The following is a 57173-nucleotide window of genomic DNA, read 5'->3' on the forward strand; positions in this document are numbered from 1 at the left end:
GTGAATCGTGAAGTCCCCGTTGAAGAGCTTCCGCTCGATCCAGTACCGACGGCCCGGCCTCCGTATCTGCCAGGGCAACCAACTCACCCCGAGCGCCGAGAGCGCGATCAAGAGCTGCTGCCGCTTGAGGTGAGGGCCTGCGCTTGCCGTTCTCCAAATCTGAAACATAGCTCTTGCTGCAACTGGCCAGCTGGGCCACGTCACGTACGGACCGGCTCCCCCGCAGGCGCTTCAATGCCTGCCCGAATGACTCGTGCATTGGCCCTCCACTGTCCGCTGTCCGCCGTGTCCGCAGAGGTGCGGACAGTGGCGGACACGTAACCACTGTGCCGGATTTTCCCGACCCGCAAGGCTATTTGGACCGGGATGCGATGGTCCCGGCAACACAGGCGCATCAGAAGACCCCGGCGACCGCGGGCACGGCCCCGGGGCGTGGCCGATCCGAAGCCACTCGTGGAGGAGTAGATCGACATGGACGAAAGTACAGCGTTCGAGGGCGTGGCCGGGGATACTGCCCGTCGTCTGTTACCAGCGGCGTTGCTCAAGGAATCACAGGGCGTGGTCGATGGCGCTTCGCTGTTGGCTGTCGCTGAACAGCTTCGCGCGGCGGCTCGGATGCGGGCAGCGCTGAGTGAGTTGGTCCCCGTCGTGGAGGCAATGGCGCAGCGGTGCCCGGAGGGAAGCGACGTGCGGGCCACCGCTCTGCTCAGCGTGGGTGAGGCCAGGCGCCGGCTGGATGCCGGGCCGCGTCCGCTCGATGCGGTTCGGTACGCCGAGCGGATGGGGCGGTCGGTGATGGCCATGTGCTGCCTGGTCGGCCGGTTGAGTGCTCAAGTGGGGGCTGGTCACGTCCTGGCGTGGCAGCCCCCGCAACGGGGGCGGTTGGAACTGGTGTCGTGCGGTCAGGCGTGGGACGCGGTCAAGGTGCCAGGGCATATCGGTGAGAGCGTGCTCGCTCGTCTCGGTGAAGAGACCGGAGCCGTCATTGAGGACCCGCGCGGACACGTCTGGTACTGGCTGGTGTTGCCCGGTGCTCCGGACAACTGGATCGAGTGCGGCGCCGAGTGCTTGGGCATGGCCGCGTACGTCGTGGTGCCGCCCGCCGACCGCACCGAGGGACTTGGAGTGCGGTGGCGTGTCCCGCTCAGCTCTGAGCACTACCTGACCGAAGCCTCGGCCTTGCGAAAAGCGCTGGCTGCGGAGACGGCGTCGTGATCCGTAAATGGCGGCTGGTCCTGTCGATGGGATGGGTCGGAATTTTGGGGCCGGTCGGTCTGGCGTTGCTGTGCGGGATCGAGATCGGGCTCGCCATCGCGAGTGATCCATCTCGTCTTTAGCCGCCCACTTTGACTCCCCTCGTAGCTCAGTCAGGCAGAGCCCCGGCCGTTCCGCACATCTCCGTTCACAGCGCGGAATCCGGTCGGCGACTCCGGTTCGAGTCCGGACGAGGGGGCTAACGTCTCGGGAACGTGGATCTTCCGCATTGCCGGGGCGCATGGCACCACCACGATTACGAACAGCACGGTACAGCGAGAAGAGGATTCGTATGGGCAGCGACAACGGCGCGGGCGGCGGCGATTGGAGGGAAGGTATTCCTCCGGCATGGTTTTCGGCGCGGGCGATGTACGCGTATCAACTGGGTGTGCTGCGTGCGCAGTCGGGGATGAGCTTGATGGAACTCGGGGCGAAGACGTGCTACGAGCAGTCGTATCTGCACCGGTTGGAGAAAGGGGAGCGGCTGGGGCATGTGCTGGTGGCGCGCACCCTGGATACGGTCTATGAGACCGGGGATCTGCTGGTGCGGCTGTGGTATCTCGCGAAGTACGAGAGCATGGACCGACAACCGTCCGACGGGATCGGGCCGTTCGAGGTGAGGGCGGCCAGCATTCTGGAGTACGCCCCCGGCATTCTCCCGGATCTGCTCCAGACCGGTGCCTACACGCGGGAACTCCTGCACCTGACGCAGCTCGGCGACGAGCAGGTGGACCAGCGCGTCGGTGCCCAGGCCGACCGGCAGGTGCGTCTGGTGGGTGCGCAGGTGCGGTACCGGGCCTTGATCGATGAGGCGGTGTTGCGTCGCAAGGCGCGGGATGCGAAGACGTGGACCGGGCAGGTGGAGCACCTGATCGAGGCGGCGCAGTGGCCGGGTGTGGCGATTCACGTGGTTCCGTTGGATGCCGGTCCGCATCACGTGCGCTGTCCGCTGGAGTTGATCTACCTCCACGACGGGGGCTCTGTGGCGTTCATGCAGGGTGGCTGGCGTGACTACCTGACCTGCGACCCGGAGGACGTGGAGTCGCTGAGGGGCACGTTGGACGCGCTGCGCGATGTGGCGCTGTCTCCGGCGGCGTCGTTGGCGTTCCTGCGTGCGCTGTTGGAGGAGCACACCGGGGACGAGTCGGCGGAGGACGTGAAGTCGTGAGTGCTGACGAAGAAGCCGCTGCCGTCGCGGAGTTACGCACCACCGGCACACCGCGCACGTGGCGCCTTACCACGACCAACGGCGTCGCCGTGTCGGGATACCTGCCGCCGTGGGCGTTCGAGGACCCGAGTGAGTCCGACATCGACCCGGACCGTCTTGCTGTCGCCGCGATCGACGTCGAGTTGTTCCACTACTTCGACGGGGTGCCGGGTTCCCTGACCGGCACGGACCACGGTACGGACATCGACGGCTACATGACGCCTTTCGGCGCGATCACCTGCCGCCCCTGCCCCGACCGTGAGGTGCCCGACCGGCCGGTGCATCCGGTGCTGACGGTCCAGGTCAGCGACACCGAAGAGACGGTCTGCGCCGACCCGGACGAACTGGGCGCCCTCATCACCCGGCTGCGGACCCGCACCGACTACCTCGACCAGCACGTACGGCCCGCGTTCATCGTGGTGTACGAGGACTGGCAGGCCCACCACCGCACGGCGACGGGGCCGGTCCCGTGAGCCGGGGCACGGCAGTCGGTGGGGGCCTGGGCCGGCGGGGTCGGCGACGTCCGAAGGAACTTCACCACGTACCGGTGGCGGTCCGCTGGGCGAGGGAGAAGGCAGGCTTGACCAAGCGGCGGCTGGCAGCCGAGGTGGGGATCTCCGAGCAGCTGATGGGCGAGATCGAATCCGGCTGGCGCAACGCCACTCCGGCCAACCTGGCCAAGATCGCCCGCGCACTGAACTGCCCCGTGGTCGTCTTGGAGCGGCGGCGGTACTGATCGGCCGTCGCCTGATGTGACGGGTCGTCCAGTCCAAAGCCGGATGGGCTGGGCGATCCGGGCGGTGCCTATTTCGGGAACGGTGGTGCTGGCCGTGGTGCTAGCGCTGATGGCGCTCGTGAACGCGGAGTCGGCGTCGGCCGCCGGTTCGGTGATTCTGGGGGATCGGGCGTCGTCGGTCATGACGGTGGCTCGGGCGCCGTCGCTCGCGACTCTCGCGAAGGGGGCGCGGGTGCAGTACTCCTCTCCGAAGGTCGGTGGTCTGCGACTGCGGACGCGCGGTCCCTTCGGCGGGCTGTCAAGGGCCTGTTGTATCGGGGGGACCGGGTGCAGGTGATCGGCTACAACGCCGACTGGATGCAAGTGCAGTTCGTGAAGCGCAGCGCCGGGGGCGCGCGGAAGGGAACCAAGGGGTGGGTCATGGATTCCATGGTCGGCCGTTCCCGTCCCACACAAAAGTGTGTTTAACGGGGCCTCCTCGCGCGCAACCACCCACTGCACCGCACCCGGAGAACGACAGGCACCCCCACGGCGGGGAGCAGGGGGCCGCCGGCCTGCGGCCGGCGGCGAGCGGCTGAGCCCACGGCGGGGAACCGTCAGGAGGAGTCGGCCAGGCGGTCGAGGAGTTCGGTGAGGCGCTTGGTGACCGTGGAACGGTCACCGTCGGTGAGGGCGGAACCCATGCCGACGGCGACCGCACCGGCGGCGACCCAGTCGGGCGCCTCGCTGACGGTGATGCCGCCGATGGGCAGCAGCGCGGCCTGGGGGATGATCGCGCGGACGTCCCCGACCCAGGCGGGGGTGAACGCGGTCGCCGGGTAGAGCGTGAGCGCGTCGGCCCCGAGCTCCATCGCCCGGACCGCCTCGGTGGGCGTGGCGACCCCGGGGAAGACCGGAATCCCGTAGCGGTGCCCGGTGCGCAGCACCGACTCCTCGAGGTTGGGCGACAGCAGGAAGCGGGCGCCCGCGTCGATCGCCATCCGCGCGGAGACCTCGTCGAGCACGGTGCCCGCGCCGATCACCGCGTCGTCGCCGACCTCGCGCACCAGCGTGGTGACGGCTTCCAGCGCGAACGGCGTGGTCAGGGAGATCTCCAACGTCGTCAGGCCGGCCGACAGCAGCGTGTCCGCGGTGGCGGCGGCCTGGTCGTAGCTCTCGCTGCGGATCGTGGCGAATACCCGCTGGGCCAGCGCGGCCCGGGTGATCTCCCAGCGGTACACGGCTGTCGGTCCACCTTCCTGCGCGGATGCCACGCGCGGGTCATGCGGGGCTGCGGGATGCACGTGATCAGACGCTACCTGCCGGGCGGTACCGCCTTGGACCCCGGCGGAGGAGCTGTCACCGCACCGTGACATGAGAGGAGCATGAGACCCGAGGTGCGGGCCGGTCAAGGCGGCCCGCACCGGGGAAGCGGAACCGCTCAGCCGGCGTGCGTGGAGAACAGCCCGCCGGTCGGCCCCTGCTTGTCGCCGCCCTGCGCCTTCTTCAGCGCGTTGGCCAGCCCCTCGATCGTCATGGACTGGAGGATGACCTGCCCGTTGCCCTCCAGCGTGGCCAGCGACAGGCCCTCGCCGCCGAAGACGGCGTTCATGATGCCCTGCCGGTTGAGCCCGCCGATGCGCTGCACGCCGTACTGGATGCCCTCCTCGAAGGCGACGATGCAGCCGGTGTCCACCTCGATCCGGCCGCCGAAGTCGGCCGGGTTGAGGTCGATGAAGTTGCCGGCGCCGGCGATGATCACGGTGCCGGTGCCGGTGAACTTCTCCAGGATGAAGCCCTCGCCGCCGCTCATGCCCTGCCGTCCGCCGGCGAAGGCGATGCCGAAGCGGACGCTCTCCTCGGCCGCGACGAAGGCGTCCTTCTCGGCGAACCAGGCGCGCGAGCCGTTGAGTTCCAGGGCGCGCATCTCGCCGGGCAGCACCCCGGCGAAGCCGACGGTGCCCTCGCCGCCGGCGGCGGTGAAGTACTGGAAGGCCAGCGACTCGCCGGCCAGGGCGCGCTGGCCGACCTGCATCGCGGTGCCCATCGCCTGGCGCAGCAGCCCGCCCATGCCGCCGCCCTGCCCGCCGGGGCCGCCGCCCTGGCGGTTGCCGCCGCCGGGGCCGCCGAGCCGGGTCTCCATGCTGACGTTGGCGGTCTTGAAGAGGAACTTGCCCGCCTCGCAGTACACGGTCTGCCCGGGGTCGAGGCTGCAGACGGCCATCTGCATGGCGTTGCCGACGATCTGCTGTCGAAGGGTCATGGGCGGGCTCCTGGGGGCATGCTCGGCAAAACGTGACAATACGGTGCGAAGGCGGGCGTTCCGCGGTGCCCGCGGTGCGCCCCGCACCGACGTGTCAACGTACCGTCCGGGCGGATCGGTTCCGTACCGGAGCGCCGGGAACGCCACCCGAACGTGACCCGCGGCCCGCCGCCTGGGGCGAGGGGCCGCGGTCCTGCGCGGGCAGCCGCACCGGCCGCTCGCCGCCGGTGTCGAGGAAGCGGGCCAGCGGCAGCGTCGCGGCGCCGACGGTGACGGCGTCCGCGCCGAGCCGGCCGAGTTCGATCGAGGTCTGCGCGCAGGGGTGGCGCAGCGCGTACGCGGCGGCCACCTCGCGTACGGCGGGCAGCAGCCGGGGGCCCAGCAGCAGCCCGGCCCAGCCGCCGATCACGATCCGCTGCGGGTTGAAGAGGTTGATCAGGTCGGCGATGCCCGCGCCGAGGTACTCCGCGGCCTCGGCGAGCACCTCGGCGACCTGCGGGTCGTGGTCGGCGGCGGCCAGCAGCGCGGCGAGCGCGGTCTCCTCGCTGACCCCGCGCGGCGCGTGCGGCCAGCGGCGGAGCAGCGCCTCGGCGCCGACATACGCCTCCAGGCAGCCGCGCGAGCCGCAGCGGCAGGCGCGGCCGCCGACCCGCAGGGTGGTGTGCCCCCACTCCCCCGCGCTGCTGCTGGCGCCGCGGTAGGGGCTGCCGTCGGCGACCACGCAGGCGCCGACGCCGGAGCCGATCAGGGCGATCACCACGTTGCGGAAGCCGCGGCCGCCGCCGAACCACATCTCGGCCTGGCCGAGGGTCTTGGCGCCGTTGTCGATGAACAGCGGCAGGTCGGTGCCGGCCCGCAGCAGGCGGCCGAGCGGCACCGCGTCCCAGCCGATGGTCTGACCGTGCACCACGATGCCGTCGCCGATCCCGGCGGCGGCGTCCGGCGGCTCGCCCTGCGCCACGATGCCGGGCACGCCGATGCCGACGCCCAGCACCTCCCGCTCGTCGACGCCGGCCTCGCCGACCACGGCGGCGATGCCCTCCAGGGCGAGCCGGACCACCAGGTCCACGTCGTGCCCGCTGTCGGACAACGGCAGGTCCGCCGACGCCCGTTCGGTCAGGGCGAGGTCGAACAGCTCGACCCGCACCCGGGTCTCGCCGACGTCCACGCCGATCACGTGACCGTAGCCGGGGGCGACCTGGAGCAGGGTGCGCGGGCGCCCGCCGTCGGAGTCGACGGCGCCCGCCTCCTCGACCATGCCGTCCGCGATCAACTCTCCAACGACGTTGCTGATCGAGCCGGCGCTCAGGCCGGTGTCCCGGCCCAGCTCCTGCCGGCTGAGGGGGCCTTCGAAATACAAATGACGCAGAAGCGAGGCACGGTTGCCGCGCCGCAGGTCACGCACCGTGCGCTTGGCCCGCTCAGCCATCTGGGCTCCCCTCTGCTCCGCCCCGCTGGAACCTATCGCTGCACGGGGTCTTGACGCCACCTTTTCTCACAAGTTAAATCACGGCCTGAATTAAGTCACAGGCGCTGTTCACTTCCTGAAGCGACCCCACCCCTGAGAGGGAACCGTTATGCGCACCAACAGAGTCTTCGCGGCCACCGCCCTCGTGGCCGCGCTGGGCCTCACCGCAGCCGCGTGCGGCGGTGGTTCGAGCGACAGCAGCAGCGGCAAGAACGGCAGCGACAAGGGCGTCACCCTGACGTACTGGGCGAGCAACCAGGGCACCAGCCTCGGCAACGACAAGCAGGTGCTCACCCCGGAACTCAAGAAGTTCGAGCAGCAGACCGGCATCAAGGTCAAGCTGGAGGTGATCGGCTGGGCCGACCTGCTCAACCGCATCCTCGCGGCGGCCACCTCGGGCCAGGGCCCGGACGTGCTGAACATCGGCAACACCTGGTCGGCCTCCCTCCAGGCCACCGGCGCCCTGCTGCCGTTCGACAGCGCCAACTTCACCGCCATCGGCGGCAAGGACCGCTTCGCCGCCTCGGCCATCGCCGCCTCCGGCGCGGCCGGCCAGGACCCGGCCGCGGTGCCGCTGTACTCCGAGTCGTACGGCCTGTACTACAACAAGAAGATGTTCGCCGACGCCGGCCTCCAGCCGCCGACGACCTGGGCCGAACTGGACGCCGACGCGAAGAAGCTGACCAAGGGCGGCGTGCACGGCATAGCCGTCGAGGGCAGCAACGGCGCCGAGAACATCCACCACGCGTTCGTGCTCGCCAAGCAGCGCGGCGCCGACTGGTTCGACTCCTCCGGCAAGCCCACCTTCACCGGCGACGCCAACGTGGCCGCGGTCAAGCAGTACGTCGACTTCATCGCCAGCGGCGAGGCCGCCAAGGGCGACGCGGAGTACGACCAGAACCAGACCATCACCGACTTCGCCACCGGCAAGGCGGCGATGATGATGTGGCAGTCCGCCGCCGCCACGATCAAGGCGCACGGCATGTCGCAGGACCAGTACGGCGTGGTGCCGGTGCCGACCCAGACCGCCGGGGCGACCGGTGACGCCGGGATCACCTCCATGGTGGCGGGCATCAACATCGCGGTGTTCAAGAGCACCAAGCACCAGTCCGCGGCGCTGAAGTTCGTGAACTTCATGACCAGCCCGGCCGAGCAGAAGATCCTCAACTCCACCTACGGCACGCTGCCGCCGGTCACCGCGGCGCAGAGCGACCCGGCGTTCCAGACGCCCGACCTGAAGACGCTGGCGAGCGTGCTGTCCAAGTCGGCCGCGCCGCTGCCGCAGGTGCCCAACGAGAGCCAGTTCGAGACCACCGTCGGCACCGCCATCAAGGACCTGTTCGCCGACGCCGCCGGCGGCAAGTCGGTCACCACCGCCGACGTCAAGGCCGCACTGGTCAAGGCGCAGTCGCAGATGCCCGCGTCCTGAGGATCGGCTCTCCCCCATGACTGCCACCACACCCCTGGAAAGCGCCCCCGAGGCCGGTCCCGACAGCGGCAAGCCCGCTCGCCGGGGCCGGCTCCGGCGGCGCGTCACGGCACGGCTGCGCCAAGGCGGCCTGCCCTACCTGCTGTTGCTGCCCGCGATCCTGCTGGAACTGCTGATCCACATCGTGCCGATGCTCTTCGGCATCCTGATCAGCTTCAAGGGCCTGACGCTCTTCTACATCCGCAACTGGAGCACCGCCCCCTGGACGGGCTTCGACAACTACAAGATCTCGGTCAAGTTCCACCAGCCGATCGGCGAGGCGCTGCTGCACTCGTTCCGGGTGACGCTGGAGTTCACGGTGCTGTCGGTCGGCCTGTCCTGGCTGATCGGCACCGCGGCGGCGATCCTGATGCAGGAGACCTTCCGCGGCCGGGCGGTGATGCGCGCGATCTTCCTGGTGCCGTACGCCCTGCCGGTGTACGCGACGGTGATCACCTGGACCTTCATGTTCCAGCAGAACACCGGCCTGGTGAACCACGTGCTCCACGACCAGCTGCACCTGACGTCGGACAAGTCGTTCTGGCTGATCGGCGGCAACAGCTTCTGGGCGCTGCTGATCGTCTCGGTCTGGAAGTCCTGGCCGTTCGCGTTCCTGGCGCTGATGGCCGGCCTGCAGAACATCCCGCGCGAACTGTACGAGGCCGCCGCCATGGACGGCGCCGGGGTGTGGCAGCAGATCCGGAAGATCACGCTGCCCTCGCTGCGCCCGGTCAACCAGGTGATGGTGCTGGTGCTGTTCCTGTGGACCTTCAACGACTTCAACACGCCGTACGTGCTGTTCGGTTCGGCGCCGCCGCACCAGGCGGACCTGATCTCCCTGCACATCTACCAGTCGTCGTTCATCACCTGGAACTTCGGCGAGGGCTCGGCGATGTCGGTGCTCCTGCTGCTGTTCCTGCTGCTGGTCACGGCGGTCTACCTGCTGCTCACGTCCCGGAAGCGAGGCGACGCCGATGCCTAGGACCCCGGTACCGCGGTCCCCGATGGCGCAGCCCAGGTCGTTCGTCTGGACCCGGCGCGTCGTGCTGACCCTGCTGCTGCTGTTCGTGCTCGTGCCGGTCTACGTGATGCTCAGCTCCTCGCTGAAGAGCCTGTCGGACGTGCAGGGTTCGTTCCAGTGGATTCCCCGGCACGTCACGGTCAAGCCGTACGTCGACATCTGGCACACCATCCCGCTGGCGCACTACTTCGCGAACTCGCTGATCGTGTCGGTGAGCGCGACGGTGCTGTCGGTCGCGGTGGCGATCTTCGCGTCCTACGGTGTCAGCCGGTACCGCTTCGTGGGCCGCCGCCTGTTCACCGTCACGGTGCTGTCCACCCAGATGTTCCCCGGCATCCTCTTCCTGCTGCCGCTGTACCTGATCTTCGTCAACATCGGGAACGACACCGGCATCACGCTCAACGGCAGCCGGCTCGGGCTGGTCATCACCTACCTCACCTTCTCCCTGCCGTTCTCCATCTGGATGCTCGTCGGGTACTTCGACTCGATCCCCCGGGACCTGGACGAGGCGGCGAAGGTCGACGGCTGCGGGCCGATGGGCGCGCTGTTCCGCGTGGTGGTGCCGGCCGCGATCCCCGGCATCGTGGCGGTGAGCGTCTACGCCTTCATGACCGCCTGGGGCGAGGTGCTCTTCGCGTCGGTGATGACCAACGAGGGCACCCGCACGCTCGCGGTGGGCCTGCGCGAGTACGCCACCCAGAACGACGTGTACTGGAACCAGGTCATGGCCGCCTCGCTCGTGGTGAGCGTCCCCGTGGTCGCCGGATTCCTGCTTCTTCAGCGTTACTTGGTGGCCGGGCTGACCGCCGGCGCCGTCAAGTGACCCCCAGCGAAAGGCAACTCGTGAACGACCTGAGCGCTCTTCCCGCGGATTTCCTCTGGGGGGCGGCCACCGCCGCCTACCAGGTCGAGGGCGCGGTGGACGAGGACGGCCGGGCCCCGTCCATCTGGGACACCTTCTCCCACACCCCCGGCAAGGTCGCGGGCGGCGACACCGGCGACGTCGCCTGCGACCACTACCACCGCTGGAGCGAGGACCTGGGGCTGATGAAGTCCCTGGGCCTGGACGCCTACCGGTTCTCCATCGCCTGGCCGCGGATCGTGCCCGCGGGCGGCGGCGCGGTCAACCAGGCGGGCCTGGACTTCTACGACCGGCTGGTGGACGGCCTGCTGGAGGCGGGCATCACCCCGAACGCGACGCTCTACCACTGGGACCTGCCGCAGGCGCAGCAGGACCGCGGCGGCTGGCCGGAGCGGGAGACCGCCGAGCGGTTCGCCGAGTACGCGGCCGTGGTCGGGCAGGCGCTCGGCGACCGCGTCACGTACTGGGCGACCCTCAACGAGCCGCTGTGCTCGGCGTGGATCGGCCACCTCGAAGGCACCATGGCCCCGGGCTGGACCGACCTGACCGCCGCGGTCCGCACCTCCTACCACCTGCACCTGGGCCACGGGCTCGCGGTACAGGCGCTGCGGGCCGCGCACAGCGGACTGCAGATCGGCATCGTCAACAACCTCAGCCCGTGCCTGCCGGCCAGCGACCGGGCGGCGGACGTGGCCGCCGCCCGGCGCGCCGACGGCCACACCAACCGCTGGTGGCTCGACCCGATCCACGGCCGCGGCTACCCGCAGGACATGGTGGACCTGTACGGCGTCGAACTCCCGGTCCGGGACGGCGACATGGAGCTGATCGCGGCGCCGCTGGACTGGCTGGGGCTGAACTACTACTTCCCGCAGTACATCACGGACGACCCGACCGGCCCGGCGCCGTGGGCGAAGATGGCCTACCGCCCGGGGGTGCCGCGCACCGCGATGGACTGGGAGGTCGACGCGGACGGCCTGGAGTCGCTGCTGGTCCGGCTCAAGGAGGAGTACGGGCCGCACAAGATCTTCGTCACGGAGAACGGCTCCGCCTACCGCGACGTGGTCGGCCCGGACGGCCAGGTGGACGACCCGGAGCGCACGCGGTACCTGGAGGACCACCTCGCCGCCTGCGCCCGCGCGGTACGGCGCGGGGTGCCGCTGGCCGGCTACTTCGCCTGGTCGCTGCTGGACAACTTCGAGTGGGCGTACGGCTACGACAAGCGCTTCGGCCTGGTGCACGTCGACTACACCACGCAGCAGCGCACCATCAAGGGCAGCGGACGGCGCTACGCCGACATCGTTGCCGGGCACCGCAGGAAGGGGCGTCGCGCGGCCTGACCCGCGCGACCGGTGGACCCGGCGGCGCGTCCCGCTCCAGGGGCGTGCCGCCGGGTCCGCTGCTGTCCGCGGCTCAGTTCCGGGCGGCCGGGCGGGTGATGAGGCGGCCGGCCGGCTCGCCCGTCGCGCGGGCCGGGCCGGCGCCGCCCACCTGCCCGGCGACGAGGCGGCCGCGCAGGTAGGTGGCGCGGACCACGCCGTGCAGGGTGCGGCCGGCGTAGGCGGTGATCGGGTTGCGGTGGTGCAGCCGGGCGGGGTCCACGGTGAAGGTCCGCTCCGGGTCGAGCACCGCGAAGTCCGCGTCGCGGCCGGGGGCGATCGCACCCTTGACCGCGTCGAGCCCGGCCAGCCGGGCCGGACCGGCCGACATCCAGCCGGCCACGTCGGCGAGGGTGTGCCCGCGCCGGCGGGCCTCGGTCCACACCGCGGGCAGGCCGAGCTGGAGGGAGGAGATGCCGCCCCAGGCGGTGGCGAAGTCCCCGGTGTCCTGGTGCTTGAGGTCGATGGTGGACGGCGAGTGGTCGGAGACGACGCAGTCGATGACGCCGTCGGCGAGCGCCTGCCACAGCACGTCCTGGTTGGCGGCCTGCCTGATCGGCGGGCAGCACTTGAACTCCGTCGCGCCGTCGGGGACCTCCTCGGCGGTGAGGGTGAGGAAGTGCGGGCAGGTCTCCACGGTCAGCCGGACCCCCTCCCGGCGGGCGGCGGCGATCAGCGGGACCGCGCCGGCGGAGGACAGGTGCAGGACATGCACCCGGGTGCCGCGTGCGGCGGCCAGTTCGATCAGTCCGGCGATCGCGTGGTCCTCGGCGGCCGGCGGGCGGGAGGCGAGGAAGTCCGCGTAGCGGCGGCCGCCGCGCTGCGGGGCGCCCTCGATCAGCGCCCGGTCCTCGGCGTGCACGATGAGCAGGCCGTCGAAGCGCGCCAACTCGTCCATCGCCTCCGCCAGTCCGGGCCGGTCCAGGTGCGGGAACTCCTCGACGCCCGAGGGCACCAGGAAGCACTTGAAGCCGAAGACGCCCGCGTCGTGGAGCGCCTCGAGGCCGGCGGTGTTGCCGGGCACCGCGCCGCCCCAGAAGCCGGTGTCGGTGTGCACCCGGCCCACCGCGGCGGCGCGCTTGACCTCGAGGTGGGCCGCGGTGGTGGTGGGCGGCAGGCTGTTGAGCGGCATGTCCACCAGGGTGGTGACGCCGCCGGCCACGGCGGCCGCGGTGGCGGTGGCGAAGCCCTCCCACTCCGCGCGGCCGGGGTCGTTGATGTGCACATGGGTGTCCACCAGGCCGGGCAGCAGCACGTCGTCGCCGAGCTCGGTGCAGCGGGCGCCGGGAGGCGGCGCCGCGTCGTGCGGCAGCACCGCGGTGATCGTGCCGCCGGCGACGAGCACCGCTGCGGGCCGTTCGCCCTCCGGGGTGACCACCCGTGTCGAGCGCAGCACCTGCTCCTCCACCATGCGACCTCCGCCGTCCGGCCCGCTTCAACGTTCTGTTGACGGACATGGTGGGCAGCGCGCCCCGGGACGTCAAGGGCGGTAGGATTCCGCGAAGCGAAAACCTCCTTCCGCGCAGGAGGTGCGGCACCCCCGGGCGCGGCCCGCCGCGAGGTCCGCCACGGTGGTCCGCCACAGGTCCGCCACGAACGAGGGGAACGCAGGTGCCTGCTGACCGCGCCGGAGGCGTGCAGTCGCTCGCACGCGCCTTCGACCTGCTGGAGCGGATGGCCGACGCGGGCGGCGAGGTCGGGCTGAGCGAGCTGTCGGCCGGCAGCGGGCTGCCGCTGCCGACCATCCACCGCCTGATGCGCACCCTGCTGGACTGCGGCTACGTCCGCCAGCAGCCGAACCGGCGGTACGCCCTGGGCCCCCGGCTGATCCGGCTCGGCGAGAGCGCGTCCCGGCTGCTGGGCACCTGGGCCCGCCCGTACCTCGCCGAACTCGTCGACGCCACCGGCGAGACCGCGAACATGGCGCTGCTCGACGGCGACGAGGCGGTCTACGTCGCGCAGGTGCCCTCGCGGCACTCGATGCGGATGTTCACCGAGGTCGGGCGGCGGGTGCTGCCGCACTCCACGGGCGTCGGCAAGGCACTGCTGGCGCAGCTCCCGGACGAGCAGGTGCGGGCGCTGCTCGGGCGGACGGGGATGCCGGCCGCGACCGAGCACACCCTCACCGACCCGGACGTCTTCCTCACCGCGCTGGAGCGGGTCCGGGCGCAGGGCTACGCCGTCGACGACAACGAGCAGGAGGCCGGGGTGCGGTGCCTGGCGGTCAGTGTGCCCGGTGCGCCGACCGCCACGGCGATCTCGATCTCCGGCCCGGCCGGGCGGGTGACCGAGGCGGCCACGGCCGCGATCGTGCCGGTGCTGCGGGACGTGGCCGGGAAGTTGGCGCTCGCGCTGACGACGTGAGGCGCGAAGGCGCGTCCGCGCGGGGAGCGGGTGCAGATGGAGCGCGTGCCCATGGAGCGCGTCAACAGGTGCACGCGGGCGCACGATTCAGGGGCGTGGTGGGGCCAGCAGTTCGACGGCCTCGCGCAGGGCGTCGAGCGGGGCGGCGAGCGCGCTCACCGAGCCGATCACGGCCACCACCAGGAGTAAGGAGTGGCGCATCCGCTCGCAGTCCGCCGGGTCCGGCACCTGGTCCATGGCCGCGGCCGTCCGTGCCAGCGCGTCGAGTTCGTCCTCGGCGACGGCCCGGTCCGGCAGCGGCCGCCGGTAGGCGATCAGCTCCCGGCGCATCCGGCCGACCGCAGCCGCCAGGCCGGCGCCCAGCCCGCTCCCGGCCGGGCCTGTGTCCGCACCGCCGCACCCGTTGTCGAGCACGCGCGTCTCCCCCACCGCCACGTATGACCCACCCTTGCGTCGAACTGCGCCCGGGCGCCGTCCGGCAAGGGGCGCCCCGGGGCCGATCAGTATTCGCCAACCGGCGTTATTCCGCCACTGAGTTGACGAAATCTGCGCTGATTCCCGTACCCGGGGCGGAACGGCCGGCCACCTCGTGCCACACGGTGACGTCGAACACGGCGGCGGCGTCCGGGTTCTGACGGGTCGGCAGCTGACGGAACGTCACCAGTGCGGTGACGGTGCCGTCGGCGGAGCGCACGCACAGCCGGGTGCCCGTGCCGAGCGTGGCCGCTTGGACGGAGTCCACGGCGTTCGAGGACTGGCAGGTGGCGGCGGTCCCGGCGCGGCCGGCGTCGATCAGGGCGAGGGTGTCCCGGGAGCGGTCCACGGTGAAGGCGCCGGCGTCCGCGGTCAGCCCGAAGTCGCCGCTGTAGGTGCCGGAGCCGACGGTCGGCGGGTCGGAGCGCAGCGACACCCCGTGGCCGGGCGGCAGCTTCAACTGCTGGTAGACCAGGCCGGTTTCGGGCGGTGAACCGGTGGCGCCGCCACCGGGCGGCGGCGAGGTCGCCCCGGGCGACGGCACCCCCTGGGCGGGCGGCGTCGTCGTCGGCGAGGGCTGTGGAAGGCCGCCCTGCGGCTCCTGGGACCCGACGGACGGCTGCCCGCCGCCCGAGGACAGCGCGACCGCGGCGGTGGCCGCGACCGCGACGCAGGCGACCGCGGCCACCACGCCGACCGCCTTGCGCCGCTTGCGCGGCAGAGGCAGCGGCACATGGACGTACGGGGCGCGCGGCCACTGCTGCGGGTGCCACAGGTAGGTGCCCGGCGGGCCGGCGGGGGGCGCGGGCGCCGGTACGGGAGCCGGTGCCGGTACGGGCGCGGGCGCGGCCTGGGGCGGCGCGGCGGGCGCGGGAGCTGCGGCGTCGGGCCGTACCGGCTGCGGGCGCGCGGCCTGGGACGGCGGCCCGGCCGGGGGCGGGGAGAAGTGCGGCGGGGGTATCGCCGGGAGGATCGCGGCGAGCAGCGGTGCGGGCAGCCAGGACACCGGGCGGGACTCGGGCGCGGCCTGCGCGCACATCGTGGTGATCTGGGCCAGCGAGGGCCGCAGCGCGGGGTCCTTGATCAGGCAGCGGGTGACGATCTCCCGCAGCTGGCCCGGGAGTTCGTTGAGGTCCGGCTCCGCGCTCTGCACCCGGGAGCCGTCGCCGAAGGGCGCGGCGCCGATCGAGGCGTACGCGGCTATCTGCCCAAGTGCGAAGACGTCGGTGGCGGGCCGGGCGGGCTGGCCGGCGGCCTGCTCGGGTGAGCGGAAAGCGGTCGCCTCACCGACCGCGGCGGGTCCGTCCGCCGCGCCGGAAGAGCCCGCGGCCGCACCCGCGCCCGGCTCCGTACCGGTCCCCGGCTCCGTACCTGTGCCCGCGGCCTGTTCGCGCGCCGCAGCGGCGTCCGCGCCCTCGCCCGTGCCCGTACCGGCAGCGGCACCGGCACCGGCACCGGCACCGGCACCCGTGCTCGCGCCCGCCGGATCGGCGCCTTCCGCGACCCACGCCAGCCCGTGGCCCTTCACCCGGGGGCCGTCGCCGGCGAGCAGCACATGCGCCGGGCGCAGCCCGCCGTGCACCACACCGGCGTGGTGCATCGCCTGGAGCCCCTCGGCGAGCGCGGCGACCAGCCGCAGCACCACCCCGGTGGGCAGCGGCCCCGCGCCCTCGACGGCGGCACGCAGCGACAGCGACGGCACGTAGCCGGTGGCGATCCAGTACCGCTCGCCCTCCCGCCCGCTGCCGACCACCGGCACCGCGCGCGGCCCGGGCACCCGCGCCGCGGCCTGCGCGTCCTGGTGGAAGCGGGCGGCGAAGCCGTCGGCGGTGGTGAGTTCGGGGCGGATCACGGTGAGCGCGACCGGCTGCCCGCCGGGCTCGTAGGCGAGGTAGGTGACGCCCGCGGCGCCCGGCCCGTCCGCGCCGAGGCGCGCGCCGATGCGGTGCCCGGACACGCTCGCCGGGTCCTCGTCGGCGAGAGGTGCGAAGACCGGGCCGCGGAAGTCCGGCCCGAGGTCCTGACCGAAGTCCGGACCGGTGTGCGCTGGCCCCATCAGTCCCCTCAGTCCCCGTTCTTCACCTGGCAACCGCCCCCACCCGCAACAGGGCCAGACGATACCGGAACACGCCGCGCCGACGGCGCCCTGTTCCGCGGCCGTGACACGCGGGGTATGCAGGACGGATGAACACACAGGGCGAGGTGGCCGGACTGCTGCTGGCGGCCGGTGGAGGGCGGCGGCTCGGCGGGCGGCCGAAGGCGCTGCTGGCCTACCGGGGGCGGCCGCTGGTGGAGCACGCGGTCGCGGTGCTGCGGGCGGGCGGCTGCGGGCCGGTGCACGTGGTGCTGGGCGCGGCGGCGCGGGAGGTGCGCGAGCGCGCCGAGTTGGCCGGCTGCGTACTGGTGGACAACCCGCACTGGGCCGGCGGCATGGGCTCCTCGCTGCGCGCGGGGCTGGCGTCGCTGGCCGCCGCGGCAGCGGAGCCGGGCGGGCCGGTCGCGGCGGTGGTCTGCCTGGTGGACCAGCCGGGGGTGCCGGGCGCGGCGGTGGCGCGGGTGGTCGCGGCGGCCCGGGCCTCCGGGGACCTGCCGTCGGGGCTGGCCGCGGCGGTGTACGGCGGCCGGCGGGGGCATCCGGTGCTGTTCGGCGCGAGCCGCTGGGCGGGGGTGGCGGGCAGCGCGGAAGGGGACCGCGGGGCGCGGACGTATCTGCGCGCGCACGCCGGGCAGACCGTGGCGGTGGAGTGCGGGGACCTCGGCGACCCGGCCGACATCGACACTCCGGCCGACCTGCGGCTGCTCGGCTGAACGGCGGGCCGCCCGCACCACAGAACGTTGAACTTCCGCACTGCGAAAACTATGATCCGCTGTGCAGAAGTGAGCGCGCGCCCCGGGTGTGCCCCGGCCCCGTGCCACCCCCGCCTCCCGGAGGAGTGACCCGCATGTCAGCAAGCGCGCCGTCCCCGGCCGCCGTCTCCGCGGCCGCCGGTCCCGTACCCCGCTCGCAGGAGGTGCTGACTCCCGAGGCGCTGACCTTCGTCGCCGAGCTGCACCGGCGCTTCGCCGCCCGCCGCGACGAGCTGCTGGCACTGCGCAGGGAGCGCCGCGCCGAGATCGCCCGCACCGCCACCCTGGACTTCCTGCCGCAGACCGCGCACATCCGCGCGGGCGACTGGCGGGTGGCGGACGCGCCGCCCGCGCTCCAGGACCGCCGGGTGGAGATCACCGGGCCGACCGACCGCAAGATGACGGTCAACGCGCTCAACTCCGGCGCCCGCATCTGGCTCGCCGACTTCGAGGACGCCTCCGCCCCCACCTGGCACAACGTCGTCAGCGGCCAGCTCAACCTGACCGACGCCTACGAGCGCCGGATCGACTTCACCTCGCCCGAGGGCAGGAGCTACGCCCTCAAGGACGCCGCCGAGCTGGCGACGGTGGTGGTGCGCCCGCGCGGCTGGCACCTCGACGAGCGGCACCTGACCGTCGACGGCGAGCCGGTCGCCGGCGCCCTCGTCGACTTCGGCCTGTACTTCTTCCACAACGCGCAGCGCCTGCTGGACCTCGGCAAGGGCCCCTACTTCTACCTGCCGAAGACCGAGTCGCACCTCGAAGCGCGGCTGTGGAACGACGTGTTCGTCTTCGCCCAGGAGTACACCGGCATCCCGCGCGGCACCGTCCGCGCCACCGTGCTGATCGAGACGATCACCGCCGCGTACGAGATGGAGGAGATCCTCTACGAGCTGCGCGAGCACGCCTCGGGCCTGAACGCGGGCCGCTGGGACTACCTGTTCTCGATCGTGAAGAACTTCCGGGACGCCGGCGAGAAGTTCGTGCTGCCGGACCGCAACGCGGTGACGATGACCGCGCCGTTCATGCGCGCCTACACCGAACTGCTGGTGCGCACCTGCCACAAGCGCGGCGCGCACGCGATCGGCGGCATGGCCGCCTTCATCCCCTCCCGCCGCGACCCCGACGTCAACAAGCTGGCCTTCGAGAAGGTCAAGGCGGACAAGGACCGCGAGGCCGCCGACGGCTTCGACGGCTCCTGGGTGGCCCACCCCGACCTGGTGCCGATCGCCCGCGCCTCCTTCGACGCGGTGCTGGGCGAGCGCCCGCACCAGAAGGACCGGCTGCGCGAGGACGTGCACGTCACCGCCGCCGAGCTGATCGACATCGCCTCGCTGGACGCCCGCCCCACCTACGAGGGCCTGCGCAACGCGGTGCAGGTCGGCATCCGCTACATCGAGGCGTGGCTGCGCGGCTCGGGCGCGGTGGCGATCTTCAATCTGATGGAGGACGCGGCCACCGCGGAGATCTCCCGCTCGCAGATCTGGCAGTGGACCAACGCCGGGGTCGTCTTCGAGGGCGGCCGCCAGGCCACCGCGGAGCTGGTCCGGCAGGTCGCCGCCGACGAACTCCTCGCGATCCGGGACGAGATCGGCGAGGACGCGTTCATGGCGGGCAGGTGGGCCGAGGCGCACGACCTGCTGATCCGCACCGCGCTCGACGCGGAGTACGTCGACTTCCTCACCCTGCCCGCCTACCAGCACCTGGTGGGGTGAGCGCGGTGGCGGCGCCGGTGCTGCGCGACGCGACGGCCGCGGACTGGCCGCTGATCTGGCCGTTCCTGCGGCGGATCTGTGCCGAGGGCGAGACGTTCAGCTATCCGGTGGACCTCACGCAGGAGGTGGGCCGCGGCTACTGGATGCTCCCGCCGCCCGGCCGTACGGTCGTGGCCGCCGACGCCGGCGGCCGGGTGCTGGGCACCGCGAAGATGAACCCGAACCAGATGGGCAACGCGGGCCACGTCGCGAGCGCCAGCTTCATGGTCGACCCCGCGCACGCCGGGCGGGGCGTGGGGCGGGCGCTGTGCACGGAGGCGCTGCGCTGGGCGGCCGCGGAAGGCTACCGCGGGATGCAGTTCAACGCGGTGGTGGCGTCCAACACCCACGCCGTGGCGCTCTACCGGTCGCTGGGCTTCGAGGTGGTCGGCACCGTGCCCGACGGCTTCCGGCACCCGCGGCTGGGCTACGTGGGGCTGCACATCATGTACAAGTCGCTCTAGCGCCAGGGCCGCCGCCCGGCGGCAAGGGTCACCGGGCGGCAGCCGTGCGGCGGTTCTTCGGCGGTTCAGACCAGGCCGGCGATCCGCGCCAGGCGGCGGGCCTCGGCGCGGGTGAGCTTCGCGACGGCCTCCTCGTCGACCCGGGTGAGCCGGCCGTCCTCCACCACCGGGCGGCCGCCCACCAGCGACAGGGTGACCGGGGCGGCCGCGCCCAGCACCAGCGCCGCGACCGGGTCGGCGATCGAGGCGTGCCCGACGCCGTCGAGCCGCCACAGCACCAGGTCGGCGAGCTTGCCGGGCTCCAGGGAGCCGATCTCCCGCTCGCGGCCGAGCACTTGGGCGCCGCCGTAGGTGCCCAGGCGCAGCGCCTGCCGCGCGGTGAGCGCCTTCTCGCCGCCGCGCAGCCGGTTGACCAGCAGCGCGTTGCGCAGTTCGGTGTGCAGTTCGCCGGACTCGTTGGAGGCGGTGCCGTCGACGCCGAGGCCGACCGGGACGCCGGCGGTGAGCAGGTCCGGCACCCGCGCGATCCCCGCGGCCAGGCGCGCGTTGGAGGACGGGCAGTGCGCGACCCCGGTGCCGGTGCGGGCGAAGGCCGCGATGTCGGCGTCGTTCATGTGCACGCAGTGCGCCATCCACACGTCGCCGCCCAGCCACCCGGTGGACTCGAAGTAGTCCGTGGGGCCCATCCCGAACAGCTCGTGGCAGAACTTCTCCTCCTCCAGGGTCTCGCTGCCGTGGGTGTGCAGCCGCACCCCCTTGCGGCGGGCCAGCGCCGCCGCCTCCCGCATCAGTTCGGTGGAGACGGAGAAGGGCGAGCAGGGCGCGACGGCGATGTGCAGCATCGACCCGAAGGACGCGTCGTGGTGGGTGTCGATCGCGGCCTCGGTGGCCGCCAGCGCCTCCTTGGTGGCCTCCACCGCGAAGTCCGGCGGCAGCCCGCCGTCGGACTTCCCGCGGTCCATCGAGCCGCGGGCGGCGGTGAAGCGCACCCCGATCTCGGCGGCGGCCCGGATCTCCGCGCCGAGCAGGTCGCCGGTGCCGCGCGGGAAGACGTAGTGGTGGTCCATGGCGGTGGTGACGCCGCCGCGGACCATCATCGCCAGCGACCCGGCGGCGCCCGCGTACACCATGGGCTCGTCGATCCGGGCCCAGGTCGGGTAGAGCTCCACCAGCCAGTCGAAGAGGTTGCTGTCCTGGGCCAGGCCCCGGGTGAGCCACTGGTAGAAGTGGTGGTGGGTGTTGACCAGGCCGGGGGTGGCCAGGTGCCCGGTGCCGTCGATCCGGCGGGCGACTCCGGCGAGATCGGCGGGCGCGGGCCCGGCGCCGACCGCTTCGATGGTGCGGCCGGCCACCACGACGTGCCCGGAGGCGTACTCGGTGCCGGCGGCGTCCACGGTGGCGATCGCGCAGTTCTCGATCACCAGGCGCGGCTGCGCCGCGCCCCCCGCCGTACCGGTCGGGATCTGCTCTGCCATGCCTCGTGCCCTCTCAGTCCGTCACCGGGATCGCGGCCTGCGCGCCCTCGCGCAGCACGGTGCCCTCGATGAGCCCGTACGGGCGGTCGGCCGCGTAGTACACCTCGTTGTCGTTGGGCAGGCCGAAGGGGGCGAGGTCGACCAGGAAGTGGTGCTTGTTCGGCAGCGACAGCCGTATCTCGTCCACGCCGGGGGTCTGCTCGATGACGCGGGCGCCCATCGCGTACAGGGTCTGCTGGAGGGAGAAGGAGTAGGTCCGGGCGAAGGCCGCCAGCAGGTGGCCGCGCACCCGCGGGTACTGCTCCTCCCAGGCGGGCACCGGCTGGTCGTCGCTGCTCCAGGCGTGCCGCCAGCGGGCGTGGACCTCGGTGGCGAGGATGCGGTCGCGGGTCTCGGCCAGGGTGGTGAACTCGTCCCGGACGAAGCCGTGGAACTCCGAGTCGGTGGTGTTGAGCACCACCAGGTCCTTGAGCCCGGACACGACCTGCCAGCGCTCGCCGTCGTAAGCGGCCTCGGCGGTGCGGGTCTCGCGGGCGTCGCGGACGAAGGAGTGGCCGCTGTCCTGCGGCCCGATCCGGTCCCAGGCGTACTCCTCGACGCGGACCCGGGCGCGGTGGACGGCGTCCTGGCTGGTGACGAAGTGCCGGGCCAGCCGGATCGCGAACGCCTCCGCGGACGCCACGCCGTACTTCTGCGCGAAGGCGTAGACGGTGTTCTTGGTGGCGTCGGTGGTCAGCACGTTGGCGTTGGAGCCGGACAGGTGGACGTCGTCCATCGCGCCGGACAGCGCGATCGACACGTTGAGGTCCTTCAGGTGGTGGGTGGCGCCGTCGCGGACCACCCGCACCACCCGCACCTCGGCCTTGCCGTACTGGTTCTGGCCGAGGCGGGTCAGGCGGGCGGGCGCGGGGCCGGTGTCCGGTGCGGTTCCGGCGTCTGGCGCGGGGCCGGTGTCCGGTGCGGTCATGGTGCTAGCTCCCTCGGTATACGGAGTAGCCGTACGGGCTGAGCAGCAGCGGTACATGGTGGTGCTCGCCGGGCGCGACCGCGAAGACGGCCGCCACCTCGGGGAAGAACGCGGCGCGGGCCGCGCCCGCCGGGTCCTCGCCGGCCGGTCCGGCGAGGTAGGGCGCGACGGCGAAGCTGAGCCGTGCCTGCACGGCGTGCGCGGGCAGGGCGGGCAGGTCCGCGCAGCGGCCGTCGGCGTCGGTGGCCGAGGCGGCGTGCGCCTGCCAGGGCGCCCGCGGCCCGGTCCTGACCGCCAGTTCGACGCCGACGCCGGCCGCGGGGTGCCCGGCGCTGGTGTCCAGCACGTGGGTGGAGACCGAGGCCAAAGCAGCCTGGCCGGGCAGCGGGTCCTGCGGCACTGCCGTCATACGGGGTCCTCCTCGATGCGGCGGGTGAGCCTGATCCGGTTGATCCTTCCCAGTTCGGCCCGGACGATCTCGCGTTCGGCCGCCGCGCTGTTGCCGATCCGCTCCTTCAGCGCCGCCAGCATCTCGGCGCCGGTGCGGCCGGTGGCGCAGATCAGGAAGACCTGGCCGTGCGCCTGCTCGTAGGCGAGGTTGAGACGGTGCAGCTCGGCCCGCTCGCCGCCGCCGACACCGCCCTGCTCGCGCGCGGACTGCGCGTCACCCGGGGTGGGGCGGCCGATCGGCGGATGGCCGGCCACGGCCTCGCGCAGGTCGGCGGCGGTCAGCGCCGCCATGGCCGCGTCGCTCGCGGCGAGCAGGTCGTCCAACCGGGCGTACGGGCGCCCGGCCGCGACCGCGGCGGCCCACGCCCGGGCGGCGCACACCTCGTGCAGCAGTTCGGCGGCGCGGTCGCGGTCCGCGTTGAACCGGGCCAGACCCGGCGAAGCGCTGGTCGTCACCCCCGCAAACTACGAGCACCCGCACGGGCGCGTCAACAGTTTGTTGAACCCGTCCGCGGATGGCCGATCCACGGCATACCCCGGCGTACCGCGGCTACTTCGCGTCGTGGGCCGCGTCCTGCCGGTTCAGGTAGTTGTAGACGGTGAAGCGGCTGACCCCCAGCGCGGAGGCCGCCGTCTCCACGCCGTGCCGCAGCGCGAACGCGCCGCGCTCCTCCAGCACCCGTACCACCGCCTGCTTCTCCCGGCGGCCCAACTCGTCCAGCGGGCCGTGCCGGCGCCGCAGGTCGGCGAGCAGGTGGTCCAGGGAGTCGGCCAGGTGCGGCAGCCGCACCGCGAGCGCCGGCGCGCCCGCCCAGCTCAGCACCACGTCGTCGGCCCCGGCCTCACCGGGCGGCAGCGCCTGCCCGCCGATGGCGTCCACCAGCGGCTGCACGGCGGCGGCGAAGGCGAGCCGCCCGTCGGTGTCGCTCACCGCTCCGCCCCGTCCACCACGCTGACCTGGAGTGATATCCGGGTGGCGCCCGCCTCCGTGGTCCGCCGCAGCAGCTCGCCGACCGCCGCGACCACCGCGTCCCGCTCGCCCTCCGCGGTGTTGCCGAACGGGCCGACCTCGACCGCCGCCAGCGCCCCGCCGGACTCCGCGTCCCGCAGCACCTCGCGCGCGGTCAGCGCGTGCGCGGGCGGCTCCGCCAGGTCGAACGGCTCGGTGGTGAACTCCAGTCTCATGCGCACGGCGGCCCCCACGGTACTTGCGGCTCCTTGGGCCCTCCACCGCGGAGGCGGCCCGCAGGCGACCCTAACGGACCCCGCCCCCGGCGTACCGCCGCGCCTACTCCATCCGCTCACTGGTTGCGAAGGAAGGGTCCCAGCGGCGCCGGCTTCCTGCACTATGGGTGCACGACGCCCCGGCCCCCGAACCCGCCGGGGCCGGACAGGAGTTGCGAGCGATGGCTGAGAGCGTGCCGGTGCGCTGCCCCGCCTGCGGGCAGGAGCACGGCTACACCGCCCCGACGTTTCCGTGCGCCTGCGGCAAGCCGCTCGCCCCGCCGGTGCTGGCCGGCGGCGCGCCCGTGCAGGTGGTGCACCGGTCCTGGGACGACTCCTGGGTCCGGCTGCGCTGCCCGGAGTGCGGGCGCTCCGACCAGTGGCCGCAGCCGGAGTTCGACTGCGTGTGCGGGGCGCTGGTACGGCTGCCGGTCGCGGGCTGCGCCGCCGAGCAGGGCGAGGTGCGGGTGCCGGTGCCGCATGAGGCGGCGCCGGAGCCGACCGGGCAGGTGCCGCCGCCGACCACCCGCCGGCCGCCCTTCCGCCCGGTCACCATCCGCACCGCCCGGGACGCGCTGAGCGCCGCCGCCCAGTACCTGAAGTGGCTCGGCTTCGGGAACGTCCGGCTGGCCGGGGACCGCACCGCCAACGGCATCGACCTGCGCGGCGACGACCTGGTGGCCCAGGTGGACCCGGCGACGCTGCCGACACCGCTGCGGGACGTGGAGTGCCTGTGGCTCAACTGCCTGCACGAGGACGCCACCGGCGCGTTCTTCTCGCTGGCCGGATACGCCCACGACGCGCGGCTGCGGGCCGACCAGCTCGGGGTGCCGCTGTTCGTGCTGGACCTGACCGGCACGCCCCAGCCGGTCAACGACGCCGCCGACCAGCTCACCCGCTCCGGTCCGCACCGGCCCGTGTGACGGCGGCCCGGGCCGGCGCGGCGCGGCTGAGGTATCACTGGTGCGCCGCCGGGGGCGCGGTGAACTCCTCGCGCAGCTGCACCTTGCGCACCTTGCCGCTGACCGTCATCGGGAACGCGTCGAGCACCCGCAGGTGGCGCGGCACCTTGTAGTGCGCGAGCCGCCCGGCGCAGAAGCCGGCGATCTCGTCGAGGGTGGGCGGGTCGGCCGGGTCGCGCGGTATCACGCAGGCGAGGACCTCCTCGCCGTAGCGCGCGTCGGGTACGCCGACCACCTGCACGTCGGAGACCTTCGGGTGGGTGTAGAGGAACTCCTCGACCTCGCGCGGGTAGACGTTCTCGCCGCCGCGGATGATCACGTCCTTGATCCGGCCCACGACGGCGACGTAGCCGTCCTCCCGCATCACCGCGAGGTCGCCGGTGTGCATCCAGCGCCCCTCGTCCACGGCTTCGGCGGTGCGTTGCGGCTCGTCCCAGTACCCGAGCATCACCGAGTAGCCCCGGGTGCACAGCTCACCCGGGGTGCCGCGGGGAAGGGTGATGCCCGAGGAAGGGTCCACGACCTTCACCTCCAGGTGCGGCAGTACCCGGCCGACCGTCTCGGTGCGGTGTTCCAGGTCGTCGTCCCGGCGGGTCTGGGTGGACACCGGCGAGGTCTCGGTCATGCCGTAGCAGATCGACACCTCGGCCATGTGCATCTCCGACATCACCCGCTTCATCACCTCGGTCGGGCACGGCGAGCCGGCCATGATCCCGGTGCGCAGCGAACTGAGGTCGTAGGAGGCGAAGTCGGGCAGGCCCAGCTCGGCGATGAACATCGTGGGTACCCCGTAGAGCGAGGTGCAGCGCTCCTGTTCGACCGCGCGCAGCGTCGCGGCCGGGTCGAAGACCGGGGCGGGGATCACGATGCACGCCGCGTGCGAGGTGATGCCGAGGTTGCCCATCACCATGCCGAAGCAGTGGTAGAAGGGCACCGGCAGGCAGACCCGGTCCTGTTCGGTGTAGCCGACCGTGCCGCCCACGAAGTAGCCGTTGTTGAGGATGTTGTGGTGGGAGAGGGTGGCGCCCTTGGGGAAGCCGGTGGTGCCGGAGGTGTACTGGATGTTGACCGGCTCGTCGCAGCTGAGCGACGCCTCCCGCACGGCGAGGAAGTCGGCGGGCAGGTGGGCGCCGGCGGCCATCAGCTCCGCCCACTCCGGGTCGCCGATGTGCACCACCTCGCGCAACCGCGGGCAGTCGCCGCGGACTTCGGCGGCCATCGCCCGGTAGTCGCTGGTGCGGTACTCGGTGGAGGCGATCAGCACCTCGACGCCGGACTGCCCCAGCACGAACGCCAACTCGTGCAGCCGGTAGGAGGGGTTGATGTTCACCATGATCGCGCCGAGCCGGGCGGTGGCGTACTGCACCAGCACCCACTCCGGGCAGTTGACCGCCCAGATGCCGACCCGGTCGCCCTTGTCCACGCCGTGTGCGGCCAGGCCCCGGGCCAGCGCGTCCACGTCGCGGCCGAACTCGCGGTAGGTCCAGCGCCGGCCGCCGGCGACGTCCACCAGCGCGTCGCGGTCGGGGTGCGCGGCCAGCGCCCGGTCGAGGTTGCGCCCTATCGTGTCGCCGAGCAGCGGTGTGCCGCCGGTGCCGTGGGCGTACGACGGCTGGGCGGGCGTGGTGTCGGCGACGGGCGTGTCGGTGTCGCTCACCGGTGGTCCTCCTCGCGGTATTCGCGGCTGCCGTCGCGTGCGGTCGCCTCGCGCAGCTCGATCCGGCGGATCTTGCCCGAGACGGTCTTGGGCAGGTCGGCGAACTCCAGCCGCCGCACCCGTTTGTAGGGGGCGAGCACCGCGCGGGAGTGCGCGAAGATCGCCTTGGCGGTCTCGCCGTCCGCCGCCCAGCCGGCCGCGAGCACCACGTACGCCTTGGGCACCGACAGCCGCAGGTCGTCGGGGGCGGGCACCACCGCGGCCTCGGCGACGGCCTCGTGCTCCAGCAGCGCGCTCTCCAGCTCGAACGGCGAGATCTTGTAGTCCGAGGACTTGAAGACGTCGTCGCTTCGGCCCACGTACGTGATGTAGCCGTCCGCGTCGCGGTGGCCGATGTCGCCGGTGTGGTAGTAGCCGCCGGCCATCGCCTCGGCGGTGCGCTCCTCGTCGCCCGCGTAGCCGGTCATCAGGCCGACCGGGCGGGTGGACAGGTCGAGGCAGATCTCGCCGTCGTCGCCGGGCTCGCCGGTCTGCGGGTCGACCAGGGCCACCGCGTACCCGGGGGTGGGCCGGCCCATCGAGCCGGCCTTCACCAGTTGCCCGGGCGGGTTGGCGACCTGCACGGCGGTCTCGGTCTGCCCGAAGCCGTCCCGGATCACCACGCCCCACAGCCGGCGGACGTGTTCGATCACCTCGGGGTTGAGCGGTTCGCCGGCCGCGACGGCCTCCCGCGGCGGGTTCGCCAGCGCCCGCAGGTCGGCCTGGATGAGCATCCGCCACACCGTGGGCGGCGCGCAGAAGCTGGTCACCTCGGCCCGGTCCATCTCGGCCATCAGCCGGGCCGCGTCGAACCGGGTGTAGTTGTGCACGAAGACCGTCGCCTCGGCGTTCCACGGCGCGAACAGGCTGGACCAGGCGTGCTTGGCCCAGCCCGGCGAGGAGATGTTCAGGTGCACGTCGCCCGGGCGCAGCCCGATCCAGTACATGGTGGACAGGTGCCCGACCGGGTACGACAGGTGGGTGTGCTGGACGAGCTTGGGCCGGGCGGTGGTGCCGGAGGTGAAGTACAGCATCAGCGGGTCGTCGCCGCGGGTCGGCCCGTCGGGCAGGAAGAGCGGGTCGGCGCGGTAGCCGTCCTCGAAGGCGTGCCAGCCCTCGGGGGCGCCGCCGACCGCGATCCGCGTGTAGTCGCCGGGCACGTCGGCGAACTTGCCGGTGTCGGCGGCGCGGACCACCGCGTGCCGGGCCCGGCCGCGGTCGATCCGGTCGCGCAGGTCGGCGGGGCCGAGCAGCGGGGTGGCCGGGATGGCGACCGCCCGCAGCTTCATCAGCGCCAGCGCGGTCTCCCACTGCTCGGTCTGGTTGCCGAGCATGACCAGCACCCGGTCGCCGGCGCGTACGCCGCGTTCGCGCAGCCAGTTCGCCACCCGGTCGGTCCGGGCGGACATCTCGCGGAACGTGGTGCGCGCCTGGCTGCCGTCCTCCTCGACGATCCACAGCGCGGGGCGGTCGGCGCGCGCGGGATCGGCGGCGATCTCGTCGAACCAGTCCAGCGCCCAGTTGAAGCGGTCCGGCCGCGGTGGGGTGTAGCCGTCGTACGCGGCCCGGTAGTCCGTGCGGTGCCGCAGCAGGAAGTCCCGGGCCTCCCGGAAGGTTCCGGTCGCGTCCGATGCCGCCATGTGTCCTCCTCGTCGACGGACCCCTGAGTAGCATCGTCGGGTAGTGACGTGGGTCTCACTACCCCCGTAAGGGGGTGAGGGGGTGAATGCGGGTGAACGGACGCGGCGAGTCGGTCGAGGTGCGTGCTGCGCTGCTGCGGATGCGCAGGTCGGGGCTGCTTCCGGTGTCGTTCGGCGGGCTGGTGCCGGGCGGCGGCGGGCTGCCGGCCGGGTACGGGGCGCGGCAGTTCCGGATCAGCGAGCTGGCGGGCACGGCCACCGAGTCGCTGCGCGGCCTCGCGATCACCACCGGCAACGGCCTGGGCGGCAAGACGCTGGCGATGGGCCGCCCGTACGCGGTCACCGAGTACCGCGAGTCGCGGGTGATCAGCCACGAGTACGACGCGGCGGTGGCCAGTGAGGGCCTGCGGTCGGTGCTCGCGGTGCCGATCGTGGTGCAGCGGCGGGTGCGCGGGGTGCTCTACGGGGCGCTGCGGCAGCCGTTCGCGCTGGGCGACCGGCCGCTGAACGTGGCGGTGGACGCGGCGCGGGAGCTGGAACAGGCGCTGGTGATAAGGGACGAGGCGCAGCGGCTGCTCTCCCTCGCGCAGGCGCCGGTGTCCGCGGACCCGCGGGCGTGGGAGGAAGTGCGGGAGGCGCACGCGGAGTTGCGGGCGCTGGCGGGGAAGGTGCCGGACCCGCGCCTGCGGGACGAGCTGCTGGGCGCGTGCACCCGGCTCGCGGCGGCCGGCGCGGCGCCGCCGGCCGCGCGGACCGGGCCGGCGCCCGGCGCCCCCCGGTTGACCCCGCGCGAACTCGACGTCCTCAGTGCGATCTCCTCCGGCGCGACGAACGCGGCGGCTGCCGCCCGGTTGCGGCTGCGGCCGGAGACCGTCAAGAGCTATCTGCGCTCCGCGATGCGCAAACTGGGCGCGCACACCCGCCTGGAAGCGGTGGTCGCCGCGCGGCGCGCGGGCCTCCTGCCGTAAGGGCGGCGCGTACTTCCCCCGCGGCGGGGGAAGCGGGCGGCCGCGACCCCGAAAACCCACCGGACGCGGCGCCGCGGACGGCCTACGCTCACGCGGAAGGCCCCTGCCCTGAATGGAGTTCGCCGTGTCCGTCGACCGTCTGCTCGGCTTCGCCGGGATATCCCTGGTGCTGGTGCTGATCCCCGGCCCCAGCGTGCTGTTCGTCCTCGGCCGGGCGCTGGCGCACGGCCGCCGCACCGCGCTCGGCAGCGTCGTGGGCAACGCGATCGGCGCGTACCTGCTGGCGGCGGCCGTGTCGCTGGGCCTGGGCGAGGTGATGGCGACCTCGGCGGCGGTCTTCACGGGCGTGAAGCTGGTGGGCGCGGTCTACCTGGTCTTCCTGGGCGTCAAGGCGTGGCGCCACCGCGCGGACCTGGCGACGGCGACGGCCGTCCCGCAGGCGGGCGCGGAGCCGGACCCGGGCGCGGCTGCCGGTGTGCAGGCCGGTGCGGCGAAGGCGCCGGGGCGGGCCCGCAGTGACGCGCGCACCCTGTGGGAGGGCTTCGTCGTGGGGGTGACGAACCCGAAGACCTGCATCTTCTTCGCCGCTGTGCTCCCGCAGTTCGTGAACCGGGAGGCGGGCGGCGTGCACGAGCAGATGCTGCTGCTCGGGCTGGTCTTCACCGTGCTCGCCCTGGTCTGCGACAGCGCGTGGGCGCTGACCGCGTCGGCGGCCCGCACCTGGTTCGCCCGCTCGCCGCGCCGCATGGCGGCCATCGGCGGCACCGGGGGCCTGGCGATGATCGGGCTGGGCGTGGCGGTCGCGGCGACCGGCCGCGCGGACTCCTGAGCCGTACGCCGCAGAGCCGCGCCCAGGGCCCGGTGGCGAGCCCGGGGCCCGGCGGAACACACAGCGCGCTGACAGTCAGACGCCGCGGCTCCGGGCCGGGGTTGAGCCGGGAAGCTGTGAGCAGTCGCACACCCCGGCAGGCAGCGAAACGTTTGCGTTTCGATATTTCGCGTCGTACGGTCGATCGAGTACGTCAGAGTACGAAACCGTTTCGTTCCTCCTCGCGGTTCGCCGCCCGTCCCTCTTCCAGGAGTCACTTGCCATGTCGACTCATTCCCCGGCCGACCTGAACGTCGGCGACCCGGCACCGGGCAGCCCGGTCGCCCTGGACAAGCCGACTCCAGGGGCACCCTCGTCACACCGCTGGTGGGTCCTCGCGGTGATCGCGATCGCGCAGCTCATGGTGGTGCTCGACGCGACCGTCGTCAACATCGCGCTGCCCTCCGCGCAGGAGGCGCTCCACTTCAGCGACGGCAACCGCCAGTGGATCGTCACCGCCTACTCGCTGTCCTTCGGCAGCCTGCTGCTGCTCGGCGGCCGGCTCGCGGACCTGATCGGCCGGAAGATCGTCTTCCTCACCGGTGTCGTCGGCTTCGCCGCCGCCTCCGCACTGGCCGGCGCCGCCCCGAACTTCGCGGTGCTGGTCAGCGGCCGCGCCCTCCAGGGCCTGTTCGGCGCCCTGCTCGCCCCGGCCGCCCTGGCCCTGCTGAACACCACGTTCACCGACGCCAAGGAGCGCGCCAAGGCGTTCGGCATCTACGGCGCCATCGCCGGCGCGGGCGGCGGCATCGGCCTGCTGCTCGGCGGTGTGCTCACCGAGCACCTCAGCTGGCGCTGGACGCTCTACGTCAACCTGATCTTCGCCGTCGTCGCCTTCTTCGGCGGCATGGCGCTGCTCCGCAAGGGCGCCCCGGCGATCCGCCCGCGGCTGGACGTGCCCGGCACCGTCCTGGTCACCACCGGCCTGTTCAGCGTCGTCTACGGCTTCTCCAACGCCGACAGCCACGACTGGGGCTCCCCGCTGACCTGGGGCTTCCTCGCCCTGGGCGTGGTGCTGCTGGCCGCCTTCAGCTGGTCGCAGACCCGCGCCGCGCACCCGCTGCTGCCGCTGCGCGTGGTGCTCGACCGCAACCGCGGCGCGTCGTTCGCCATCCTCGGTATCGCCGGTATCGGGATGTTCGGCGTCTTCCTCTTCCTGACCTACTACCTCCAGCTGTCGCTGCACTACACCCCGGTGAAGACCGGTCTGGGCTTCCTGCCGATGATCGGCTCGCTGATGGTCGCCGCCCAGCTCGCGACGAACACGCTGCTGCCGAAGTTCGGCCCGCGGCCGATCGTGCCGGTGGGCATGGCCCTGGGCGCGGTCGGCATGGCCTGGCTCACCCAGCTCGACCTGAGCAGCACCTACGCGGCGAACGTCCTGCCGCCGCTGATCGTGATCGGCTTCGGTATCGGCCTGGCGATGCCGACCGTGATGAGCGTGGCCACCTCCGGAGTGCGCGCCGACGACGCCGGTGTCGCCTCCGCGGCGGTCAACACCATGCAGCAGGTCGGCGGCTCGATCGGCACCGCGCTGCTGAACACGCTGGCCGCCAGCGCCGCGACCGCCTACGTCACGGACCACGCGACCAGCAACCCGCCGAGCAACCTGGTCCTGGCCCACGCCCAGCTGCACAGCTACTCGACGGCCTACTGGTGGTCCGCGGCGTTCTTCGCGGCCGGCACCGTGCTCGCGGCGCTGATGTTCCGCAGCGGCCGCGCGGACCTGTCGACCGAAGGCGACGCCGTGGCCGTGCACATGTAGCCGCGGCACCCCCGACACCCCGGCGCGAACCGAGCGGAAGCAGCCGGGGAAGCCGGGGGGCCGACGACCGGGTCATCGTGGGGACGGGACACCCGGCCGCCGAGCCCCCCGACGCCGACCACCGCCCCGCCCGTGCGGCACCCCCGTGCGCACCGCCGGGGCGGTGGCCTGCTCATACGGCTACGGCCCCGCCCCTGCCTCACGTAGAGGCGGGGCGGGGCCGTATCCATAGGAGCGATCCCGGCGTACGGCGCTGAGCAGGCGCCCGCCACGTCCGGCTCCGGGGGCTGCCACGTACGGGGTGTGACGGCACCACGAGAGCCGGGAGACCGCTCGGCCGCAGGTGCGGGCGGGCCGTGCCCGCACTGCCGCCAGTCCACTTACGAGCGTCCACTCGTAACGCCAGCACCCTAATGAGGTGCCTGCGCCGCCGTCAAATACGTTGCCGGACCGCGGTGTTGCCCCGGCCGATCCGGCGTCCGGCAGCCCGCGGGACGGACGGTCCGGACGCTCCGGCAGTGACGTTGCGCACGTCCGGCCGGTCACCGCCGAGCCGCGCAGTTCACCCGTTCGGACCGCCGCCGCCCACCGGGGCGGCCACGGGCGGCCGACGCCGGCGGGTTCCTGCCTGGTCACCGGCCGTGGGGGCCCCGGACCGTACACCTGTCCGGCTCCACCCTGCCGCCCGTCCGCGCCGCCCGCGCCCGCCGGTCCGGCGGGGACGCGGCGGCCGCGCCGGGTTACCGTGAAGCCATGCACGTGAGCCAGCACCAGCCGTCCGTCGCCGGTGGCGCCGAGGAGTCCGACGGGGCGACCGGCCGAGCGCTCTACGTACCGATCCGGCGCGGTCCGGCCGGCGACGTCGTACGGCTGTGGCGTACGCCCTTCGGCACCCGCACCGCGGTCGCCTTCACCACCGACCGGCGGCTGCGCTCGGTCCTCGGGCCGACCCAGCCCTGGATTCGGCTCTCGGAGTCCGCGCTGCGCCGCCTGGCCGAGCCGCTCGGCGCCCGGCACGTCACGATCGACCCGGTCCTCACCGCGCGGCCTCCGGCCTCCTGGGGCGCGCCCGACCCGACCGGGCCGCGCACGGCGCCGCACTCCGCCCGCGGCACCCGCCCCGTCTCCCCCGCCTGACCCGGCACCCCCGGGCCCGGCCCTGGGCGGGCCGGGCCGAGGGGCCGGGCCCAGATCAGGTGCAGGTCAGGGTCGGCGCCGCCCAGTCGCCGTGGTCGTTGCCGTTCCCGTCGCCGGCGTCGCCCACCACCAGGTCGACCACTTCGGCGCCGGTGACGTCCACGTCGATCGGCACGGCTGCCTGCTTTCCGCGCAGGGTCGGCGTGGTGACCAGGGTCTTCCCGTCGGCGACCACCGAGAAGGTGACCGTGCCCGCCCCGCCCGTCTCGTCGTCGACCCCGACGTCCGCGGTGAGGCGGGTGCAGCGGCCGGCGAGGTAGAGCTGCACGTCGCTGACCGCGTTGGTGCCCAGGCCCTTGGCGGAGGCGACGCCGTCGATGCTGATCGGACGGCCGTCCCTGGCCGCCTGCTCGCCGACGCTGGTGTCGCGCTCCACCGGCCCCCAGCCGTTGGTGGACGACAGGAACACCAGGTCGCTCACGGCGCTCGTCCCGGCCGGCGGGGCCGCCGGGACCGCGGCGACGACCCGCTCGTCGGAACTGGCCGCCTTGCGTCCGCGCTGGACGTAGTGCGTGGTGGCGGTGAGCACCGCGGCGGACGGCAGGGTGCCGTCCGGCGGCCGGACCTGCCAGGTGACGGTCGCCGACCGGCCCGGCGCGAGGCGCGCGGGCGCCCCGGCGCCGACGGCCGTCGCGCTCCACCCGTCGGGCACACCCAGCGAGGCGGTGAGGCCCGTGGCCGCCGGCTGCCCGGCCGGCACGCGCACCGTCGTGGTGGCGGTGAACGCCGTACCGGACTTCACGTCGTCGGGCACGTCGAGCGCGGTGGTGAGGCCGGGGGAGGCCGGCATCGCGTACTTCGCCGGGTCGTAGCCGGGGCTGGTGTTCTGCCGGACCTTCAGCGACGAGGCGTAGCTGCCGTAGTCGGTGAGCGCGACCTTGCCCAGGCCGCCGGTGCTGCCGTCCAGGTTCCACACCGCGATGGCGATGGAGTTGTCGCCGTCGGGGTTCAGGATGCCGTTCGGCACCGGGAACGAGTGCTGCGGGCCGAGGTAGTTGACGTAGTTGCCGACCTGCCAGCCGTTGACGAAGATCGTGGCGCGGTACTTGCGCGACGGGTCGTCGGTGAAGGTCAGCCCGAGCGAGGTGTCCTGGCCCTTGGGCAGGTTCAGCCGGGCGTCGGTGCGGTACCAGGAGACGCCGGGCCGGGTGTCGGTCGCCGGCAGGGTGGTGTTCGACCACGACGCGTCCGGGTAGCCCGGCAGCGACCAGCCGGCCCGCTCGCCGTAGAGGCCGCCGGTCGACAGGGTGCCGCGCACCGGGTCGATCAGGTCCTCCCCGCCCCGCACGCCCTGGAGCCGCCAGGTGACGGGGGTCAGCGGCGCGCCGATGAGGGCGGCGCTGGTCAGGCCGCGCGCGGACTTGTTGCCGTTGGACGAGTTGTAGTCCTCCTCGTGGCCCATGTTCACCGTCAGCACGGACACGACGTTGTCGCCGGTGGGTTTCAGCGCCCCGGCCGGGAAGGTGAAGTCGGCGCTGCCGGTGGTGGAGCTGCCGAGGAAGGTGCCGTTGAGCCAGGCGGAGAACGCCTGCGCCCCGCCGCCGGAGTCGGAGACCAGGTGGATGCCCTTCTCGCCGTCGGCGGTGTGGAACCGGCCGCGGTACCAGGTGTTGCCGGTGTGGAAGCCGTAGTCGTCGGCGTAGAGCACCGGGAGCGAGGTGATACCGGAGGAGCTGGTGGTGGTCGACTTGTCGGCCGTCTGCCAGCTGGAGTCGTCGAAGCCGGGCGCCGACTCCGGGGACTCCTCGGCGTGCTTCCAGTTGGTCAGCGCCGGCAGCTTCACCGGGGCCGCGACGGGGATGGTGCCGCTGCGGCCGGCGGCGCCCGCGGTGGCCGTGGCGCCGCCCAGCGGGCGGCCGTTCCAGGTGACGCGGTCGGCGGAGGTGAAGACCTCGATGTCCTTGTCGTCGCCGTTGTCGCCGGTCAGGGCGACCGTGCGGCCGCCGTCCTGGCTGGTCGCGGTGCGCAGCAGGTGGCTGCCGCGGACCAGGACCGGCCCGGTGGCAGTGTCCTGCCGCCAGAAGGTCTCCGCGGTCGGCTTGTCGCCGACGAGCAGCAGGCTCGGCCGGGAGCCGCCGCCGCTGATGCCGATCCGGATCAGGCCCTGGTGCGTGTAGTTCAGCCGCAGGTCACCGGTGGCGGCGTCCCAGGTCGTGGTGACCTTGCCGCCGGTGCTGGTCACGGTCGGCCGGGAGGTGTAGCGCAGCACCGTCTCGCCGTCGCTGCCGGCGTCGCCGTACAGCACCGAGACGTCCCGGCCGCCGATGGTCGCGGTGGTCATGATCTCGGAGGTGGAGTACTGGAGCCGGGAGTCGCCGAGCTGGTAGTCGGCGACGATGACGTGCGAGTCGCGGCCGTCCAGGGTGATCGCGGTGCCGGGCTGCTGCGGGACCACCGGGTAGGTCGGCACGGCGGTGGCGGCGGTGGGCACGTCGATGGCGTCGATGGAGACGAAGTCGTCGGTGGAGCCCGCGGCGTGGCCGCCGGCCACCACGATCTTCAGCGTGTGCGCGCCGGCGGCCAGTCCCGTCTTCTGGAAGACCACCGCCTGGTTCTCGCTGCCGGAGTCGTCGACGGTCGCGACCTTGGCGCCGTCGAGGTAGACGTCGGCGTAGCCGTGGTTGTCGGTCTTCGACCCGATCCAGCGGACCGCGGTGCCGTCGAAGGGCACGGTGACCGAGTCGCCGGCGGTGCGGGAGAACGTCTCGGTGTTCTTGTAGTCGCCGCCGGTGTAGCTCTGGTTCGCCGCGTGCGACCAGCTGCCGGTGTACTGGAGTGCGGAGTCGGGGTCGTCCCAGGTGTAGCTGGTGTCCGTGACGGGCTTGGCGTTGAAGTCCAGCGCGATGTGCGTGGTGTCGACGGCGGTGGACGTGGAGTCGGCGTGCCGCAGCACATGGAACTGGGTGCCGGTGTCGGGGTTGCGCCGGGCGGTGTCCACGACCGAGGTGTCGTCCGGTGGTGCGGCCTTGATCGGGTCGGTCTTCGTCAGCGGGGCCACGGACTGGGTGAAGTACCCGATGAGCTTGTCCTCGTCGTACTTCGGGTCGAGCTGGCGGGTCTCGCGGATCGCGGCGCCGTAGTCGTAGGAGGTGTAGTTCTCCGGTTCGCCGAGCCAGCCCCAGTTGGTGCCGCCGTAGGTCATGTAGAAGCTCTGGGCGGTGGCGCCGACGGCGATGTTCTGCTTGTAGAACACGTCGGCGAACTTGTCGTCGATGAGCTGGGCGCACTTGTCGTAGCCCGGGCCGCCCCACGGGTCGAAGGCGCCGCCCTGGAACTCCGGGGTGTAGAGGGGCTTTCCGGCCGGGTGGTCGTAGCTGATGTCGGGGACGCCGTTCCACTTCGCCGGGTTGGAGCAGTTGAAGCCCTGCGGGTAGGAGTCGGGGCCGTCCACGTCCAGGGCGCCGGTCCCGGAGTTGAAGGTGCCGTTGTTGTTGCCGGTGAGCGGCACCGTGATGCCGTCGGCGCGGGCCTTGTCCTCCAGGTGCTGCATGTAGGCGCGGGCCGTCGCGGAGCCGTCGTAGTACTCGTTCTCGACCTGGTACGCGATCACCGTGCCGGTGCCGTTGGTGAGCTGGTGCCGGGCGAGGATGCGGTCGATCTGCGTCAGCCACTCGTCGGCGTACTTCAGGAACTGCGGGTCGTCGGTGCGGTTCTTCTCGTCCTTGGTGGTCAGCCAGCCGGGCAGCCCGCCGCCGTCGACCTCGGCGTTGATGTACGGCGCCGGGCGGGCGATCACGTACAGGCCGGCCTGCTGCGCCATGTCGAGCAGCTTGTCGACGTCCCGCACGCCGGTGAAGTCGTACACGCCCGGCGCGGGCGAGTGGTAGCCCCAGTCGAAGTACAGGGAGGTGGCGTTGAACCCGGCGGCCTTCATCTTCTGGAAGATGTCCAGCCACAGGTCGGGGCTGGGCAGCCGGAAGTAGTGGAACTCGCCGGACCACAGGTAGGTGCGGGTGCCGTCGACGAGGAAGGAGTAGCCGTCGAAGGTGACGGTGTGGGGTGTCGCCGCGGCGCCCTTGGCAGCAGCGGGTACGGCGCCGGCGCGGTCGGCGCTCGCGGCGGCGGCCGTGTGCGCGGCTCCCGCCGCCATGGCGGGTGCGGTGGTGCCCGCGGACAGGGCGATCGCCATGGCCGCGGCGAGCCCGGCCCACCAGCGCCCTGTCCTGCGCCGCCCTGATCTGCCGGAACCTGCGTCGCCCGGGTGACTTCGCACTGCGGCCTCCACGCTCTCGGAAGAGTCAACTCCCAACAGAACCAACCGGAGTCGAACAATAAGAGCGGCTTCATGGCCGCACAATAGGCAGCGCACAGGAACCCCTCGGGGCGGGCCGGATGCGCGGAGGGGTCAGCGGCGGGGCGGGGTCAGCGGGCGCGCTGGAACGCCCGGCCCTCGTCGGTGATGACGGGGCCGGTGTGGAACAGGCCGGTGCTGGGGGCGCCGTCCTTGGCCGGCAGGCCGAACCAGGCGTAGCGCTGGAGGTAGGGCAGGCCGTCGAGCATGGTCGTGGCGGCGGTCAGGAAGGCGGCCTGCTGCTGGTCGCTCGGGTAGCGCGCGCTGCCGCCGGAGAAGTCGGTGAGCGCGAACTCGGTGAGCCAGATCGGCTTGTGGTAGCGGTCGTGGACGGCCTGGAGGTAGGACTTCAGCTGGGCGACGGCGTCGGGCGTGGTGAAGTCCCCGCCGTACCAGTGCAGGGTGATGAAGTCGACGCGGTAGCCCTTCTGCCGCGCGCCGGTCATGAAGCGGTCCAGCCAGCCGCCGGCGGTGTCCGCGCCGTAGGCGACCGCCGGGCTGCCGAGCACCTTCCCGGCGGACTCCAGCTTCGGCCACAGCGCCAGGGCCTGGTCGACGGTCATGTTCGACTGGCCTGACATGTCGGGTTCGTTGAAGCCCAGCAGGTAGGGTCCGGCCGCCTTCGCCTGCGCCAGCGCCGTGGAGGTCGCGCTGTCCGCGCCCCAGATCATCGGGACGAAGCCGGGGCCGCTGATCCCGTCGTGGGCGGTGGACCAGGTGTAGTACCAGCTCGCGCCGGACCGGGCGAGCGCGGTGTCGACACCGTCGAAGGTCCACACGCCCACGCCCTTGCGGGTGGACGTGGCGGGCGCGGCGGGCGGCGCCGCGGGGACCGGGGCGCGGGTGGCGGCCTTCGGGGTGGGGGTGCGGGTGGCGGGGGCGGTGGTCGTGGGGGTCGCCTTCGGCGGCGTGGTCGGTGCGGAGGTGGTGGGGGTGCGGGTCGCGGTGGCCCGCGCCGTGGTGGCGGCAGGGGCGGGCGCGGCGTGGGCGGCGGGCGCCGCCGGGTCGGTGGCCAGGTGCACCGCGAGCAGGGCGCCCGCCGCGACGGCCGCGACCGCGGTGACGGCGGCGGCCGGGACGGCGACGGGCCCGTGCAGCAGGCGCGGCCGCAGCCGGTGGGCTCCCCGGTGCGCACCGCTCCGCTGTGGGGGGTGGGGGTGCGGAGCGGTGCGCTGGGTGGGGGGTGTGGGGGGTTCAGGGGTCGCGGGGGTCGATGGGGCCGCGGGTGCTGTTGCGGGCAGCGGCGGCGGGCCGGCGTGCACAGCGGCGAGCGAGACCGGCAGCGGCAGCAGCGGCAGCCCGCTGAGCAGGCGCTCCATCGGCAGCAGCGCGGAGCCGGGCCGCCCGCACACCGGGCAGCGCCGGATGTGCCGGGCGAACCGCTTGCGCCACAGCGGGCTCGGCACGCCGTCCCAGGAGCCGGTCATCTCGCGCAGGTCCGGGCAGGGTTCGGCCGCGCCCAGCGCCCGCACCACGATCCGCGAGGTCTCCAGTTGCTCCTTCATCCGCTGGACCTTCACCGCGGCGTGCTGCCGGGTGAGCCCGAGCGCGTCGGCCAGTTCGGCCCGGCCGATGTCGCCGGTCTCCTCCAGCCACCACAGCGCCAGCAGCGTACGGTCGTCGTGGTCCAGCCAGCGGGTCGCCTCGGCGATCTCCCGGCGCTGGTCGGTCAGGCCCAGCCGCAGGATCGTCACCGACGCGAAGTCCGAGGCGGGGTCGGCCACTAGCTCGGCCGCGTCCAGGTCGGTCCGCTGGTGCCAGGACGCCTTCCTGGCCTGCTCCCGGTCGCGCACCTGCCGCACCGCGATCGCCACCAGCCAGGACCGGAAGGCCGCCGGGTCGCGCAGGTCCGCCAGGCCCCGCACCACCCGCAGCAGCGTCTCCTGCACCACGTCGTCCACGTCGTCGTGGCCGTCCAGCGCCCGGCCGACGATGTTGTAGACCAGCGGCAGGCACTGCGCCACGAGCCGCTCCAGCGCCCGCTCGTCCCCGTCCCGCGCCGCGGACACCATCGCCGGGTCGGGCCCGCTCCGATCGCCTGCACGCATGCGTTCCGCCGTTCTGCTGTTCCGCTGGTCCGGTGTTCCGTCGTTGGAACGGGCTGGGTGCCCGCACCACAGGAGACCGCCGCCGCCCGCCCCCGATAACAAAAACTTTCCCGCGCCTCCGGTGAAAGCCCGCCGCTCCCCCGGTACCTGCGGCGGCACTTGACGTGAAGTCCGCTTGAGGCACGAGGCTGACCCGCATGGCTTCCGCCGGACCGGAGCGGGTGCTGCCCGGACCGTATCGTGCGCGGCCGGCCGACCGAGTGTTCCGGCGGCCGACGCCGGTGTTCGCGCGGCGGCTGGTGGTGACCGACGCGGCGCTGCGGGCCGTACCGCGGTGGGCGTTCGGCGGGAGGGGCGAAGGGTCAGGGGTGCGGGGGGAGTTGGGGGACGGGCTGGAGGAGGGCGCGGCGGGTCGCCGCCCGGGTCCAGGCGGCGGTCTCGGCCGCGTCGGCGCACGCGGGGTCCCAGAGGCGGACGGTGAGGTCGCCGGGGAGTTCGTGGACGCGGCCGCGCAGATCCCGCAGCACCCACCCGGTGGAGCTCTTGCGCCGTACCGGCATGCCGACGACGGGGCCGTTGGGGGTGTCGGCCTGCCAGACCAGCGCGCGGGTGAGCGGTTCGAAGAGCGGGTCGTCGAGGTGGGCGGCGATCCAGCGGGCCGCGGGCCGGCCGGGGTCGGCGTGCCGCAGCTCGGCGAGCAGGCCCAGGTGGGCGGCCATGTCGGCGCGCAGGGCGGCGAGTTGGGTCTGCAAGGCGGTGTGCAGCGCCGGGTCGCCGTGGCGGATCTTCGACGGGGGATGGGCCAGGTGGCGGCCGTGCGGGTTGCGGAACTCCAGCCGCACGTCCCCGTCGGCGCGGACCCGGAAGACCGCGGTGTACGGGCCGGCCGGCACCTGGAGCGTGCGGCGGCCGTCGGCCGGCGGCAGGTGCGCGAGGCGGGCCTTGGCCTCGGTGGCGGCGCGGACCGCCGAGGCGGGCGCGCCCGTCAGCAGGCGGCGGTGCCGGCCGGGCGCCGGGTCGCGGGCCAGCGCGGCGAGTGCGGCCAGGCCCCCGCGCAGGAAGAGCGCGGGGCCCGCGCCGCTCGGCCCGCGGTCCACCGCGAGCAGGGCCTCCCCCAACTCCCGTACGGCCTCCGGGTCGTTGCTGACGCACGCGGCCCAGGCGAGCCCGGCCAGCAGCCACCCGGTGCGCTCGCCGATCAGCCCGCGGTGGAGCGGTGCGGCGTGCTCGCAGTCGGCGGGCTCGCCACGGGCGGCCCGCAGCAACCGCCGTACGGTGCGGTGGGCTTCGGGCGAGTCGTGCAGCAACTCCCCCATGCCGCCGAGCCAGGCGTAGGAGGGCCGCACGCTCGTCACGCGGCCGAGCCGCTCCAGCAGGTCGAGTGCGGGCGGCCGGTAGAGGTCGGTGCCGAGCTCGCAGCGGGCCGCGGCGGCGAAGGGGTCGCCGTGCGGCAGGAGGGCGTCCACGTCGTAGGGCAGGCCGAGCAGGGCCCGCAGCCGGTCCAGGAAGGCGCCTGGCGCGGCCGGGTCGGACACCGGAGCGTCCGGCGCGCGGCCGTCGGCGGGCCGGCGTCCCTCACCCGGGGTCCAGGCCGCGGTGCGGCAGCCCATCCGCACGGTGAGCGCGGTGCGCAGATACGACACGAACGGCGCGCGCGCCTGCTCGGGCAGCTCCTCCAGTGCGGCCAGCGGCAGTTGGAGGGAGCGCTCGCCGTCCGTCCAGGTGCCCGCCGGCCGCGGTCCCTGGAGGGTGCCGGACAACGCGGCGCGGAACAGCTCGTGCACCTGCGCGGGCCGCCACCCGCACTGCGCCGCCGCGAGCGCCTGGCCGACGTACCACTCGGCGTCGGCCGCGCCCAGCCCGCCGCGCTCCTGCTGCAACCGCAGGGCGACACGGCGCCGTTCGTGCGCGGGCAGCCGGGCCACGAGCGCCGCGCAGTGGTCGAAGGGCGGCGCGCCGCCCTTCGACCGGTCCGGCTGCCGCCGGTTCGCCCGCTCGTCCTTCCCGGCCGCCTTGAGCAGGGCGCGCGCCAGCCGGGCCGGCCGCAGCGGGTCCTGCGGCTTGCCGTGCAAGGTCCGCGGGAAGTGCCTTCCTTCGTACGGGAGTTCGCCGCGCCGCCAGATCACCGCTCGCCCTCGCCTTCGTCTCCGCCCGGGTCCTCACCTTCGCCCGGGTCATCGCCCTCGCCCGGGTCTGCGCCTTCCCCTGTGCGCCCCGCTCCCGCATCCCCCGCGCCACACCGCCTCGCGGACCGTTTCCGTCCGCAAGCCCCCGTACCGTGGCGCCCATGGTCACCGAACCGGTCAGCCGGCGCACCCTCAACCGGACCCTCCTGTCCCGCCAACTCCTCCTGGAGCCGGCCGACATGGACCCGGAGGACGTCGTCTCCCACCTGCTGGGCCTCCAGTCGCAGAACGCCTCCTCCGCCTATCCGGGGCTGTGGACCCGCCTGGCCGCCTTCGACTTCGCCGCGCTCGGCCGCCTGCTCACCGAACGCCGCGTCGTACGGCTCGCGTTGATGCGCGACACCGTGCATCTGGTGACGGCTGCGGACGCCCTGCGGTTGCGGCCCTGGCTGCAACCGGCCCTCGACCGCGGGCCGCGCTCCGCCCCCTGGGCCGCCGGACTCACCGGGGTGGACCGGGCCGAGCTGATCGCCGCCGGGCGCTCGGTACTGGCCGAGCAGCCGCTCGGGCCTGGCGAGTTGAAGGAGCTGCTCGGGCCGCGCTTCCCGGCCGCCGACCCCGCCTCGCTCGTCACCGCGCTGCGCTGCTGGGCGCCCCTGGTCCAGGTGCCGCCGCGCGGCGTGTGGGGGGTGCCCGGCGGGCTGCGGTACGCCTTCGCCGACGACTGGCTCGGCGCACCGCTCGACACCGACCCGGACCCGGCCGGGCTGGTGCGCCGCTACCTCGCGGCCTTCGGGCCCGCCGACGCGGCCGACATGCAGAAGTGGTCCGGGCGCACCGGCCTCAAGCAGCTCTTCACCGCACTCGACCTGCGCACCTACCGCACCGAGGACGGCCGGCTGCTGTACGACCTGCCCGACGCCGCGCTCACCGACCCCGACACGCCCGTCCCCGCCCGCTACGTCGCCGACTTCGACAACCTCCTGCTCTCGCACACCGACCGCACCCGCATCCTCGGCGACGTGCCCAAGTCCCGGGTCATCTCCGTCAACGGCCTGGTCAGCGGCACCGTCCTGGTGGACGGCTTCGTCGCCGGCACCTGGCGCTTCACCCGCGACAAGGCCGCCGTCGCGCTCGCCGTCACCCCCTTCGCACCGCTGCGCCCCGCCGACCGCGCCGCCCTGGAGGCCGCGGGCCTGCGCCTGCTCGCCGCCGCCCACGCCGCCACCCCGCCCGACCTGCGCACCGTCCGCTTCACCCCGGCGTAGGACGCGTCCGCGAAGCCCCCGGGACGTCGCGGGCGCACCGCCTGGACGCCGGAAGTCAGGCCACCGCGTGGATGGGGTGGCCTGAGTCACGGAGGGGGCGGCCGGTGGCGCCGTAGCGCAGGGCGACGATCTCGGCGGCGATGGACAGCGCGGTCTCCTCGGGGGTGCGGGCGCCGAGGTCGAGGCCGATCGGGGAGCGCAGCCGGGCGAGGGCGGCTTCGGACAGCCCGGCCGCGCGGAGCCGGTCGAGCCGTTGGAGGTGGGTGCGGCGCGAGCCCATGGCGCCGACGTAGGCGAGCGGCAGGCGCAGCGCCCGCTCCAGCAGGGGCACGTCGAACTTCGCGTCATGGGTCAGGACGCACACCGCGGTGCGCGGGTCGATCCGCCCGGCGGCGGCCTCGGCGTCGAGGTAGCGGTGCGGCCACTCCACGACGACGCGGTCCGCGCCGGGGAAGCGCGGCGCGGTGGCGAACACCGGCCGGGCGTCGCACACGGTCACGTCGTACCCGAGGAACTTCCCGGCCCGCACCAGCGCGGCGGCGAAGTCGATCGCGCCGAAGACGAGCATCCGCGGCGGCGGCACGCTGGACTCGACCAGCAGCGTCAGCGGCCGCCCGCAGCGGCTGCCGTCGCGTCCGACGGCCACGGTGCCGGTGCGCCCGGCCGCGAGCATCGCGTGCGCCTGCCCGGCGGCCGTACGGTCCCGCGGCCCGTCGCCGAGGGTGCCGTCGTACGACCCGTCGGCGCGTACCAGCAGGGCGCGGCCGAGGAGTTCGGCCGGGCCGTCGGCGACCCGGGCGAGCGCCGCGGCCCTTCCGGCGGCGGCGTCGGCCAGCGCGCGGGCGATCTCGGGCCGGGCGCGGGGGTCGATCCGCTGGACGAGGATGTCGATCTCGCCGCCGCAGCTCAGGCCGACGGCGAAGGCGTCCTCGTCGGAGTAGCCGAAGCGCTGCACCACGGTCGCCGGGCCCGCGCCGGACAGCGCGTCGCGGCACAGTTCGTAGACGGCGCCCTCGACGCACCCGCCGGAGACGCTGCCGGCCGCGGCGCCCTCCTCGTCCACGGCGAGCGCGGCGCCGGGCTGCCGCGGGGCGCTGCCGCCGGTGGCGAGCACGGTCGCGACGGCGAACGGCCGCCCGCGCGCGCACCACCGGTGCAGTTCGGTCGCGAGGTCCAGCATGGCGGTCCGCCTCCTTGCTCAACTCGGGTGCACACAGCGGGACTCGGGGGCACGCGACTCCGGGGCCCGCGACTGCGGGCACGCGGGCTCAGGTGCCGGTGAGGTGCTCCGGCCGCACCGGTGTGCGGTTCAGCTCCAGCCCGGTCGCCTGCCGGATGGCGGCCAGCACCGCCGGGGTCGAGGACAGGGTGGGGGCCTCGCCGACGCCCCGCAGCCCGTACGGGGCGTGCTGGTCGGCGAGTTCGAGCACGTCGACGGGGATGGTGGGGGTGTCGAGGATGGTCGGGATCAGGTAGTCGGTGAAGGACGGGTTGCGGACCTTCGCCGTCCTCGGGTCGACCACGATCTCCTCCATGACGGCGATCCCGAGGCCCTGGGTGCTGCCGCCCTGGATCTGGCCGGTCACCGACAGCGGGTTGATCGCCTTGCCGACGTCCTGCGCGCAGGCGAGTTCGACCACCTTGACCAGGCCGAGTTCGGTGTCCACCTCGACCACGGCCCGGTGCGCGGCGAAGCTGTACTGCACGTGCCCGTCGCCCTGCCCGGTGCGCAGGTCGAACGGCTGCGTCGGGCGGTGCCTGAACTCCCGTTCCAGGTCCACCGCTTCGCCCTCCAGCACGTCGGCGATGGCGGCCAGCACCTCGCCCCCGTCGGTCACCACGTGGCCGTCCTCCAGCAGCAACTCCGCGGTGGCCCACGCCGGATGGTGGGTGCCGAACCGGCGCCGGCCGATCTGGAGCACCTGTTCCCGTACCGCCTCGCAGGTGTGCTTGACCGCGCCGCCGGTCATGTACGTCTGCCGGGAGGCGGAGGTGGAGCCGGCCGAGCCGACGCGGGTGTCGGCGGGCTGGATCGTCACCTGGGTGACGCCGAGTTCGGAGCGGGCGATCTGCGCGTGCACGGTGACGCCGCCCTGCCCGACCTCGGCCATCGCGGTGTGCACGGTCGCGACCGCCTCGCCGCCCACCGCCTCGATCCGCACCCGCGCGGTGGAGTAGTCGTCGAACCCCTCGGAGAAGCCGACGTTCTTGATGCCGACCGCGTAGCCGACGCCCCGCACGACGCCCTCGCCGTGCGTGGTGTTGGACAGGCCGCCGGGCAGCGCGCGGATGTCGGCGCCCTCGGTGGTGCGCCACTGCTGCTCGGGCGGCAGCGGCCGCGCCTTGACCCGGCGCAGCAGTTCGGCGACCGGCGCGGGCGAGTCGACGCGCTGCCCGGTCGGCATGAGCGTGCCCTGCCGCATCGCGTTGCGCTGCCGGAACTCCACCGGGTCCAGGCCGAGTTCGCCTGCGACCTTGTCCATCTGGGCCTCGTAGGCGAAGCACGCCTGGACCGCGCCGAAGCCGCGCATGGCGCCGCAGGGCGGGTTGTTGGTGTAGAGCGCGAGCGCCTCGATGTCCACGTCGTCCACCGCGTAGGGGCCGACCGACAGGGAGGCGGCGTTGCCGACGACGGCCGGGGAGGAGGAGGCGTAGGCGCCGCCGTCCAGCACGATCCGGCAGCGGACGTGGGTGAGCTTGCCGTCGCGGGTCGCGCCGTGCTCGTAGCTCAGCCGGGCCGGGTGCCGGTGCACATGGCCGAAGAACGACTCGAACCGGTTGTAGACGATCTTCACCGGGCGGCCGGTGCGCAGCGCCAGCAGGCAGCCGTGGATCTGCATCGACAGGTCCTCACGGCCGCCGAAGGCCCCGCCGACCCCGGAGAGCGTCATGCGGACCTTGCGTTCGGGCAGGCCGAGCACCGGGGCGATCTGCCGCAGGTCGGAGTGGAGCCACTGGGTGGCCACGTACAGGTCGACGCCGCCGTCCTCGGCGGGTACCGCCAGACCCGACTCGGGGCCGAGGAACGCCTGGTCCTGCATGCCGAAGACGTACTCGCCGCGCACCACCACGTCGGCGCGGGCGGCCGCGGCGTCGGCGTCGCCGCGCACGATCGGCTGGCGGTGCACGATGTTGGGGTGCGGCACGTGCCCGCTGTGGTGGTCGTCGCGGTCCTCGTGCACCAGGACCGCGCCGGGCCCGGTGGCGGTCTCCTCGTCGGTGACCAGCGGCAGTTCCTCGTAGTCGACGCGGATCTTCGCGGCGGCCCGGCGGGCGGTCTCGGGGTGGTCGGCGGCCACCAGCGCGACCGGTTCGCCGTGGTGGCGGACCTTGCCGTGCGCGAGGACCGGGGTGTCGCGGATCTCCAGTCCGTAGTGGCGCACCTCGGTGGGCAGGTCGTCGTAGGTGAGGACGGCGTGGACGCCGGGGGTGGCCAGCGCCTCGGCGGTGTCGATGGCGAGGATCTTCGCGTGGGCGACGGTGCTGCGCAGGGTGTGGCCCCAGAGCATGTCCTCGTGCCACAAATCGGAGGCGTACGCGAACTCGCCGGTGACCTTGAGGATGCCGTCGGGGCGCAGCGTGGACGCGCCGACGCCGCCCGCGGTGCCTGCGGCGCCCTGGGTGAGGCTGGTCGGCGCCCGGTCGGGGGTACGGGGCCGGTCGGGGGTGCGGGAGTACGCCGGGGACTGCTGTCGTTCGTCCATCGTCACACCGCCTGGCCGGTCCGGGCGGCCGCCAGGCGCACCGCGTCGAGGATCTTCTCGTAGCCGGTGCAGCGGCACAGGTTGCCCGACAGCGCCTCGCGGATGTCGCCGTCGGACGGTTCCGGGGTGCGCTCCAGCAACTCGTCGGCGGCGACCAGCAGTCCGGGGGTGCAGAAGCCGCACTGCACGGCGCCGGCGTCCACGAACGCCTGCTGCACGGTGGAGAGCCGGCCGTCGGGCCGCAGCAGCCCCTCCACGGTGGTCACGTCGCGGCCCTGCGCCTGTCCGGCGGCCACCAGGCAGGCGCAGACCGGCACCCCGTCCAGCCGGACCGTGCAGGACCCGCACTCCCCCTGTTCGCAGGCGTTCTTGGCGCCCGGCAGCCCCAGCCGCTCGCGCAGCACGTACAGCAGGCTCTCGCCCTCCCACACGTCGTCCGCCTCCTGCGGGCGGCCGTTGACGGTCAACGTCACGCGCATGACTGGCTCCTCGGGTCGCCGCGGTACTCCTGCCAGGCCCACCCCAGGGTGCGGCGGGCCATCACGCCGAGCGCGTGCCTGCGGTAAGAGGCGGTGCCGCGCACGTCGTCGATCGGGTTGGCGGCGCCGGCCACCAGCTCCGCGAACTGCGCCGCCACCGACGGCGGCAGCGGCCCGCGGCTGTCCCACAGCCCGGCCTCGTCCAGCGCGGCGGCGAGGAACTCCTCGGCGGCCCTGGCCCGGATCGGGGTGGGCGCGGCCGAGCCGATACCGGTGCGGACCGTACGGTCGGCCGGGTGCAGCGCCAGGCCCAGGGCGCAGACCGCGATCACCATCGCGTTGCGGGTGCCGACCTTGGAGAACTGCTGCGGGCCGGTCGCCCGGGGCAGGTGGACGGCCCGGATCAGCTCGTCGGGCGCGAGCGCGTTGCGCTTCACGCCGAGGTAGAAGTCGTCGATCGGGATCATCCGGCTGCCGCGGACCGACTCGGCCTCGACCTGGCAGCCGCCGGCCAGCAGCGCGGGGTGGGCGTCGCCGGCCGGCGAGGCGGTGCCGAGGTTGCCGCCGACCCCGCCGCGGTTGCGGATCTGCGGGGAGGCCACGGTGTGGGCGGCCAGCGCCAGCCCGGGCAGGTCGGTGCGCAGGTGCTCGATGATCCTCGCGTAGGGGACGGACGCGCCGAGCCGTACGGTCTGCTCGCCGGTCTGCCACTCCTGGAGTTCGCCGATGCGGTTGAGGTCCATCAGGTGGGTGGGCCTGCGGTGGTCGAAGTTGATCTCGACCATCACGTCCGTGCCGCCGGCGATGGGCACGGCGGAGGGGTGCTCGGCCTTCGCGGCGAGCGCCTCCGGCCAGCTCGCGGGGCGCAGGAATTCCATACGGGCCCTCCTGTCGGAGCGCGGGGCTCGGGGTCCGGGGTCGGACTCGGATCGTGTTCGGGGTCGGACTCGGTCAGGCTCGGGTCGGGCTCGTGGGTCCGGGCCGGCGTCGGGTCCGGCGGGGTCCGCTCCTGTGCTGTACACACGGGGTGCCGCAAGTACACGGCAGCGCGGCCGTTCGGGTGCAGTCACCGAACACATGAAGCGTTTGGCTGGCCGGGCGGCGGGTCTTGTACATTCCTCCGAAAGGGGCTGCCGCGGAAACGTCACGGCATCCCGCCGGCAACACCGGTGCCCCACACTTCGCGGGAGGCGGCGCCGGTGATCACCACGGCCGGCCCGCCGGTACGGACGACGAGGCAAGGGCGAGGCGAGGACGATGCGGCTGCGCGCACTGCTGGACACCGACGCACTCGGCCTGCGGCTGCTCGGCGGCGGTGACGAGCTGGACCGGACCGTCCGCGGGGTGATGACCACCGACCTGCGCGACCCCAGCCGCTACCTGAGCGGCGGCGAGCTGGTGCTGACCGGCCTGGCCTGGCGGCACGCGCCGTCCGACTCGGAGTCCTTCGTCCGGCTGCTGGACGCGGCCGGGGTGGCCGCCCTGGCCGCGGGCGACGCGGAGATCGGCACCATCCCGCAGGACCTCGTGGCGGCGTGCGCCCGGCACCGGCTGCCGCTGTTCGCGGTCGGCGAGCACGTGGCGTTCGCGACGATCACCGAGTACGTGGTCCGGCAGGTGTCCGGCGAGCGGGCCGGGGACCTGGCCGCGGTGGTGGACCGGCACCGGCGGCTGATGTCGGCGGGCCCGGGCTCCGGCGGCCCGGAGGCGGTGCTCGACCTGCTCGGTAGCGACCTGGACCTGCGGGCGTGGGTGCTCTCCTCGACCGGCCGGGAGGTCGCCGGCGCCGCGCACCCGCTGCCCGCCCCCGTACGGGCCGAACTGGCCGGCGCCCAGCAGGCCGCGAGCCGCACCGGGCGCCCGGCACCGTACCGGGTCGCCGCGCAGAGCGGCCGGGTCTACGCGCTGTTCCCGGTGCGGACCGCCGCGGGCGCCGACGTACGCGCCACGGTGCTGTCCGACTGGTTCCTGGCCGTGGAGGCGGACGCCGCGGACTGGCCGGGCGAACGGCTGGACCTGCTGCACGGGGTGGCGCAGCTCATCGCGGTGGAACGGGAGCGGCGGGACACGGCCCGGGCGGTGCGGCGGCGGCTGGCCGCGGAGGTCCTCGAGCTGGTCGGGAGCGGCGCGGCGGCCTCGGAGATCGGGGCGCGGCTGCGGGCCGCGACGCCGGTGCTGCTGCCGGGGGCGGGTGCGGTGCCGCAGTGGCAGATCGTGGTGGCCCGGGTGGACTGGGCGGGCGCGGGCGCCGAGGCGGCACCGCCAGGACCGGTCGCGCGGGCCCTGCTCGAAGAGCTGCTGGCGGACCCGGCCGAGGCGGGCGCGGGCGCGGCGGACCGGGTGGCGGTGGCGGTCACGGAGGACGAGGCGGTGGCGCTGGTGCCGCTGGAGGCGGCGCCCCGGGCGGCCGCGGACGGCGAGGACGGCACCGCCGACTCGCCCGCCCCGGGCCGGCCCGTCGTACTGCGGGCGGACCTGCTGCTGGCCGCCGTCCGCGGCCCGCTCGCCCGCGGCCTGGCCGACGACGGGCGCCTGACCGTCGGGGTGAGCGCCGCCGTGGACTCCCCGGAGGGGCTGCGCGGCGCGCTGGAGGAGGCGCGGCACGCCCGCCGGGTGGCCGCGGCCCGACCCGGCCCGGTCAGCGTCGCCGGGCACGACGAACTCGCCTCCCACGTCCTGCTGCTGCCCTTCGTCCCCGACGACGTACGCCGGGCCTTCACCGCTCGGCTGCTCGATCCGCTGCACGCCTACGACCGCAGGCACCGCGCCGAGCTGATCCCCACGCTGGTGGCGTTCCTGGACTGCGACGGATCGTGGACGCGGTGCGCGAGCCGCCTGCACCTGCACGTCAACACGCTGCGGTACCGGATCGGGCGGATCGAGCAGCTCACCGGGCGGGACCTGTCCCGCCTGGAGGACAAGGTCGACTTCTTCCTCGCGTTGCGCATGCGCTGAGCGGGCGCCCTGCCCGCGGTGTGCGCTCGGCGTGCGCGCGCCCTGCCCGCTCCCGGCCCCCGCGGTGCCCCCGCCGTGCCCGCGGTGTGCGCCCCATGTGCGCCGTTCGTGCGCTCGTGAAAGTGATCCCTTTCACAAGAACTGATCGCCGACCCCTTGGCGCGGGCCCCTTCCGCGTGCTGGACTTCCGCCACCGCGCACGCGCCCGCACCCCGGGCGCGCCCCGCGACGTACTGCAACGCGCCCGCACACCACATCGAGACGTACGCGGCCATACGTGTACGGACAACCGAACACAGGTAGATACAGGCACACACACGCACTTGCTCGCACTGGCTCGAAGACGCGCTTGGGGGAGATGCTGTGGCGGACACCGCCTTGTCGGAATCGGTGGTCGGGGTACCGGATGTGCGGCGGCTGCGGGCCCGCGGCTGCTGGGCGGAGGCGGCGGCGCTGCTCGCGCCCTTCGCGGCCGAGGACGCCGGGGCCGCGCTGCACAGGGCGGAACTCCTGGTCGAGGCGTGTTTCTACCAGGTCGACGGGTGGGCGGAGGCGGAGGACGCGCTGCGGACCGCCGAGGCGCTGGCCGGCACCGACGACGAGCGCGGCGCCGCCGCCTCCGAGCGCGGCTGCCTCGCCTACGGCGCCACCGTCTTCTCGGTGCACGACCGCGCCGACGAGGCCCGGTCCGCGTTCGGCCGCAGCGCCGCCCTGCTGGGGCCCGGCTCGCCCGGCCGCCCGCTGCTGGACTTCCGGCGCGGGCTCGTCGCGGAGAACATCGCGCGGAACCCGGCCGCCGCCCGCGCCGCCTACCGCCGCGCCCACGCCGGCGCCGTCGCGCACGGCGACGCCCTGCTCACCTCCTCGACCTGGCGCCACCTCGCCGGGCTCGCCGTGGCCGAGGGCGACCTCGCCGAGGCCCGGCACGGCTTCGCGGAGTCCCTGCGGATCAGGGTCGCGCTCGGGCACCTGGTCGGCACCGCGCCCGCGCTGCTCTCGCTGGCCACGGTCACGTCCGACAGCGCGGAGTCCGGGCGGCTGCGCGCCGAGGCGGCCCGGCTGCACGCGCTCCTGGGCGGCGTACCGGTCTGGCTTTCCCCCGAGCTCGCGCCCTGACCGGCCCGTGCGGGGCACCGCCGTGGGGTGGGGGTGCGGGCTGGGGGTGCGGGCTGGGGGTGCCGCCGCCCCGGAGCTGGGAGCGGGGGTCCTCGCGGGCCCCCGGTCCGGCAGGACCCGGGGCCCGCGGGACCCGGACAAGCGGGTCCTGGTTGCGCGCGGCGGCCCGGCGCAGGCTGGAGCCATGACCACCACACTGATCACCGGAGCCAACAAGGGGCTCGGCCGGGAGACCGCCCGCCGCCTCCTCGCCGCGGGCCACACCGTCTACGTCGGCAGCCGCGACCCCGAGCGCGGCCGGCGGACCGCGGAGGAGCTGGGCGCGCGGACCGTCGTCATCGACGTGACCGACGACGCCTCCGTCGCCGCTGCCGCCGCCGCGATCGAGGCCGACGGCGGGCTGGACGTCCTCATCAACAACGCGGGCATCGAGGCGCGGACCGAGGGCAACGGCATCATCGGCGCCGCGGAGCTCACCGTGGACACGATGCGGCCGCTGTTCGAGACCAACGTGTTCGGGACGGTACGCGTGACCCACGCGTTCCTGCCGCTGCTGGGCCGCTCCGCCGCACCCGTCATCGTCAACGTCAGCAGCGGCCTCGCCTCGCTGACCGGGCTCAGCACCCCGGGCACCCCGGGCTACGCCTACCCGGGTGTGGCCTACCCGGTGTCGAAGACCGCGGTCAACGCGCTCACCGTGCAGTACGCGAAGGCGTTCCCGGAGATCCGGATCAACGCGGTGGAGCCCGGCTTCACCGCGACCGACCTGAACGGGCGTACCGGGACGCAGACCGTGGAACAGGGCGCGGAGATCATCGTACGGATGGCGCGGATAGGCCCTGACGGGCCGACCGGCGGGTACTTCGACGCCAACGGGACGCTGCCGTGGTGAGGGTGGGGTAGCCGCGGGGGGGCTCCGCCCGGGCGGCCTGGGCGGGGCGGTCCGGGCCGGGGCTCCCCGGGCGGTCCGGGCGGAGCGTTGCCGGTGCGAAGTAGACTCCTGCGTGGCCGCTCTCCCACCTGCCCGGAACGGCACCACGAGAGGACGGCGCATGTCGAAGCGCGGCGCGGAACTGCGGAAGCACATCCTGTGGGCGGCGAAGGACGTCTTCCTGGAGATGGGCTTCGAGCGCGCCTCCATGGACGTCGTCGCCGCCCGCGCCGAGACCTCCAAGCGCAGCGTCTACGCCCACTTCGAGAGCAAGGACAACCTCTTCCTCTCCGTCGTGGACCTCGTGCGCGAGCTGTACCTCGAGCGGCTCGGCACCCCCGCCGACTACGCCGAGGACCCCACCGAGGCCACCGTGCTCTACTGCGGCCGCCTCCTCCAGATGCTGCTGTGGACCCCCACCGTGCGCACCTGCCGCCTAGGCATCTCCGAGGCCGCCCACCTCCCCCAGGCCGCCGCCGGCTACTACGACGCGGTCTTCGACGCCGCCCACGACCGCCTCGCCGCCTTCCTCACCGACCGCCTCGCCCTCTCCCCCGAGACCGCCGCCACCACCACCCGCGACCTCATCGCCCACACCGTCCACCCGCCCTTCACCCGCGCCCTCTTCGGCGTCGACCCCTCCCGCGACACGCCCCCCGACATCGCCGCCCTCCCCACCCACGTCGACCTCCCCCTCCTCCACACCGCCGTCACCACCCACCTCCCGGCTCAGACGGCGAACGACCAGGTGCCGCCGAGCGCGTAGAGCGGGCCGCGACCGCGCCGTCGAGGTCGCCCGACCTCTGCCGACCGTGGTCGAAGGCGAGGTGGACGACCGCGTCCGCCTCGTGCGCCCCGGCCTCCAGGACCTCGTGGTCGCCGAGGCCACCGCGTCGTACGTCGGCGCCGAGCGCTTGACGGCGGCGGTGGAAGGGGCCGAGCGGGCCAGGCCGGTCACGGCGTACCCCGCGGACAGCAGGTCGGGGATAGGCTCCGAGGCGATGTGCCCGGGGACGCCGGTGACGAAGACGCACATGGCAAGGCTCCTTGCGAAGGTGGCGGCGGCCCAGCGGGTGATGACAGCTTCTACAAGAAGGCGGCCATGGCCTCCTCTCTGGCCTCTCAGTGCCGCCCTTGATACTCTGTGTAACAACAGCGCGCTTGAACACACCCCCCCCCGGAGGCAACCATGGCCCGCGCCTGGGAGGCTGACCCGTCCGCGTTATTCGAACGTCGGCTGGGAAGTTCAGCCGAAGAGCTGGGGCACTCCGACGGGCGTGACGACTGCCCGGACATCTGGCAGCTCGACAACGGGGATGTCGCCGTGATCGGCAGGGATTTGACGGCTGCCTACCGCACGCGTCTGCCTCATGGCGTGCACCTCGCTCCGGACGAGCGGCTGGTCGTCATCCCGGGCAACATGCTCAGCGCGGCGAAGAAAGACATCCCCGATGCTTGATCTCATCGCCCCCGCCCTCGCTCCCGAGCAGGGTGAACGCCTCACCCGGGGCGCCTACAAGCAGGAGTTCCGGGAACGGGAGGACGCGATCCGCGACGGGAGTTCCTGGAAGCTGGAACGCGGGCAGCACTTCGAGGAGCAGGGCAGTCCGAGTCGCGACGCCCTGCGCCGGGGCGAGTGGGACGAGGCGTTGCGGCTGCTCGCCGACCGTCGCGACGCGCTGGCCGCGGCTGCTCGGCAAGACGCGCGCCGGGGATACGCCTTTCATCGCGTGCGGGTGGTCGAGAAACCGCTGACACCCTACGTGCAGTGGGAACTCCACTCCCAGCGGCAGCGCGCCGAGTACGGGGAGAACATCAGAGTCGTCCTCGCCGATCAGGTGGCCGCGTCGGAGCGCACCCATCCGCTCCCCGAACTGGTCGTCCTCGGCAGCAACGTCCTGTTCCAGGTGCTCTACACCGAGACGGGCGCATCGAACGGCGCGGTCCGCTACACCGACCGTGATCTGGTGACGCGCTGGGAGGACTACATCAAGGCGCTCTACGCGGCGGGCGAGGATGTGACCTCCTACGTCGACCGTGAGGTGGCGCACCTCGCCCCGCCGACGCTGAGCCCGGCAAAGGAATAGTCCGATCGCTGAGCCGGGCAGGGGTGACGAGCATTCAGGCGACAGCACGCATTCCGAGATAGCGGGATCATCCTCACGTGACATCGTCCAAGCCAGGGACGTTCACGGGGGCATCCACTTCCACGCGCAGGACGCGCCGGACCCGGGCGGCTCCGCGAGTCACAGGCCACTCCAACTGCCGGCCGATGTACGCGGGTTCGTCAACCGCAGCAATGAACTCGGCGAGCTGAACGCCGTTCTCCCCAGCGAGGACGGCGTCCCGCTCGTCGTCTCGGTGTACGTGATCGCCGGCACGGCGGGCGCCGGCAAGACGTCACTGGCGCTGCGCTGGGCGCACCAAATCCGGGAGCGTTTCGCGGACGGCCAGCTGTACATCAATCTGCGCGGCTACGACCCCGCGGAGCCGGTGACGGCGCGCGAGGCCCTGCCCCGCTTCCTGTCCGCCCTCGGTGTCCCGGCCGATGCCGTGCCGCAGGACCTGGACGCCGCTGCCGCCTTGTACCGTTCTCTGCTGGCCGACCGCCGGGTCCTGGTCGTCCTGGACAACGCTGCGACGGTCGGCCAGGTCAGGCCGTTGCTGCCCGGCAGCGCGCACAGCCTGGTCCTCGTCACCAGCCGCAGCCGCCTGTCCGGCCTCGCTGTCCGCGACGGAGCCCGCCGGCTCACACTCGGCGTCCTGCCGGAACCGGAAGCGGTCGCCTTGCTGCGGGCCGTCACCGCCGGGTACCGGCCGGTGGATGACGAACGGCAGCTCACCGAACTGGCCCGGCTATGCGCGCATCTCCCCCTGGCCCTGCGCATCGCCGCGGAAAGAGCGGCAAGCCACCCCTACCTGCGGTTGGTCGACCTGATCGCCGACCTGCGCGACGAAGCAGCCCTGTGGGACGCACTGAGCACAGGCGACGACGAGGAGGCCGAAGCGGTCCGCACCGTCTTCGCGTGGTCCTACCGCGCCCTGCCCGAGCACGCCGCCCGCCTGTTCCGCCTGCTCGGCCTGCACCCCGGGCCCGAGTTCGGGCTGCCTGCCGCCGCGGCCCTGGCCGGAGCGGCCGGCGGCAACCGGGTCCGGCAGCAGCTGGACTCCCTGGTCGGTGCCCATCTGCTGGAACAGACGGCCCCGGACCGCTACCAGTTCCATGACCTCCTTCGCGCCTACGCCACCGATCAGGCCCAGCACGAAGAGCCGCCTGCCGAGCGCGAGTCGGCCCGGCTCCGTGTGCTGGAGTGGTACCTGCACACCGCCGATGCCGCACAGAGCTGGATCAATCCCGCCGAGGACCATGTGGCCCTCACGCCTGCCTCGGACGGCGTCAGCCCGCTGCCGTTCCCCGACTACGACGCCGCGGTCGACTGGGCCGAGCGGGAGCACGCCAACCTCCTCCAGGCCGTACGCACCGCGGCTGACGCGGGGCAGGACCGGCTGGCGTGGCAGTTGTCGGCGGTCCTGTGGAACGCCCAGTTCCCCTCGGCCCCAGGCGCGAGTTGGCTGGCGGTGGGCCGCATCGGTCTGGCGGCGGCGATACGCTCGGGTGAGCGCGCCGCGCAAGCTGTGCTCCTCACCTCGCTCGGGATGGCGCACACCCGCATCAACCACCTGGCCGAGGCGCTCGAACACCACGTGCGCGCGCTGGGCATCCGACGCGACCTGGACGACCGCCTGGGCGTGGCCTCCTCGCTCAACCTGATCGGGCTCATTCACCTCCGAGCCCGACGACTCGATGCCGCCGCCGGCCATTTCGAACAGGCCATCGCCTGCTTCCGGGAGCAGAACGCCGCTCACTGGACGGCCACCACGCTGTCCAATCTCGCGACCACGCACTACCGCGCAGGGCGGCTGCCGGAAGCAGCCACCGCCACCGACCAGGCGCTGGCAGCTCACCGCGCACTCGGCAACCCGCGCGGTGAGGGCAACATCCTGCGAGTGCTGAGCGACATCCAGCGTGAACAGGGCGATATCGCGGACGCGTTGATCTCGGCTCAGGCCGCCATCGACATCGCCCTCAACTTCCGGAACCTGCGTCTGGAGGGATACTGGCTGCTGACGCTCGGCGACGCTCAGCGGGCGAACGGCCAGTACGCCGAGGCACTGACCTCCTACCAGCGGTCCGCCACGCTGCACCGACGCCTCGCGGACCGCAGCCGGGAGGCACTGGCCTGGCAGGGCGTGGGCGAGGTGTACTGCCGGCTCGGGCGCCACGCGGAGGCGGTCGACTTCTTCCGGCGGGCCGTCTCGACGCATCACGATCTCGACGACAACTGGCACCAGGCCCTGGCCCTGAACGGCATGAGCCTTGCCGTAGTCGGCGAAAGTCCCGAGGAAGCCCGCCGGCAGTGGGCCCAGGCGCTGAGACTCCTCGACGACTTCGACGACCCTCGCGCAGTGATGACGCGGGAGAACATCGAACGTCGGCTGATGGGGCAAGGCTAGAGCAGCGGTCGAGTCGAAGGCCGATGCAGGCGCGGCGCGTTCACCTGCTCGGCCCGCCCGTAACCGGGCAAAGGTTGCGTCAGATCGGGAGCGCCCACCCGGGGTCGTCGTCCGGGTCGGCGTCGGGGGCCGGGTTGAGCCGGACGCGTTGGGCGGTAGGGGTGACCGTGAGGGCGAACTCCTGTTGGTGCGGCTCCCCGGCGGCCTGCCAGCGCCGCACAGCCTCTTCGACCCGGTCCCACAAGCGGAGCGGCCCGCGCTGGATGACGGTCCACCCGCCCCGGGAGTCGGGGGCCGTGCGCGCCTGGGACCCGCTGGACACGTCCCAGAGGATCTGCTCCGCTCCCGCCCCCATACGTTCGGCGGAAGGCGCCGCGAGCTGCGCGACCCAGCCGCCGGTCCACCCGTCGAGCACCGCCGGGTCGATCCGGCTCGGCCGCTCCTCCCCCGGCAGCAGCACCAGCGCCGGGCGCGGCGGCCGGTCGTGCGGCCGGGCGATCATGAAGCTGGTGAACCCGGGCAGGAAACGGCCGGTCGCCTCCCCGGGCCCGGTCACGTCCAGCAGCGCAAGGGCGTTGGCGTAGCTCCATCCGGAGAGGGTGACCAGGATCTTCCCGCCCGGCCGCACCTGGTGCAGCCACGGCAGCGGGACGTACCGCACCGAACAGGTGGCGATCAGCCGGTCGTACGGGCCCCCACCCGGGTCCCCGCGCAGCCCGTCACCGATGACGAGCCGGGGCGCGAACCCGGCCGCCGCCAGCGCCGCCGCGGCGGCACCCCCCACCTCCGGGTCGTACTCGACACTGGTCAGGCGGGCTTCCCCGAGCCGGTGAGCGCCGATCGCGGTCGAGTACCCCGTGCCCGTGCCGATCTCCAACACCCGCTGCCCGGGCCCGACATCGAGCTGCTGCCACATGCGCAGCACCAGCGACGGCAGGGTGGACGAGGAGGACGGCGAGCCGGTCACCGCTCCTCCGGCCACGTCCTCGGG

At 73.5% G+C, this 57173-nt stretch carries 48 protein-coding genes and 1 tRNA gene (1 of these 49 running past the window's edge); 26 read left to right on the forward strand and 23 right to left on the reverse strand.

Translation table 11 applies throughout. The annotated features are described in order from the left end of the window. Positions 1–199, reverse strand: a 199-nt coding sequence (locus tag WA788_RS21110; protein ID WP_335979621.1) for a helix-turn-helix domain-containing protein, incomplete at its 3' end; no start/stop codon positions are given. Between the two features lie 272 nt (positions 200–471). Here WA788_RS21110 and WA788_RS21115 point away from each other — a divergent pair. From WA788_RS21115 to WA788_RS21135, 5 genes are all read left to right on the forward strand, one after another. After that, positions 472–1215, forward strand: coding sequence for a DUF6415 family natural product biosynthesis protein (locus WA788_RS21115; protein ID WP_335979623.1), 744 nt, complete (start codon positions 472–474; stop codon positions 1213–1215). A gap of 137 nt (positions 1216–1352) precedes the next feature. Continuing rightward, a tRNA-Val gene (locus tag WA788_RS21120) sits at positions 1353–1453 on the forward strand. Positions 1454–1546: 93 nt separating this feature from the next. Next, entirely contained in the window at positions 1547–2422 is an 876-nt protein-coding gene (locus tag WA788_RS21125; protein ID WP_335979625.1) for a helix-turn-helix domain-containing protein, read from the forward strand. Continuing rightward, positions 2419–2934, forward strand: a complete 516-nt coding sequence (locus WA788_RS21130; protein WP_335979628.1) for a hypothetical protein — start codon at positions 2419–2421, stop codon at positions 2932–2934. Before WA788_RS21125 ends, WA788_RS21130 begins: the two co-directional genes overlap by 4 nt. A 74-nt stretch (positions 2935–3008) precedes the next feature. Then, positions 3009–3197, forward strand: coding sequence for a helix-turn-helix domain-containing protein (locus WA788_RS21135; protein ID WP_335979629.1), 189 nt, complete (start codon positions 3009–3011; stop codon positions 3195–3197). A 596-nt stretch (positions 3198–3793) separates the two neighbouring features. Here WA788_RS21135 and WA788_RS21140 read toward each other — a convergent pair. The 3 genes from WA788_RS21140 to WA788_RS21150 all read right to left on the reverse strand — a co-directional run bounded on the left by WA788_RS21140 (position 3794) and on the right by WA788_RS21150 (position 6868). Further along, positions 3794–4417, reverse strand: a complete 624-nt coding sequence (locus WA788_RS21140) for a bifunctional 4-hydroxy-2-oxoglutarate aldolase/2-dehydro-3-deoxy-phosphogluconate aldolase (RefSeq protein WP_335979630.1) — start codon at positions 4415–4417, stop codon at positions 3794–3796. Between the two features lie 200 nt (positions 4418–4617). After that, positions 4618–5439, reverse strand: coding sequence for an AIM24 family protein (locus tag WA788_RS21145; protein WP_335979631.1), 822 nt, complete (start codon positions 5437–5439; stop codon positions 4618–4620). 94 nt (positions 5440–5533) lie between these two features. Continuing rightward, the gene (locus WA788_RS21150; RefSeq protein ID WP_335979632.1) at positions 5534–6868 is read right to left on the reverse strand and encodes an ROK family transcriptional regulator; all 1335 of its coding nucleotides are present in this window, start codon (positions 6866–6868) and stop codon (positions 5534–5536) included. Positions 6869–7016: 148 nt separating this feature from the next. On the opposite strand from WA788_RS21150, the gene WA788_RS21155 reads away from it, so the two are divergent. Genes WA788_RS21155 through WA788_RS21170 form a run of 4 tightly spaced genes read left to right on the forward strand, consistent with a single transcriptional unit; the run spans position 7017 to position 11595 of the window. Further along, a complete protein-coding gene (locus WA788_RS21155) occupies positions 7017–8336 on the forward strand; it encodes an ABC transporter substrate-binding protein (RefSeq protein ID WP_335979633.1) in 1320 nt (439 codons plus the stop codon). 16 nt (positions 8337–8352) lie between these two features. After that, positions 8353–9357: a carbohydrate ABC transporter permease gene (locus WA788_RS21160; RefSeq protein WP_335979635.1), complete on the forward strand. Its 1005-nt coding sequence runs from the start codon at positions 8353–8355 to the stop codon at positions 9355–9357. Further along, on the forward strand, positions 9350–10219 hold the full coding sequence (locus tag WA788_RS21165) for a carbohydrate ABC transporter permease (RefSeq protein WP_335979636.1): 870 nt from the start codon (positions 9350–9352) through the stop codon (positions 10217–10219). The genes WA788_RS21160 and WA788_RS21165 overlap by 8 nt, the downstream gene beginning before the upstream one ends. Before the next feature lie 20 nt (positions 10220–10239). Beyond that, positions 10240–11595: a GH1 family beta-glucosidase gene (locus tag WA788_RS21170; protein WP_335979638.1), complete on the forward strand. Its 1356-nt coding sequence runs from the start codon at positions 10240–10242 to the stop codon at positions 11593–11595. A 73-nt stretch (positions 11596–11668) separates the two neighbouring features. Here WA788_RS21170 and allB read toward each other — a convergent pair whose 3' ends face one another. Next, entirely contained in the window at positions 11669–13045 is a 1377-nt protein-coding gene (gene allB, locus WA788_RS21175) for an allantoinase AllB (protein WP_335979640.1), read from the reverse strand. Positions 13046–13245: 200 nt separating this feature from the next. On the opposite strand from allB, the gene WA788_RS21180 reads away from it, so the two are divergent. Further along, positions 13246–13998, forward strand: coding sequence for an IclR family transcriptional regulator (locus tag WA788_RS21180; RefSeq protein WP_335979642.1), 753 nt, complete (start codon positions 13246–13248; stop codon positions 13996–13998). Between the two features lie 87 nt (positions 13999–14085). Here the strand turns inward: WA788_RS21180 and WA788_RS21185 are convergent, their stop codons facing one another. Both WA788_RS21185 and WA788_RS21190 read right to left on the reverse strand, forming a co-directional pair. Further along, entirely contained in the window at positions 14086–14412 is a 327-nt protein-coding gene (locus tag WA788_RS21185; protein WP_335979644.1) for a DUF5955 family protein, read from the reverse strand. Between the two features lie 106 nt (positions 14413–14518). Continuing rightward, positions 14519–16528 (reverse strand): hypothetical protein, encoded by a 2010-nt coding sequence (locus tag WA788_RS21190; RefSeq protein WP_335979646.1) that lies wholly within the window; start codon positions 16526–16528, stop codon positions 14519–14521. Between the two features lie 128 nt (positions 16529–16656). Between WA788_RS21190 and WA788_RS21195 the strand changes: the two genes are divergently transcribed. The 3 genes from WA788_RS21195 to WA788_RS21205 all read left to right on the forward strand — a co-directional run bounded on the left by WA788_RS21195 (position 16657) and on the right by WA788_RS21205 (position 19537). Further along, a complete protein-coding gene (locus WA788_RS21195) occupies positions 16657–17280 on the forward strand; it encodes a nucleotidyltransferase family protein (protein ID WP_335979648.1) in 624 nt (207 codons plus the stop codon). A gap of 134 nt (positions 17281–17414) precedes the next feature. Continuing rightward, positions 17415–19034 (forward strand): malate synthase A, encoded by a 1620-nt coding sequence (gene aceB, locus WA788_RS21200; protein ID WP_335979650.1) that lies wholly within the window; start codon positions 17415–17417, stop codon positions 19032–19034. Further along, positions 19031–19537 carry a GNAT family N-acetyltransferase gene (locus WA788_RS21205; protein WP_335979652.1) on the forward strand — a complete coding sequence of 169 codons (507 nt, stop codon included), beginning with the start codon at positions 19031–19033 and terminating at the stop codon, positions 19535–19537. Before aceB ends, WA788_RS21205 begins: the two co-directional genes overlap by 4 nt. Before the next feature lie 65 nt (positions 19538–19602). Here WA788_RS21205 and WA788_RS21210 read toward each other — a convergent pair whose 3' ends face one another. The 6 genes from WA788_RS21210 to WA788_RS21235 all read right to left on the reverse strand — a co-directional run bounded on the left by WA788_RS21210 (position 19603) and on the right by WA788_RS21235 (position 23620). Next, positions 19603–21012: an 8-oxoguanine deaminase gene (locus tag WA788_RS21210; protein WP_335979654.1), complete on the reverse strand. Its 1410-nt coding sequence runs from the start codon at positions 21010–21012 to the stop codon at positions 19603–19605. 13 nt (positions 21013–21025) lie between these two features. Continuing rightward, on the reverse strand, positions 21026–21979 hold the full coding sequence (gene pucL, locus WA788_RS21215; RefSeq protein ID WP_335979656.1) for a factor-independent urate hydroxylase: 954 nt from the start codon (positions 21977–21979) through the stop codon (positions 21026–21028). A gap of 4 nt (positions 21980–21983) precedes the next feature. Further along, positions 21984–22388, reverse strand: coding sequence for a hydroxyisourate hydrolase (gene uraH / locus WA788_RS21220; RefSeq protein WP_335979658.1), 405 nt, complete (start codon positions 22386–22388; stop codon positions 21984–21986). Next, a complete protein-coding gene (gene uraD / locus WA788_RS21225; RefSeq protein ID WP_335979661.1) occupies positions 22385–22885 on the reverse strand; it encodes a 2-oxo-4-hydroxy-4-carboxy-5-ureidoimidazoline decarboxylase in 501 nt (166 codons plus the stop codon). The genes uraH and uraD overlap by 4 nt, the downstream gene beginning before the upstream one ends. 94 nt (positions 22886–22979) lie before the next feature. Further along, on the reverse strand, positions 22980–23360 hold the full coding sequence (locus WA788_RS21230; RefSeq protein WP_335979663.1) for a helix-turn-helix domain-containing protein: 381 nt from the start codon (positions 23358–23360) through the stop codon (positions 22980–22982). Beyond that, entirely contained in the window at positions 23357–23620 is a 264-nt protein-coding gene (locus WA788_RS21235) for a hypothetical protein (protein ID WP_335979666.1), read from the reverse strand. Before WA788_RS21235 ends, WA788_RS21230 begins: the two co-directional genes overlap by 4 nt. 215 nt (positions 23621–23835) lie before the next feature. On the opposite strand from WA788_RS21235, the gene WA788_RS21240 reads away from it, so the two are divergent. Beyond that, the gene (locus WA788_RS21240) at positions 23836–24576 is read left to right on the forward strand and encodes a hypothetical protein (RefSeq protein ID WP_335979668.1); all 741 of its coding nucleotides are present in this window, start codon (positions 23836–23838) and stop codon (positions 24574–24576) included. Positions 24577–24610: 34 nt separating this feature from the next. Here the strand turns inward: WA788_RS21240 and WA788_RS21245 are convergent, their stop codons facing one another. Both WA788_RS21245 and WA788_RS21250 read right to left on the reverse strand, forming a co-directional pair. Continuing rightward, positions 24611–26272, reverse strand: coding sequence for an AMP-binding protein (locus WA788_RS21245; RefSeq protein WP_335979670.1), 1662 nt, complete (start codon positions 26270–26272; stop codon positions 24611–24613). Beyond that, entirely contained in the window at positions 26269–27951 is a 1683-nt protein-coding gene (locus tag WA788_RS21250; RefSeq protein WP_335979672.1) for an AMP-binding protein, read from the reverse strand. Before WA788_RS21250 ends, WA788_RS21245 begins: the two co-directional genes overlap by 4 nt. Before the next feature lie 86 nt (positions 27952–28037). On the opposite strand from WA788_RS21250, the gene WA788_RS21255 reads away from it, so the two are divergent. The 4 genes from WA788_RS21255 (at position 28038) to WA788_RS21270 (ending at position 32689) form a co-directional block, all read left to right on the forward strand. Beyond that, complete coding sequence (locus tag WA788_RS21255; RefSeq protein WP_335979673.1) at positions 28038–28919, forward strand: helix-turn-helix transcriptional regulator; 882 nt, start codon at positions 28038–28040, stop codon at positions 28917–28919. A gap of 112 nt (positions 28920–29031) precedes the next feature. Beyond that, the gene (locus WA788_RS21260; protein WP_335979675.1) at positions 29032–29748 is read left to right on the forward strand and encodes a LysE family translocator; all 717 of its coding nucleotides are present in this window, start codon (positions 29032–29034) and stop codon (positions 29746–29748) included. Between the two features lie 262 nt (positions 29749–30010). Next, positions 30011–31552 (forward strand): MFS transporter, encoded by a 1542-nt coding sequence (locus tag WA788_RS21265; RefSeq protein ID WP_335979677.1) that lies wholly within the window; start codon positions 30011–30013, stop codon positions 31550–31552. Between the two features lie 753 nt (positions 31553–32305). Next, complete coding sequence (locus WA788_RS21270) at positions 32306–32689, forward strand: SAV_915 family protein (RefSeq protein WP_335979679.1); 384 nt, start codon at positions 32306–32308, stop codon at positions 32687–32689. A gap of 55 nt (positions 32690–32744) precedes the next feature. Here WA788_RS21270 and WA788_RS21275 read toward each other — a convergent pair whose 3' ends face one another. From WA788_RS21275 to WA788_RS21285, 3 genes are all read right to left on the reverse strand, one after another. Then, a complete protein-coding gene (locus WA788_RS21275; RefSeq protein WP_335979680.1) occupies positions 32745–36878 on the reverse strand; it encodes a beta-galactosidase in 4134 nt (1377 codons plus the stop codon). A gap of 233 nt (positions 36879–37111) precedes the next feature. Beyond that, a complete protein-coding gene (locus WA788_RS21280) occupies positions 37112–39088 on the reverse strand; it encodes a sigma-70 family RNA polymerase sigma factor (protein ID WP_335979681.1) in 1977 nt (658 codons plus the stop codon). Between the two features lie 362 nt (positions 39089–39450). Next, a complete protein-coding gene (locus WA788_RS21285; RefSeq protein ID WP_335979683.1) occupies positions 39451–41214 on the reverse strand; it encodes a DUF4132 domain-containing protein in 1764 nt (587 codons plus the stop codon). Between the two features lie 161 nt (positions 41215–41375). Between WA788_RS21285 and WA788_RS21290 the strand changes: the two genes are divergently transcribed. Next, positions 41376–42482 (forward strand): winged helix DNA-binding domain-containing protein, encoded by a 1107-nt coding sequence (locus WA788_RS21290; protein ID WP_335979686.1) that lies wholly within the window; start codon positions 41376–41378, stop codon positions 42480–42482. Between the two features lie 55 nt (positions 42483–42537). Here WA788_RS21290 and WA788_RS21295 read toward each other — a convergent pair whose 3' ends face one another. The 4 genes from WA788_RS21295 to WA788_RS21310 all read right to left on the reverse strand — a co-directional run bounded on the left by WA788_RS21295 (position 42538) and on the right by WA788_RS21310 (position 47543). Beyond that, a complete protein-coding gene (locus WA788_RS21295) occupies positions 42538–43662 on the reverse strand; it encodes an XdhC/CoxI family protein (RefSeq protein WP_335979688.1) in 1125 nt (374 codons plus the stop codon). 88 nt (positions 43663–43750) lie between these two features. Continuing rightward, positions 43751–46186: a xanthine dehydrogenase subunit D gene (gene pucD, locus WA788_RS21300; protein WP_335979690.1), complete on the reverse strand. Its 2436-nt coding sequence runs from the start codon at positions 46184–46186 to the stop codon at positions 43751–43753. A gap of 2 nt (positions 46187–46188) precedes the next feature. After that, positions 46189–46665 (reverse strand): (2Fe-2S)-binding protein, encoded by a 477-nt coding sequence (locus WA788_RS21305; protein ID WP_335979691.1) that lies wholly within the window; start codon positions 46663–46665, stop codon positions 46189–46191. Beyond that, the gene (locus tag WA788_RS21310; protein WP_335979692.1) at positions 46656–47543 is read right to left on the reverse strand and encodes an FAD binding domain-containing protein; all 888 of its coding nucleotides are present in this window, start codon (positions 47541–47543) and stop codon (positions 46656–46658) included. Before WA788_RS21310 ends, WA788_RS21305 begins: the two co-directional genes overlap by 10 nt. 379 nt (positions 47544–47922) lie before the next feature. Here WA788_RS21310 and WA788_RS21315 point away from each other — a divergent pair, with 379 nt between their 5' ends. The 7 genes from WA788_RS21315 (at position 47923) to WA788_RS21345 (ending at position 56182) form a co-directional block, all read left to right on the forward strand. After that, positions 47923–49620, forward strand: a complete 1698-nt coding sequence (locus WA788_RS21315) for a PucR family transcriptional regulator ligand-binding domain-containing protein (RefSeq protein WP_335979693.1) — start codon at positions 47923–47925, stop codon at positions 49618–49620. A 363-nt stretch (positions 49621–49983) separates the two neighbouring features. After that, the gene (locus tag WA788_RS21320; protein WP_335979694.1) at positions 49984–50736 is read left to right on the forward strand and encodes a hypothetical protein; all 753 of its coding nucleotides are present in this window, start codon (positions 49984–49986) and stop codon (positions 50734–50736) included. Positions 50737–50920: 184 nt separating this feature from the next. Next, the gene (locus WA788_RS21325; RefSeq protein ID WP_335979696.1) at positions 50921–51628 is read left to right on the forward strand and encodes an SDR family NAD(P)-dependent oxidoreductase; all 708 of its coding nucleotides are present in this window, start codon (positions 50921–50923) and stop codon (positions 51626–51628) included. 160 nt (positions 51629–51788) lie between these two features. Next, positions 51789–52433 carry a TetR/AcrR family transcriptional regulator gene (locus WA788_RS21330; RefSeq protein WP_335979697.1) on the forward strand — a complete coding sequence of 215 codons (645 nt, stop codon included), beginning with the start codon at positions 51789–51791 and terminating at the stop codon, positions 52431–52433. A 423-nt stretch (positions 52434–52856) separates the two neighbouring features. Next, the gene (locus WA788_RS21335) at positions 52857–53126 is read left to right on the forward strand and encodes a hypothetical protein (protein ID WP_335979699.1); all 270 of its coding nucleotides are present in this window, start codon (positions 52857–52859) and stop codon (positions 53124–53126) included. Continuing rightward, on the forward strand, positions 53119–53754 hold the full coding sequence (locus WA788_RS21340; protein WP_335979700.1) for a DUF6879 family protein: 636 nt from the start codon (positions 53119–53121) through the stop codon (positions 53752–53754). Before WA788_RS21335 ends, WA788_RS21340 begins: the two co-directional genes overlap by 8 nt. 274 nt (positions 53755–54028) lie before the next feature. After that, positions 54029–56182, forward strand: a complete 2154-nt coding sequence (locus WA788_RS21345) for an ATP-binding protein (protein WP_335979701.1) — start codon at positions 54029–54031, stop codon at positions 56180–56182. Between the two features lie 79 nt (positions 56183–56261). Here the strand turns inward: WA788_RS21345 and tgmC are convergent, their stop codons facing one another. After that, positions 56262–57173 carry the 3' portion of an ATP-grasp peptide maturase system methyltransferase gene (gene tgmC, locus WA788_RS21350; RefSeq protein WP_335979702.1) on the reverse strand. The gene runs 249 nt beyond the window's last position, so 912 of the gene's 1161 nt are visible here — the last part of the coding sequence; its start codon lies off the right edge, out of view; its stop codon occupies positions 56262–56264.

The sequence above is a fragment of the Streptomyces sp. CA2R106 genome, from assembly GCF_037034245.1.
GTDB lineage: Bacteria > Actinomycetota > Actinomycetes > Streptomycetales > Streptomycetaceae > Actinacidiphila.

What these genes read in the sequence shown, in the direction of transcription:
- WA788_RS21115 (WP_335979623.1), top strand. Translation starts at nt 472, where the DNA reads ATGGACGAAAGTACAGCGTTCGAGGGCGTGGCCGGGGATACTGCCCGT.
- WA788_RS21125 (WP_335979625.1), top strand. Translation starts at nt 1,547, where the DNA reads ATGGGCAGCGACAACGGCGCGGGCGGCGGCGATTGGAGGGAAGGTATT.
- WA788_RS21145 (WP_335979631.1), bottom strand. Translation starts at nt 5,439, where the DNA reads ATGACCCTTCGACAGCAGATCGTCGGCAACGCCATGCAGATGGCCGTC.
- WA788_RS21150 (WP_335979632.1), bottom strand. Translation starts at nt 6,868, where the DNA reads ATGGCTGAGCGGGCCAAGCGCACGGTGCGTGACCTGCGGCGCGGCAAC.
- WA788_RS21155 (WP_335979633.1), top strand. Translation starts at nt 7,017, where the DNA reads ATGCGCACCAACAGAGTCTTCGCGGCCACCGCCCTCGTGGCCGCGCTG.
- WA788_RS21160 (WP_335979635.1), top strand. Translation starts at nt 8,353, where the DNA reads ATGACTGCCACCACACCCCTGGAAAGCGCCCCCGAGGCCGGTCCCGAC.
- WA788_RS21165 (WP_335979636.1), top strand. Translation starts at nt 9,350, where the DNA reads ATGCCTAGGACCCCGGTACCGCGGTCCCCGATGGCGCAGCCCAGGTCG.
- allB (WP_335979640.1), bottom strand. Translation starts at nt 13,045, where the DNA reads ATGGTGGAGGAGCAGGTGCTGCGCTCGACACGGGTGGTCACCCCGGAG.
- WA788_RS21190 (WP_335979646.1), bottom strand. Translation starts at nt 16,528, where the DNA reads ATGGGGCCAGCGCACACCGGTCCGGACTTCGGTCAGGACCTCGGGCCG.
- WA788_RS21195 (WP_335979648.1), top strand. Translation starts at nt 16,657, where the DNA reads ATGAACACACAGGGCGAGGTGGCCGGACTGCTGCTGGCGGCCGGTGGA.
- aceB (WP_335979650.1), top strand. Translation starts at nt 17,415, where the DNA reads ATGTCAGCAAGCGCGCCGTCCCCGGCCGCCGTCTCCGCGGCCGCCGGT.
- WA788_RS21210 (WP_335979654.1), bottom strand. Translation starts at nt 21,012, where the DNA reads ATGGCAGAGCAGATCCCGACCGGTACGGCGGGGGGCGCGGCGCAGCCG.
- pucL (WP_335979656.1), bottom strand. Translation starts at nt 21,979, where the DNA reads ATGACCGCACCGGACACCGGCCCCGCGCCAGACGCCGGAACCGCACCG.
- uraH (WP_335979658.1), bottom strand. Translation starts at nt 22,388, where the DNA reads ATGACGGCAGTGCCGCAGGACCCGCTGCCCGGCCAGGCTGCTTTGGCC.
- WA788_RS21240 (WP_335979668.1), top strand. Translation starts at nt 23,836, where the DNA reads ATGGCTGAGAGCGTGCCGGTGCGCTGCCCCGCCTGCGGGCAGGAGCAC.
- WA788_RS21250 (WP_335979672.1), bottom strand. Translation starts at nt 27,951, where the DNA reads ATGGCGGCATCGGACGCGACCGGAACCTTCCGGGAGGCCCGGGACTTC.
- WA788_RS21255 (WP_335979673.1), top strand. Translation starts at nt 28,038, where the DNA reads ATGCGGGTGAACGGACGCGGCGAGTCGGTCGAGGTGCGTGCTGCGCTG.
- WA788_RS21260 (WP_335979675.1), top strand. Translation starts at nt 29,032, where the DNA reads ATGGAGTTCGCCGTGTCCGTCGACCGTCTGCTCGGCTTCGCCGGGATA.
- WA788_RS21265 (WP_335979677.1), top strand. Translation starts at nt 30,011, where the DNA reads ATGTCGACTCATTCCCCGGCCGACCTGAACGTCGGCGACCCGGCACCG.
- WA788_RS21270 (WP_335979679.1), top strand. Translation starts at nt 32,306, where the DNA reads ATGCACGTGAGCCAGCACCAGCCGTCCGTCGCCGGTGGCGCCGAGGAG.
- WA788_RS21275 (WP_335979680.1), bottom strand. Translation starts at nt 36,878, where the DNA reads ATGGCGATCGCCCTGTCCGCGGGCACCACCGCACCCGCCATGGCGGCG.
- WA788_RS21280 (WP_335979681.1), bottom strand. Translation starts at nt 39,088, where the DNA reads ATGCGTGCAGGCGATCGGAGCGGGCCCGACCCGGCGATGGTGTCCGCG.
- WA788_RS21290 (WP_335979686.1), top strand. Translation starts at nt 41,376, where the DNA reads ATGGTCACCGAACCGGTCAGCCGGCGCACCCTCAACCGGACCCTCCTG.
- WA788_RS21295 (WP_335979688.1), bottom strand. Translation starts at nt 43,662, where the DNA reads ATGCTGGACCTCGCGACCGAACTGCACCGGTGGTGCGCGCGCGGGCGG.
- pucD (WP_335979690.1), bottom strand. Translation starts at nt 46,186, where the DNA reads ATGGACGAACGACAGCAGTCCCCGGCGTACTCCCGCACCCCCGACCGG.
- WA788_RS21305 (WP_335979691.1), bottom strand. Translation starts at nt 46,665, where the DNA reads ATGCGCGTGACGTTGACCGTCAACGGCCGCCCGCAGGAGGCGGACGAC.
- WA788_RS21310 (WP_335979692.1), bottom strand. Translation starts at nt 47,543, where the DNA reads ATGGAATTCCTGCGCCCCGCGAGCTGGCCGGAGGCGCTCGCCGCGAAG.
- WA788_RS21315 (WP_335979693.1), top strand. Translation starts at nt 47,923, where the DNA reads ATGCGGCTGCGCGCACTGCTGGACACCGACGCACTCGGCCTGCGGCTG.
- WA788_RS21325 (WP_335979696.1), top strand. Translation starts at nt 50,921, where the DNA reads ATGACCACCACACTGATCACCGGAGCCAACAAGGGGCTCGGCCGGGAG.
- WA788_RS21330 (WP_335979697.1), top strand. Translation starts at nt 51,789, where the DNA reads ATGTCGAAGCGCGGCGCGGAACTGCGGAAGCACATCCTGTGGGCGGCG.
- WA788_RS21335 (WP_335979699.1), top strand. Translation starts at nt 52,857, where the DNA reads ATGGCCCGCGCCTGGGAGGCTGACCCGTCCGCGTTATTCGAACGTCGG.
- WA788_RS21340 (WP_335979700.1), top strand. Translation starts at nt 53,119, where the DNA reads ATGCTTGATCTCATCGCCCCCGCCCTCGCTCCCGAGCAGGGTGAACGC.